Origin of the sequence: Halalkalicoccus paucihalophilus (genome assembly GCF_001593955.1) — an archaeon.
Classification (GTDB): domain Archaea; phylum Halobacteriota; class Halobacteria; order Halobacteriales; family Halalkalicoccaceae; genus Halalkalicoccus; species Halalkalicoccus paucihalophilus.
This window is the reverse complement of record NZ_LTAZ01000013.1, coordinates 230687-288357: the sequence shown is the minus strand read 5'-3', so window position 1 is coordinate 288357 and position 57671 is coordinate 230687. Positions and strand designations below refer to the sequence as shown.

Sequence of the window (57671 nt, the reverse complement as noted above, 5' to 3'; positions counted from 1 at the left end):
AAATAGCCATGCTGGTGAATATGGCGTTATTATCGGGGCAATTCTCATCTATGCAGTAGGATATATGGGACTACCACATGCCGTTGTTCGTCACTTGAGTATGGATAATCCTGATACGACAAAGCGAGCAGCTATCTGGAATGTCTTCTATAACACATTTTTCATCTATCAGCCCTATCTGCTGGGTCTTATGGCGATCGTTCTTCTGCCGAATCTCCAAGATCCGGAGATGGCTATTCCAACTCTCGCACTTGATCTTCTCCCGACTGTCGTTGCTGCAGTTGTCCTTGCTGCACTGATGGCTGCCGTCATGAGTACTGCTGATTCACTTCTTATGATGGCTGGTTCGATCCTTTCTCGTGATGTCGTTCAGCGATTCGCTACTAGCGATATCTCTGATGATCGTATGTTCCTCTGGTCACGGATCTTGGTCCTTGCAATCGGGATTCTGGGGGTTGTAGTTGCTACTATCCAACCACCAGGCGTTTTCGAACTCGTAATCTTTGCATTTGGAGGACTTGGTACCGCATTCCTCGTACCAAACGTTGCGGGCATATACTGGGATCGAGCTAACTGGAAAGGGGCACTCGCAGCAATGCTTACTGGGTCCGGAACGAACGTTATCTGGACTGCATTTGATCTCCAAACTACAACCGCAGTTCATCCGTTCTTAGCTGGCCTCGTCGTTTCGGCGATATTGATGGTAGTTGTAACGCTCCTCACCGAACCACCGAACGAGGAGGTAGTGACGATCGTTCGTGATGCACGCATCTCGGTTGACACGCCCGCAGGTACTGCAAGTGCATCGGCTCGATCGCTTGCACCTGAAGCACGCTCTGTAAGCGAGTTTATCACGGAACGGGATCTCACTCAGGAACCACACTCGAGCTCCTTTGGGACGACCAATGACTGAACTCACCTCCCCCGGATCAGATGATTCCGTAAGGGAGCGGACGGAGACAGCCGAACTTACTGTGTTCCCGACGCAAATACGGAGAGAGGAAGCAGAATCACTACTTGCAGCAACTGATGATGATCTCGTTCAGACAACGGTAATCGAAACGCTATATTATCCATATCAAATATTTCATTTCCGAGTGCAAGCAGAGGCGCTGTTCAATTCTCTCGATCAAGAACTCGTCTGTGGTGTCGATCTTTGTCGCAAGAAAGCACTCCTCATTGACGACAAGCCAGAATTGACTGTTAAATCGGTTCCCACTGATCAGATTCTCCCTATTAAGCACGATGATGTACTCGAAACTGCTCGTTCATACCTTACAACGATTATCCATCGACGATTGACTATCAGTCGGTCGATAACGTTGACTCAGCAGAACAGTTATCGTCGATACCGCCCCTTCTACCACACGGAATGTCAAACCAACGATGGAAACTGCCTTCGATATATCGTTGATGGTGTCACAGGTGCATTTCATCGTATTCATGGCGTAACCGAGTAGCCGTTGTAGTACTACTCAACGAACTATATTTACAAAATCTGTTAAGCAGCAACTGGTAGTAACCAATGAACTTCGCTGCAGAATGATCGACTGGGCGCCAAGCAGGAGAACTCTGGTAGACGAACTGTACCATCTCTAGTAGCTGTTCCCCTCCGGTCCCTCAGTCCTCACTCGTGCTCTTATCCAGGAAAGCATGAGTCGCTCTCTGACACTCCTTGGACCTAGCTATCTGTGCAAATGCACCTGCAATTGTATGTCGATCACCAGAACTCTGCTCTCCGGAGTTGGCGTGCTGCTTAGCCAACTGCGTTGAACGTTTGGGAGACTTAGCGATGGTATCGACGTATTCTATTACCGATTCTTCTAATGCTGAACGAGGGACCACGCGATTGATGAGCCCCCAGTCGGCGGCTGTTTCTGCGTTAATCGGTTCTCCCGTTAGTATCAGCTCCATACCGCGCTTTTTCCCACCGATCGTCTGTAATCGCTCGGCAGCGAACGGAGGATACGCTCCGATGCGTGTTTCGGGCAACGCAAACGCTGCGTCTTCGACTGCAACAGCGAGATCAGCCGCTGCGACCATCTCACACCCTCCACCATAGGCAAGTCCGTTAACTGCCGCGATCACCGGAATCGATAGCTCTTCGATGCCGAACAAGACGTCGTACAGCCGATCAGCAAGCTTGGTCACATCCTCTGGGCTATCCATCGATGCTAACGTCTCGATATCGTCCCCTGCACAGAAGACACGGTCTGTTCCTGTGATCACTGCGACACGCGCTTCATCAGCTGCTCGCTCGAGTTCCGTGGAGAGATCAGCCCATCCCTCTAGATGTAGCGCATTCATCTTCTCCGGGCGCTTTAGGCGGATCCATACCGCATCACCACGAACGCTACGTTCTATCATACGTTGACAAACTCATTACCCGTAATAAATACACACCTCTGCTTTGAGACGCGGTTTCTCAAAGGTCTCTCAAAGCAGATCTGAATGCAGTTGAGACGGGATCAACATGCACACCTGAAGTCTCAGGCACCCGTATGATATGGATTGGTTGCTATGCTAGTCAGCAGTCGGGGTTGGTGCTGGTGAACTACCCCACGCAACGTTGCCAATCGCTAATGCGAGTGCTGCTGCACTGAGACCCACGAAGACAGCTGGGAATCCGAGTGGAGCTTCTAGGAGGTCCCACCCCATTCCGAGAACTGCTCCTGCAATGATTGAGAGGACAATGGCCTCTCCAGGGATATCACGTTTATAGAGTGCGAGATAAACCGGGAGGAGAAACGCGCTTGTTAGCAGTACCGCCCGCCATGCATACAGTTCAAGAATTGTCCCCGGTGGATCAACTGCGATAGCGGTTGCTGTGATTCCGAAAAAGATGGTCGATACCCGAGAAATATTCATCAGCCGTTGATCACTGGCATTTGGATCGAAGTAATCGTAGATATCCCGTGCGGTAGTAATCCCACACGAATGCAGTCGAGTGTCGGTTGTCGACAGAATTCCACTCAAGATCGCGAGAATGATGAATATTCCAACGGTCGTCGGGAGGTACTCGGTGATGAGTACCGGGAATGCCAGATCAACGTTCTCGACATTCAAACCTGCGTTATATAGCGCGACTGTAGTCGCACCACCGAGGAGGATCAACAGCGCATACATTATCGAGAGAATAACGCCGGCCGCAGCAATGTGGATCTTCGCCGTTTTGACGCTATCCGTCGCACTGATCCGAACGATGTTGTTCTGCTCGGTAAATACCGTTCCAAAGAACGCTATAATCCCGGCGATAGCACCGATAACGGTATAGACCCCATCACCTAACGGGGCGACGAGTCCAGGATTAATAGCTGCAAATTGGGCGTTCGTCGCAGCGATCCCTCCAATATCTAGAATCATATATGCAAGGGCGAGCGTAATCATAACGACCATCAAGGTCCCCTGCAGGAGATCGGTCCACGCGACACTAACCAGCCCACCAAGAACGGTATAAATGATGAAGACACCCCCGATCACCCAAATCATGTACTCGTAGGGTACTCCCGTAATGGTTGTCACCAACAGCCCCGCTCCGGTAAGCTGCATAATGAGGTAAATCCATGCGTTCGCAAGCAGGACGACCCCTGCAATTGGCCGCGCTCGCTGGGAGCCAGTTACCTCCGCGATTATATCCGGTAAGGTGAATTTATCGATATTTCTGACTTTATCAATAACGAAATACAGACAGCCGATACCGAGCATGAGTCCAAAGATCACGCCGGTCATAATTGAGTAACCGTCTGCATAGACGGCCCCAATGAACCCAATAACACTCACCGAACTCACGAAGTTAGCAACGAACGACCACGTAGCAAGCGTCGGCCCGAGGTCTTTACCGTAGACCCAAAAATCATCTACTGTGTTCGTCTTCAGATAGGCCCAACCACCGATGAGAAGGATGATCGTGAGGTAAATAACAAAGGTTGCCAGGTAAAATGGGTTAACCTCACTCATTTTCTACTGGTCTTCCCGCTGCGGTTTGATCGGTTAGGGGCTCTTCGATCGGACGGCCGAGTATGATGTGGACGATCACATAATGGATCGCCCCGATGCTGCCTGCCAGGATCGTTGCCACGAAGACTAAAAACATCTCCAGTGGCATGCCAAGTACTGTCATATCACGTTACCCCATGCACTATGGTATACTATAAAATTACCGATTTATAGAAAATTATCCAGTATTCAAACACACACTTCCATCTTATTCAACTATCACCAAATAATATAGTCTGTAAGGGTAGTCACACCTTATATAGAACAAAGGAGTATATCGTCTGTTCTTAGAGCTACCTGTAATTGAATTTGAATCGGTGACTAACTCAACAGTTCTTCGACAGACCGACAGAGAATTTCATATCCGTTTGCGACTGCTTGCGTGCTGATTCGTTCGTTATAGGTGTGCGCTTGTGAGAGATCCCCCGGCCCCCACGTGATTGCCTCGGTGTTTACGTCGTTGATGAAATTTCGAACGTCAGTTGATGCTTTGACACCAAATGGGTCACTTGAGACGCCAGCAACGGATTCTGAATGCTTTCGAAACACAGTCGCTAAGTCACTATCCGTCTCAATAGCTGCCGATTCGTATGTTCGTGTGCGTTCCCATTCTGTTTGGACATTGTATTCCTCCTCAACTCCAGATAGCAACTCGGCAATCTCTTGATCGACCTCTTCGACAGACTCTGCGGGTATCATTCGTCGATCAATCGTTATTGTTGCTCGCTCAGGAACGACGTTTTCCTTGGTTCCGGCCTCAAACTTCGTAATAGTTGCATATGCGTTCCCAACGAGTTCATCAGTTCGCTCCCGAACATCGGTATCGTACTCTGTGAGCGCTGTGAGAACGGGGCGTGCATCTTGAATCGCATTTCGGCCTTGATCAGGGCGACTGGCGTGAGATGGTTCCCCTTCTACAGTAATTTCGTACCAGACTAATCCCTTCTCGCTTGTCGCTGCACGCATTCCAGTTGGTTCTAAAACGACACCATAGTCTCCATCATACCCGTTCTCTAGCAACGTCTTCGTTCCTGGTTCCGCCGTTTCCTCACCGATTACTGCCTGCATGATAACCGATCCAGACAGTTCTCCCGAGTCAATCTGTTCGGCGACCCAAGCAGTTGTGAGCATTCCAATAGCGACACCAGCTTTCATATCCGTACTTCCGCGTCCGTAGAGATACTCTCCATCGACGGTTGCAGCATATGGATCATAGGACCACTGTTCACGATCCCCAGCAGGAACGACATCGATGTGACCGTTGAGAACGACTGTTGGGCTTCCGTCGCCAACCCTTGCTACAGCTTGTGGGCGATCTGCATACGGTTCCTCAACAAGTCGTGTCTCGATGTCTCGATCGGAGAACCAGTCAACAATATACTCGGCACACGCTTGCTCGTTGCCCGGTGGATTTTCGCTTTCGCGTTGTACTAATTCACTAACCACTGAGATACACTCGTCTTCTATGTTGTTCGATACCATGGCTGAAGACAACATAGACGATGTATATTAGTCCTTGGGTTGGTAGCCAACCAGTTATGAAAATTTTCCATATATAGCGGTATCTATTGATCAACATTCTTCTCACACTACTCCTAGTAGTATGCCTTACTGACCAGCATAGAACTATCTGTACCGCTGGGAGCTAATTAAGTTGAAATAATACGATTATGACTATTCAATTCCATCAAGATCATATTTATGCTCCACTCGATTAATGGAGATTTTTTATCGAAATAGCAATACGGGAGGACAAAAATCAAGAGGGAGGGACACCGATGATGTACGACCGTGACAATCTCTCTCAACAAGAATCGACTTGTCGAAACGATGAAAGAACAAGCCGAAATAGGTGGTACTACTGATGGCGGACTTCATCGGCTCGCTCTCTCCGATGCCGACAAAACCGTCCGAGATTGGTTCCGTGAACAGATGGCTAACGCCGATCTAGATGTCCGGATTGATACGATGGGTAATATGTTCGGTCGGCGGAGCGGGACGGATCCACAGGCACCACCTGTACTCGTCGGTTCTCACCTCGATTCACAGCCCAACGGCGGCATCTACGACGGGCCGCTTGGTGTGATCACTGCACTTGAACTCATCCGAACGCTCAACGATCGCGAAATCGAAACCGCACATCCTATCGAGATCGTTAACTGGACGAACGAAGAGGGGTCTCGATTCCAACCTGCGATGCAAGCAAGCGGTGTCTGGGCAGGAGCCCATGATCTCGAGACTGAATACGCGAAAAGCGATGCAGATGGCATCTCATTCGAGGAAGAACTCAATCGAATTGGCTACAACGGTGATACACCTGCAGCCCCGCAGGAAGCGTACGAAGCCTATCTTGAGCTCCATATTGAACAGGGACCGACTCTAGAGAATGTCGACGCTGACGTCGGTGTCGTCACGGGTGTCGTCGGATTCACCTGGGGCGAACTTTCGTTTCACGGTGCAGCAGATCACTCTGGTCCGACACCAATGGACCACCGAAACGATGCGCTCGTAGCGGCTGCAGATGTCATCACTCAAATTCGCCGAATTCCCGGGACACTCGGTGATCGAACCGTTGGAACTGTTGGCCACGTGGACGTCTCACCCAACTCGGTCAACATTATCCCTGGAGACGTCACGATCACGTGGGGATTCCGTGATCCAAGCGACGAGGTCGTCCAGGAAGCATACGACCGCGTGTTGGAAGAAGCAGACTGGGCAGCGAGTCGAGAAGGGGTTGAATTGGATTATACTGAAACGATGCGTGCTCCAAGCGTCAAGTTCGCCGATCGCTGCATCAAGGCTGTCCAGTCGGCTGCTGACGAATTAGAGTACGAAAGCCACCAATTGCTATCCGGAGCAGGCCACGATGCGACGCATCTAGATTCGGTTTGTGATACAGGGATGGTTTTTGCAGTAAGCGAGAACGGAAAGAGCCATTCCCCGGCGGAATACACGAGTTGGGACGACTGCTATCGTGCCGCTAACACGCTTGGAAACGCCGCATACAAACTCGCTACGAGTGATTGATCGCTCTCAATCCCTGAGGGCAGGATAACTCTCTTGCCATGGCCGTTTCCGTTCAAAGGCTGCACTGGCCGCGAGCACGTCGTCATCTGCGTGCCGGTGACCAGCGATCTGTAGTCCAATGGGGAGGCCGGTATCCGTCTGCCCTGCTGGAATGGAGGCTACTGGATGGCCAGACAGGTTGAACGGCTGTGTGAGTAACCAGCCGCGCAGCGGTTCGATTTCTGTCCCCTGAATCGTTGTTGGATGGTCGCCATGATCAAACGGCGGAACGGCTGTCGTCGGTGTGAGAAGAATATCATAGCTACCGAATAGATCAATGAGACCATCATAGACTCGCGTTCGCGTGACGTCTGCTTGCGTATACTCACGGGTCGTTACAGTGTCTGATTCGAGGATAATTTCAACAGTATCTGCATACAGTCTCTCGCGGTCCGCGCCGCGTGGATCGAACCCATGTACCTCTTCGAGATCATCGAACAGGGACTCCCAGTGGACTTTTATGAACGTGTAATACGCATCGAGCAATTCGTCCTGCGTACAGCCAAGGTCCGGATCGACTCGATCAACCGTCGCACCGGCCCGCTCGAATACAGGTACGGCCTCGTCTATTACGTCACGAACGGCAGGGTCGATCGGGTAGATTCCGAGATCCGGACTGTACGCTATCCGTAGATCATCAATCGGTTGATTGACCGCATCCAGATATGAGGTCCCATCAACCGGGAGACTGAACGGGTCTTTTGGATGCGGGCCCGCCATGACATCGAGCATGAGTGCGGCATCTTCTACTGTCCGTGCCAATGGCCCAAGATGGGAGTACGGTGTATGATCGGCGAATGCATTCGGGCGGTTCGCTCGTGGAACCCGACCGAAGGAGGGCTTGAAACCATAGACCCCACAGAACGCAGCAGGAGTACGGATCGAACCACCCGTATCCGAACCCTGTGCAAGCGGAACGAGATGGTCTGCGAGTGCGGCACCAGCGCCACCCGACGAGCCACCCGATACTTTTTCGAGTGCAAAGGGCGTACTCGTCGGCCCTACAACGCGATTATCCGTCGTACAGCCTAATCCGAACTCCGGCGTGTTAGTTTTGCCGACGACGATCGCACCAGCGTCCTTAAGCCGACTTACAAACAGGTCATCCGATTCGGCAGTGTAGTCTGAGAACAGTTCCGAACCGAACGTCGTCCGGATACCTGCGACATCGTTGAGATCTTTGACCGCAACTGGTACGCCATGGAGTGGTCCTAAACGTGCCCCATTTTCGACTGCACGCTCGGCTTCTTTGGCAGCGTCGCGAGCAAGCGAGTCGGTAATCGTAATGAATGCGTTCGTTTGTTCATTGCGGGATTCGATACGGTTGAGTAGCGCATCAACCGCTGTAACCGGGGATACGGTTCCGTCTCGTATTCGACGAGCAAGGCTCGCAGCCGATAGTTTGTGGATTGCTGGCATACTGTACGACCACAGGGCTACATCAAAAGCCTGTCTCTACAACTCATTCGATAACCGGTAACCATTCATCATTGTCCACCTATATGGCTGATATGCAGAGCACGAATCAAGATTCGATCGAATTAGACGAAACTGATTTAGCGATCCTTGAGCGTGTTGAACAAAATAGCGATGTAAATTTAGAAGAGTTATCGGATACACTTGATCTTTCGAAATCTGCGATCCACTACCGACTGAAGAAGCTCAAGGAGTCGAACGTCATTACGGCAATCTCGGCCGATGTCGACCCGATTGCTCTCGGCTTGAACCTCCTTATCATCACTGAAGTCTCCGTTGTTCACGAATCGGGGTACGCCGTCGATATCGGTGAGGCATTGAGCGAAATCGATGGTGTCTATCAAGTGTTCTATACGATGGGTGATACGGACTTCATCGTTCACTCACGGGTGCAAAACCGTTCTCAAATGAACGATCTGATCGATGCCATCGTCGGCATCGACGGCGTCAACGAAACGTCTTCGACATTCGTTATGCGAGAGATCAAAACAGGGAACCAGACTATCGCCAATATGTCTGATGAAATGCTTGAGACCGTTTTGGACGACGAGTAATCCGAACCGAAGACGATAGCGCTAAACTATTATTGACCTATTGGCTCGGGGTTCTAGCTCTCCATTGCGTCGTCAGAAACCACCAGCGCCTCGTCAAGTACTCCGACTGCTTCGTCGATATCCTGCTTCGTAATCGGTAGAGGTGGGGCGATAATGAGGGTATTGATCATGTTTGCAACGTACACCCCGTTATCAGCGGCTGCGCTACTCACATCGTCGACGACAGTGCTCCCCTTGGAGATCTTGTCTTTTCGCTGACCGAAGGGAACTCGGCCATCGGCGTCCTTGGTGAGTTCGATTCCTCGGAACAGTCCGACACCCCGTGTCTCACCAACACTTGGATGGTCATCCGCGAGTTCCGAGAGCTGTTTCCCGAGATACTCTCCAACCTCGCTTGCATGCTCGATGAGGTTTTCTTCCTGGTAGGTCTCGACTGCCGCCAAGCCCGCTGCACACGCGACAGGATGACCGGCATAGGTGTGACCGTGACAGAACATATTATCCTCGAAGTGCTCAGCAATCTCCTCGGTAACGATGGTCGCGCCGAGTGGGACGTACGCCCCGCTCAGTCCCTTCGCCATCGTCATGATGTCGGGCGTGACGCCGAAGACGTCCGACCCAAACCACTCGCCGGTTCGTCCGAATCCGGCCATGACTTCGTCACAGATCAGCAGGGCGTCGTGGTCGTGAGCGATCTCCTTGAGTCGAGGGAGGTACTCCTCCGGGGGAACGAGGATTCCGTTCGATCCGACGATTGGCTCGACGAGCACCGCGGCAACCGTATCGCCCTCGAGCATCAGCATCTCGTCGATATACTCGAGACTTTCCATTGGATCGAGGGTAGAACCGTATGCGTACGGATCCGGGGCCTTAATCACTCCGGGGATGCCGGGTTCGGCCATCAGACGGCGTGGGTCTCCAGTAACGCTGATCGAGCCGTACGTCGCGCCGTGGTACGATCGGTAGCGCGAAATGATTTTCTGCTTGCCAGTGTACATTCGGGCGATCTTGATCGCGGCTTCAACGGCCTCCGTGCCGCTTGTCGAGAAGAACGTCTTCGAAAGATTTCCTGGTGTGACCTCCGCGAGCTTCTGGCCGAGTCGTGCGCGTGGCTCCGTCGTGTACCCTGGCGCGAAGTACGCACCTTCGTTGACTTGTTCCGTAACAGCATCCGCTACCTTGTCCGCTGAGTGGCCCAGATTCGAGCACATCAACTGTCCCGAAAAGTCCAGAAATTCGTTCCCGTCTGCGTCGGTGAATCGAACTCCGTCTCCAGCGACAACCTGCGTTGGGGATACTTCGGACTGGTATGCCCATGTTCCGAAGACGTGCTGTTTGTCGATCTGTTCGATGTCGAGTGGAGCGTCTTGTTCCGACTGATTGCTAGCCATTACCACTCTCGTGCACGGACTGTTGATTCATTAATCTTCACATTAGACTCGTATCGGCGGAACAAAAAACGAAGATAGAGGTAGATATTGAATCTGCTTCATCAGAAAAAGTCTACAGTAGAATAGAGGACATCTTATTCCGAACTTTTATTCTACTGCTTGTGGTAGCGAGTATCATATGCGCACAACAATAGAATTTCGACCACAGAGAACCATTCCGGTGAAAGCGATATGAGTCGTGATCTACCTGCCTGTTACGGGGGCGAGATCCTCCACGTTAAACTCGAGACTGGGACTGTCGAGCGAGAACAGATCGATCCGGCTGACGCCCACCGCTTTCTGGGCGGGAACGGACTCGCCGCAAAACTCGTTTACGACCACGTTCCGACCGACTCGGATCCGTTCGACGCCGAAAACGTCCTCGTGTTCGCCGTCGGCCCGATGACTGCCACGCCATTTCAGTCAACCAGCCGCGGTGTCGCAGGGTTCATTAGCCCTATGACCAACGGCTTTTTCGACAGCACATTCGGCGGGACATTCCCACAAGCGCAGAAGACGACCGGCTTCGACCTCATCGCATTACACGGCAAAGCTGACGACCTCTCATACGTCCACGTCAATGAGAACGGCGCAGAATGCAAGGACGCAACTGATCTCCAAGGCAAGGACACCTACGAGACGTGTGAGGCGATCCGTGAGCGCGAAGGAGACGGGTATTCGACGCATGTCATTGCCGCCGGGCCCGCAGGTGAGAACCAAGCGCGCTATGCGTGTCTCGTCCACCAAGGCCGTGACCGTGAGGGGGTTGCTGGTCGCGGTGGTGGCGGGGCAGTGCTGGGTTCGAAGAACGTCAAGGCTGTCGCGATCCGAGAGGGGTCGTTCGAACCCGAAGCCGCCGCTGAATCCGAATTCCGTGACCTTACGACTGGGCAGATGGGGCGGATCATGGAGGAAACCGAGATGCTCCAGACCTACGGGACATCGGGACTCGTTAACCCGATCAACGAGATGGGGAAACTCGGCCGGCGAAATAATCAGACCGAACAAACGACGGACGAAAACGCGGAGGCGGTCAGTGGCGAGACGCTCAAAGCTGAGTACATCACCGAGGACACGACCTGTGCGAACTGTGCCGTTCGCTGTGGGAAGCATGTCAGTGTCGAAAGCGAGGGACTGACTGAGGCGAAGATTCCCGAGTTCGAGAGCCTGTTCGGGACGACGACCATGCAGGACGTCTACGATATCCAGCGCGTCATCAAGGCAAACGACCTCTGTGACCGGCTGGGGATGGACACGATCAGTTGGGGCGTCACGGTTGCGTTCGCCCGCGAGTGTTACGAAAAAGGCCTGCTCACCGATGAGGACTCGCCGCATCTCGAGTTCGGTGACGCCAAGGGCCTCGTCGAACTCGCAAAGCAGACGGCTCATCGTGAAGAATTCGGCGACGTACTGGCGGAAGGGTCATTCCGAGTTGCAGAGCAACTCGACGACGAGGCCCACAAGTACCTGCACGGACGGATGGGTCTCGAGTTCGCCGCCCACTCGCCACGCGGGCTGAAAGGCATGAGTATCGGGTACGCAACGTCTACTCGTGGCGGCTCACATCACGATACCCGTCCCACGCGCCAATACCAAGGGATTCATGACGAGACGACCGACGGAACTGCGGAATTTGCCGCCCGGTCACAGCATTACACTGCGCTCGGGGATTCACTAACACAGTGTCGATTCGTGAGCGAGGCGGGCTGGGGCAATCAGCTCAACGAGAAGTATCGCGATGCGATCAACCTCGCGCTTGGATGGGAGCTCTCGCTGGAGGAGGTCGAGGAGATCGGTGAGCGGATCTACAACCTCGAACGACTGATCAACGTCGAACGTGGTGTCGCGGATCGCGAGTCGGATACCCTGCCGTATCGAGTGATGCATGAGCCGATTCCTGATGGTCCGAGCGAAGGGATGTATTGTCCGCCGGAGGAGCTCGACTCGATGCTTGAGGAGTACTACGCGTTCCGCGGGTGGGATGAGAACGGAGCGCCGACGACCTCAACGCTTTCGCGATTAGATCTGGCATTCGGAAACTCCTGAGAACCACAGGTGAACTACGACCGCTCTCGGCTTAGATCCCGTCAAACGTATTTATGTTCTGAGGAGGTTTGTTTAAGAAGGCGAACTACGCGAACTGTCGATGCGACGAGTACGAGACGATCGATGCGAAGTACGGACTCGTCTTCGACGATATCGAAGGAGGCTACTCCTGTAGTGCTGCCAAGGTATCGAGATAGCCACCTCGCCCGTAGTACTTTTTCGCATACTCGTCTGGAATTACAGCAGTCTTCAGAAGCGAGTTTCTGACCTGATTGCTGTTGTAGCTCTGATTGTTGCCCTTTACGAGGGCAGCTGCCCCCGCCACTTGAGGTGCAGCCATCGAGGTCCCTGCAAACCAGTCATATCCGTACTCAGCACCGAGATACGTACCATCCTCAGCGAACTGTGGATACGCGACCGTATTTACGACGTCATCATGCTTGAACTCACCACCTTTTCCACCCGGTGCAGCGATGTCGATCGCACCAACACCATGTGTCGTATAAGTCGCCGGTGAGTGGGGCGGTTCCTCATACTCGCCAGTATCAGGATCGAATCCATGTGGACCCGTCGCACTGGTTGTGATTCCACCAGCAGTTTGGGACGAATCCGTCTCGTCTCGGTTAAATTGGAGGCTCTCACCCCAGTTGCCACTCGCATGCGTATGGAGAGTGCCTTGTCGTCGTGCATAGTTCCCGACGCGCTGATGGACTTTACCCCAGAATGTACCCCAGCCCTCTTCGCGCATGTTCCACGTCCAACCGAGGCTAAGATTCACAGCGTCACAGCCGATCTCGGCAGCGTAAACGAGAGCCGCAATAACCGACCCCATCCATGTCTCACCCCAGTACTCAGGAGGAAGTTCCTCCCGGCCCCGACTGTTGAGTGTTGCATCGAAAACACGCAGATCAATGAGGTCAGTCCCGGGGGCGGAACCGATAACACCACCTTCCGTTTGGTCATTGGCGGCAACGATACCTGCAACGTGTGTGCCGTGTGCTCCCCCGTAGGGTTCGCCGATCCCATATTCGTCGGTAGCAAAGCTTTTCGAGAGCTCGAGGTCGACTTGTCCATCGAGATCAGGATGCCCAGCCGCAATACCGGAATCGATGATCGCGACTCGCGTCCCTTCTCCCCTGGTGATATCATGAGCCTCGGGAATTCCTTGGTCCTGCTTATCCCACTGATATCGGTACAGGTCATCGCCTTCCTCAGGGTAGTCGATCGTCTCCTGACGTACCGGTTGGTATGGGTCGCGTGCCATACGCATATCCGGTGTAAACTCGGCTCGCGAACCGCTAAGCTGCTCTTCGGTTGCCTGCACCACGAGAAGGTTAACGGGACTCAGATCATGGATGATCTCGACATCATCCTCATTCCGAAGGCTCTTGCTATCAACGATAAACCGTTGGGTCGACTCACCCGCCGCAAGCGACGATCCCAGTGTGAGAGCACTGAGCGATACACCTGCTGATTTCAGTACGTGTCGACGGTGAAGATGTGACTGTGTCATCGTGATTGGATCCCCTCTCCGTACAATGGGGTATCAAAGTACGTCTCAACGCTGTAATCCGCCAGTTCGGGATCGTCGGCGAGTGCGTCGAACGATTCGAGGAACCCGACTTTCGTGAGTTCCATCTGTCGACCAAGGCCTTTCTGACCGAGATCGTCGGTCTGATAGGCGACTTCGTAGAGCATTCCTGCGACGCTATCGCCATCGTTGGCGATATTAGGACTCAAGCTGTCAAGGTACGACCCCCATAGTGGGTAGTAGCCATATCGGGTGATACTGTCGAAGATACTGTTACCCCGCTGAGCCAGTGCGTCAATCACTAGCGAGTTCAGCTTGATCGAGCGTGTACTCGTTTCATAATCAAGGAATGGGTTGACAGCCTCTGTGACGGGCTCATGAGTTGCGGGATAGAACGGTGAACGCTCGAGGTAATCCTCGCCGTAGGCTGCCATCACGCTCATGAGAGTCTGTTTGGCAGGTTTGTTCTCATCACCAGTGTCTGGATAGAGGTTCCCGCCCTTGTGATGATGCGTAATCGCGTAATCGGGATCAGCGTCGATAAACGATTCTGTGACGGCCCTAACTTCAGGCGCTAACCGCAGGCCACTCCCGAAGAGCGTATATCCCTCATACGGCATATCCAGATATTGCTCATCGGACCACCACTCCTCTTTGTCGTCCGTTCGCGGGTTGAACTCTGACGGTGGTCGGATATTGAAATCACGGTTCATGTCGTAGCCTGGATCGCCACCGGGAGAGGTAGAATAATAATATGGCCGATATTCCGACTCTCCCTCCGCCCAGGATTGAGTATTCTGACGACGACCAACCCACTCGGCATCGCCATCACCGTCGAAGTCATAATGGTACATCGCACCATCGGGATTGACCCGTGGAATGATGGTGAACGAAAGGTTATCGAGGATGTGATTGGCCTGCCGTGAGTTGCTCATACCGAGGCTCTTGATTACTTTGAGCGCTACCTCAGTTCCAATCGCCTCGTCTCCGTGGATCTGTGTAATAAGATGGACCTTTGTATCGCCGTTACCAACCTGGACTTCCCAGATTGGATCATTGCGTCCAGCCGAGCGGCCGATCTCTTCCAGGGAGACACGGTCACTTTTCCGATCTATGGTTTCCAGTTCTTTCGTGAGTTCTTCGTTCGTATGGAACGCATTCAGATTGATCGATTTTGAACTGCCGAGCTTTGGCCCACCTGGTCGATATTTGTCTCGGTCTGGTTGGGCGCTTGCCATCCCAACGGTCGCCAGCCCGAACGATGCTGCTGTTGTCTTCAGGAATAGTCTTCGTTTCATCGCTGGTGGTATTTTCTAGGGGGTCGTTGATTCTCTTCTTGAATACTGTACATCTATTAAAGGTGTTAATTCCATCTTATTATAGATAACTGTAGTTATATGATAGTTTTATTTTCTTTTATTGGTATTGTAACTTTGTAGTTATGATAGCAGTGGTCTCATTAGCTCGATTTCGTTTTAGTTCGATCACGGCGAACTGCCCTGTTTCACAGAAGACACAGCGCGGATGCCTCGAGGCTTGTTGGATAGAATATAAACTCTCGGCTATAGACCAAATTCAACTCATCGTCGAAGCACTCAAACGCCGTTATCAACGCGGTATTCGGCCCACGACTACACAATCTCGACACGCAGACATCGCGAATTAGCTAATTGCAGGCGCTAAGCCCCCTTCCTTGACGAGTGCCGAAGGCGCGAGTAGGAGGGGATACAGCGTTCACGACGCGAAGCGTCTCGTTAGCCACTCAGAACGCCGAGCGTTTTGATGACGCCGAAGGCGTTCAGAGCGGGGTAGTTGACGACGTCATTCCGATATCGTTTCGCGGCGAAGAGCCGGAAGTTCGGCGTTCAGTCCGTTTTCTGAGGGGTTGCGTTGCGAAATTCGGTTGCAACGGTCTCCATCTTTTCGAACCTCGTCCCGGACTTCGATTGTACGTGTTGAACGAACGCTTCAAGTCGCATCAGTCGATGCGATTGACCGATTACCTGCGGATGCAACGTCAACACGAACACACCATCCTCAACATTGTCGTACATCCAGTCGAATTGGTCGTACCACTTCTGAAAGATCGTGTCTTCCGAGACGTATCCCATCCGGTGCGGTCGGGACCATGTATACGTAAACGGAGGGAAATCATCACGTTCCCACGACACTGGTAGTTCGACGATGTCCGTTGGTTCACCACGCTGATACGGGCCGTCTTCGGGGGCTGCCCACCCTCCATAGAGATAATGCGGTCGAAAATCTGCTGCCATGACACTCGAATCCCACTCGAAACCCAGCTCTTGGAGGATATCAAGCGTATGTTCGGAGAAATCCCAGGCCGGTGACGCGTACCCACTCGGTTTCACGCCAGTGAGGTCGCGAATGGACTCGATACCTCGTTCGATGTCCCGTTTTTCTGCATCCTTGCTCTCGTACGTTGAGGGCCCCCTATGTGTCCATCCGTGGTGCTGAACGCCGTGTCCTTGGGCGTAGACCTCCTCACAGACCTCTGGGAAGCTTTCGATTGTGTGACCTGGGATGCACCATGTTGATGGAACTGTGTACTGATCGAAGAGTTCGAGTAGACGGGGAGCCCCGACGTCCGCACCGTAGACCCCACGAGAGTGTCTTGTTGGCATGTTCCATGAATCGTACGACCACAGCCACGTTGATACCGCATCGAAGTGAATCGAGAGACACACGGTCGCTGTTGTCATACCAGCTTTTACGACGCCACCAACGATAGAGGTGACGGTAGTCTGATGGGTTTTTCTCCACCGCTCACTCCCCTCACGACGATTCCCCAGTGGTAGAGTAGTCCACCTCTCGAGTTTGGTCCTTTTTATTATCTCCAATTCTCGCTCGATGAAGGCGACAATAAGAAAGATATTTGACTAGGTTGAATATCAGTAGTCTCACAGAGATCTCTGTTCTCGCTGGTTCGATCACTATTAGAGAGATAATTCACTGAGTGGGCTAAAATTCTCGTCTAATACCGACAGATTATGGTGTGAGATAAACGTTAACATTTAACATGATTGAACTCTAACCGTTCTAAGAAGATCAATGAGTAAAGAACCAAATCCGAAAAGCACGATTACAGGCGAGGAACCGGCCTTAGATGAGGCAGGGCTCCTCATTACATTTCGCGTTATTGCCATCGCGATGGGTGGGGGACTCTTGGGGATGCTATTGATGCTCCCTCTTCTCGGAGGCGTACCGATAGTCTTCAACATATTCCAAACCGAATCTATTATTGAATTCGCACAGTTCGGAGGATATCTAGGGTTTGAACCGTCGTTGGCAGTCGGTATCGTGCTGTTCGTCGTTGGTGGAGCCACTATTTTACCAGTACTCTTTCTCATCGCAGGGGCGTTCCTGCCCCCCGAGGAACCGCGCTACCTTCGAGGGATGACGTTTGCATCCATCACGTGGGTCGGGTTTCTTTTCGCATTCTGGCCCACTGGGGGTCTTCTGACTGTTGGGCTCTTTATTATCATTTCGCTTGTTTCCCACTGGATTTATGGAATCACCCTTGGCTACGTGCTCCATCGAACAGTCGGAATTCCTCAACACAGTGTATAGACCCACCTTTTTACCTAGTCGCCGCCAAGGGTTGGTTGACATCTCATTGTGGGGGACTGCCACATCCTAAAGGGCGTGGTAGCTTACTCGGTTTCTAACCTCTTGGACTCTATCCGGTACCAGCGTACCCAAAGCATCTTTGACATCCTCTCGCCGCTAAAGGGGCGAGATTCCTCCGTTGGGGTTCAGCTACCGACCCACGGAGGCAACGTGCGGGTTCTCACGCTATTCATTGAGACAAGCGCATGATGACGCTGACCATGAACGATTGTCCCACTTGAACCGCGAAGACCGTGCCATCAGCCCGTCTCCGCCGCTTGTTTCGCGTTGTAAGAACGTCTCTGACGCCGTGAGGTCCGCGTGCCCCTCGACCGCAGGGCCACGTCAACGTATCCTCGTGGCGCACAGTCGGCTCTCACGCCCCACAGTCGGGACACTCCTGCGAGGTCCACGCTTCCGACCGCGCTTCGAGGACGGTACCATGTTCCTCGCAAACGCAGGCGAGACGGTTGATGAACGCCCGGAACGCCCAGAAGTTGTGCGTTTTCGCGTTCGCCCGAACCGATCAATTCGATTCGAGAACGTCAGTTAAATCCCCGACCTACACTGTCGAAACACCGTCGTCGTAGAGGCGTTCTACGAGGTCGCGGGCAACGGCGTTCATAGCGTGGTCCCGTCGGCGCGTCCGTTGTCGGTTGATATCAATTCCACGGTTTATGAGAAGCCCGATATGAGAGAGCTGAAATTTGAATCGGAAGTAGATCCGTAAACTGCCTCATCAGATAGCCAGACATCATCTTGGTGCCAGTTGGATGTTTCTCCGAGCTAGGCCGCAAGCACGTTCGCGAAGTCGGCTGCACTATCCACAAAGAGGGCTGACCGCCCTGTGAGCGCTCTCCAGATTGGAACCATGCGTCCCTCACCTCCGTATCGGAGGAAACCGTATCCGAGAACGCATTGTATTTTTTGATTGACGTTTATTACTGTCGGGATGGTGGATGGGGTATGCTCGATTATCTGCATGCCTACAAGCCGGGAAAGAGTGTGGCGATCGAGAGCGTCGTTGCGATCGCGTTCGTCTCGATCGCAACGGGCGTGATAGCCATTATAACCGAACCAGTCGTTGGCGTGTCCGGATTTCTCGGTACTATCGGGTCAATCGCGGGGTTCAGCGGGACAGTCCTCGGATTTGCGTTGCTTGTTACAGCGTGGGGGATGCAGCGGGGCTATCGGTTCGCCTACCTCGTCGCCGGAGTGCTCATCTTTCTCGCGGCAGTTCACGGCATCGTCCAGTTACGGCTCCTCTCGATCCCGCTCGCCGTCCTTTCGGTCGGTGGACTCATCGTACTCACGCTCACGAGTGATCGATTCACGCGTCAGATCTCGATAAGCGATACGCAACTGGGCGCACTGGCGGCTATCGTTGGCGTCGTCTGCTATGGGACTGCCGGGACCTATGCGCTACGGGCCGGGTTCGACGACGTCGAAACGGTTCTCGACGCGTTGTATTTCACCCTCATTACGGCAACGACGGTCGGCTACGGTGATATTCATCCATTGACGGAGGAAGCTCGACTGTTTGTGACATCCCTCGTCGTTCTCGGCCCTGCAACGATCGCCGCGACCGCCGGCTCCGTATTCAGTCCCATTCTCAGGGCACAGCTCTCGAAAGGTGTGCACAACGAGTCCTCACAAGCCACTGCTCGTTCGAATCACGTCGTTGTTCTCGGATACGGTGACCTCGCAGCGCCGATCGTCAACGAGTTCTCCGAACGGACGTCGTTCACGATTATCACTGAGAACACAGCCGCTGTCGAGCAATCCGATATCGATGCCGAAGTCATTACCGGTGACCCCACGAACGGAAGGCTACTCGAACGAGCCGGTATCGAAGATGCGACAGCCGTTGTAGTCGTCACAGGACCGGAGGACACACCGAATATCATCCGTGCTGTCCGGGACAGAGTGGAGTCAGTACACCTAGTCGCTGTGAGTCATGAAGCCGATGTTGAGACGCTCGAAGGACTCGGTGTCGACGTAGTCATCGATCCGCAGATGATACTCGGGGCAGCGACCGTTGATGCTGCCCTCGGTGGGCATGATAGCTGAACGCGATCGATTTTCGCCGTGCCGTCTGCAGGCAGTCTCGCATAGAGTAGCTTGCAAAATGCGTTCATTAGATTCCAGAGATATCTGATTGACTGTCAGACTCTTTGAGTCTGACAACGTTGTAGAAACAGGAAATCCCGTTCCCAGCGAAGCCTCAAGCCAAGCACGGAGCGAACGACGACAGCAAGCGAGAAATGTGGTATGTGCACAGTTATTAAGATCGCCGTTCTCAATTTCGATAAGATCAGCGTGACCACATTCGGATACTTACTCCCGACACGGGGAGTCGTCTTTTCAAGCACGTCGACAACGGAACTCACAGCCCGCGCCAGCGCTGATATCGTTGCTCTCGCCCAGCGTGCCGAATCACTCGGATACGATTCGGCGTGGGTGGGTGACAGCGTCCTCGCGAAACCACGCTTCGAGCCACTCGTCACTCTCGCTGCCGTCGCGGCAGCGACCAATTCGATCGAAATAGGAACTGCAGTGTATCTGCCGGTGCTTCGTCATCCAGTGCACGTCGCTCACATGACGGCAACGCTTGACCAGCTAAGCGGTGGTCGCTTATCCTTGGGTGTCGGAGTAGGCGTCAGACCGCCCGAACGCGAAGAGATGCGACAACTCGGTATCGACGATGAGCAGCGTGGGGCGACACTCAACGAAGCACTAGCCATCATCTCCGAGCTCTGGAAGGGAACTGCAGTCACCCACAACGGCGATCAGTACAACTTGGAGAATGCGGCAATCGGATTTAAACCGGCGCATTCGCCATCACTCTACGTTGCATCGGCTGCCTTCGACCCAAGTCGGGGATTTCCGCGGACGATACGGCGTCGCCTTACTGACCATGGCGACGGGTGGCTCCCAATCGCGATGGCACCCGATACGTATGCTGCAGGCTTAGATCACATTCGAGAGCTGCTCAGAGAAGCCGACCGACCCGTCGAGACGTTCACGCCGGGCTATTATCTCGACGTGGTTATCGCTGACTCCGAATCAGAGGCCCTTGACGACGCACGCGAGTTCTATTACAACTACTACGGAGATCAGGTCACCTATCAGTCTGATCGCTTGCTCTCGGACGCAGAGATCCGGAAACGAGGTGCGTTCGGAACATCCGCGGCAGTCGAATCATTGCTGGCTGAGTACATTGAAGCGGGCGTCGAACAGTTCGTCGTCAGGTTCCCCACCACTGATCAACGTCACCAACTTCGAGCATTTTCGTCGATCGCAGATAGAATACATTGACAATCCACCCCACCCTGAAGGGCGAGACTTTGCGCCTGTTTTCATGTAAATGATATTGCCGATTCGTAGTGTCAGACGCAAAATCGTCATTCAGACAGCTGCGATCGGGTCTCAGCGTGAAGCGCCCAAATTTCCGTCATACGTGAGCGGATCTGTACATACTGCTCGTAAAGTAGATCATACGTTTCGGTCACAGCAGTAGTCGGCTGATACCGATCCGGAGCCGACAGAACCTGACTCGCACCAACTGTAGGATCCGAATAGCAGTCAGTACCGACTCCTGCAAGCACCGCTGTGCCAACTGCAGTCGGTTCGGCACTATTCGGAACGAGGATCTCGACGCCCATGCAGTCCGCGACGAGTTGATTCCAAAACGTCGACCGAGTGGGCCCACCGGTTACGTAAAGCTGTGAGACCGTATTCGGAATCGCCTCGTAACAATCTCGAAGTGCCAATGCAAGCCCTTCGTACACCGCTCGAACGATATGAGCGGTCGTATGCGATGGTTCCAGGCCAAACAACTGTGCTCGTGCATTCGGATCGACGAACGGACCTCGCTCGCCAGTTGGACTAAGATACGGGATATACAGAAGATCGTCTGCCCCCACCGGCACCGATTGTGCAGCCGTCTCCAGATCCGAATACCTAGCGTTGCCCTTATCGACAATCTCGTTGCGTACCCACTCGATACTCTGAGTACCTGCATTTGAGCCAACCGCCTCTGTATAGAGGTCTTCCCATAGAGCGACCTGGATCGTCGTCGAATCGACGCGTGGTGTCGATGCCAGTGATTGGTTCACCACTGAGGTCCCGATCGAAGAAACCGAATCACCTTCGGAGACGGCACCACATCCAATGGCGGATGCAGCGACATCGAACAGTCCCATTACAACCGGCGTTCCAACTGGAATGCCAGTCCTCGCTGCCGCAGGTTCCGTTATCGACCCAACAACAGACCCCGCCGGCTGCAGGTTCGGCCGAAGGTGCATGTACTCGGCTAAGCCTGTTGTCTCCCAGACGGCATCCGAATACGACTGTTCGTAAATGTCCAGTAGTGGTAGCGAGGCATCGCTCAGATCCGTCGTTCGCTCTCCAGTTAGCTTGTAGCTGAGCCAATCCTTGCAGAACAAGAGCGTCGCTGCCGTCTCAAGGTAGTGGGACTGTTCATCGGACAACCACGCGAGAAGCGGGAGTACAGTACCCGGAAAGAGTTCTGACCCACAGATGTACTCAATTTCTTCAAGCGTCCCATCAGTGCGCCACTGATCGATATACTCGCTGGCTCGACTATCCGACCAGAGAATAGCATCGCGAACGGGCTCACCATCGCTATCGATCAGCCAACAGCCATCACCTTGGCCTGCGATGCTCACACCAAGAATCGTCCCATCACGTGGAAGCTGCTCGAGGAGATCCCCAAGACAGCCAGCGGCCTGCTCCCAGACAGTGTTCATATTCTGTTGGGCCCATCGGGGCTCTGGATGATCAGTCGAAAGAGATCGCGTAGCCAGTGCTATCTCACTTCCAGCCGGCGTAATAGCGATCGCTTTGATCAGTGATGTACCGGCGTCGACACCCACAAGGATATCCATTAGTCAGTACGCTACTGCCAGTCGAGTTAGTGATTATGGACGGTCGCCATCAACACGTCGGAGGGACTATTATCTACTTTGAGATGAGTCTTGCTCGGTAACTTTAATAACTGAGTGATTTCTATTGATTGAATCATCGTTAACAACCGGCTTAAGCGGCGAATTCCAGATTTAGTGAATAAGTCATCAGGGGCAGAACCCTTGTGCAACGGATCGATTTTGATATCGTTGTTGCACAAGGTAATGTGAAGAGCTACAGTACCGGGAAGAGTTTCCCAGTGCGCGAAAGAAACGAGTGGATTCAGGCAGACCGGCAGGCTTCAACGACAATTTCGGGATCGTCAACGAGTTCATTGACAGTGTGCGCTCCTTTTCCTTTTCCTCGTCCCTTTCGCTCTTGCTCAATAAGTGAGAGAAACGCGAGTTCGGAGAGAAGATCTCGAACTCGGCGTATCTTTAGTGGCTCAGCTCCCTCACGTTCACAGACGATTTGATAGGCAGAATGGATCTGTTTCGAAGGAATCGTCGGCTCGTCCTCAGCGGCTTCCTGCATTCGCAGCGCAAGCGCTAGCATGAGGTACTTCGAGTGTGTCGGCTGTTTCGAGATAAGTTCCGAGAGTCGAGCTTGTTCTTCGCGATCGTGCGCTTCATCGACATAGTCAACACTAACGGAATCATCGCCATGTTCGTCAGTGATTTCACCAGCGTAACGGAGAATATCGATCGCTTTCCGTGCGTCACCATGTTCACGGGCAGCGAGTGCTGCGACTTTCGGAATCACGTCTTCATTGAGTACATCCTCACGGAAGGCGTCTGCCCGCGATCGAAGGATCGCTTGGAGTTGGGAGGCATCGTACGGAGGGAACACGAAGTCACGCTCGGAAAGACTCGATTTTACGCGCTCGTTCAATGTGTCTTTGTACCGGATCTTGTTGCTGATCCCAATGATGCCGAGTGTTGAGTTGTTGACTTTGCCTGCCTCTGCTGCACGCGAGAGTTGCATTAACACGTTATCGTTCTCGAGTTTGTCGATCTCGTCAAGAATGACGATTCCTACGTCTAAGCGAGCATCGAGGATTTTCCAGAGTCGCCGATAGTAATTGGATGTACTCACACCCGAGTGGGGAACGGTGATATCCGTCTCGTCGGGATCGTTGAACGATTCAGCGATAGTTCGAACTGTCTGTGTTTCAGTCGACTCCTGGAAGCAATCAACGTACGCGATACCAACTTGCACACCATTTTCGGCAGCAGCCTCGGCGAGATCGCGTGTGATGTACTTCGAACAAAGACTCTTTCCAGTTCCTGTTTTCCCATAAATTAGGACATTATTCGGTGTTCCACCGCGTTGTGCGTCCTTGATCGCTTTCGCAAGGCTTTGGAGTTCGTCATCTCGACCGATAATTCGATCCCCTTCAGGAAGGTGACTAACCCGAAGAAGCTCTTTGTCGGCGAAGATCGGATCAGGATCGCCGAAGAATGATTTTGACTCGCCCATAGAGGGGTTTTCTCAGGGACAGAGTATGAATCTTCGCCACTACAATGCCGCTGTAAGACATTATGTGTTTTCCATAAGAATGAAAAACGCCCGTTGTGAGGGTTAAGAGAAGAGTATAGCGGGAACGGAGCTAAGAACCCCTCATTGCCGCTGTAAAAATAGAGGATCCTCACACCCCGGAATGCCGCTGTAAGGAATGAGATGGTGACCCCACCTGAAACCAAGGTTGAGCGGAGTAGCGACTGGAATAGTCACGCTACGACGGTAAATAAGAGGGATAACCGCCATTGGATGGAGACCACTTGTTCGGCTTTTCGATGGCAAAAGCGATTGCCATCTCAATTAGACAAAAGTGTAGCACGGTAACGAATAACGTTATTGGTAATAAAGGTACTGAAACATAATCAATCCGAATTGTTCCTGAGCATCAGCAATTGACAAGGACTTCTGCTTGGGTATGGTCGAGCAATCTTACAGCGGCATTCCGGGGTGGCGGTGTTCACCTCAAGATTCTATTCGCTTTTACAGCGGCAATTGGGGGTGCATCTCTGTGATTGATAGGTCTCTCACCTCTTATTCCGATAAGACGTCTCTTCGTCGGTGTTATTGGTAGTTTACAGCGGCAACCCGGGGTGTCTAACCGTTTCAATCTATTCTATTCTTCTTATTGCGTCATAAATACAGTTATGGCTCGCTTTGTGTTTATATTCGGGATCACTAACCTCTCAGCGTACAGTCCTTTGGCTTGAGACCGAAACCGGATTACAGAGACTACGAAGAGCGGTCCGTGCTCGCGCGTGCTTCGTGAGAATAAATAGTATAGCACTGTAAATCTGCCTTCAGTGTCCTCTCTTGCTGGTTATGTGAACTTCACCGGGGGGTTTTATTTACCCTCCCCTGTATGTCCTCAATTATCATGGCATCTGGAAGAGTGTCAACACTCGAAACCACGGAAAACGGTGAGGACACGACAAGAGTGCAATCGATCTCATACGAAGACGTAAATATCAATCTGACAGCGGGGTATAAACCAACAATCGTCATCAGCCTCCTAGTAGCTGTCTCATTCGTTCTATTCGGTGGGATCATGCCAGGTCTCGATGGCGGCGGTGGAGGCGTGACCCTCATGACTTACACTGTTGCAGCGTGGGGACTCGTCGTTGGTGTCCTTGGTTTCGTCTACGAGTACTGGATTGGGCGCAACCAGGCCATAACAGGTGAGCAATAATCTTCATGAGGGTGATATTGCAAGGGGGAGTAACCCCTGAGGTCGAGAGCGGTCCACTAGCAGTCGCAGTGATCATCGCGTACTTCGCGGTCGTTGTTGGGATCGGTCTCTACTACTTCAAGCGCTCGCGCCAGTCGACGGGCGACTTTTGGATTGCCGGCGGACAAATTAAAACCTACACCCAGGTGTTTGCGTTCTACGCGGTGCTCGCGAGTGCCGGCTCCTTCTTCGGTATTGGTGGATTCGCCTACGCCTTCGGCGCAAGCTTTGGGATGTTAGTGGCTGTTGCCGTCGCCGCCGGTGGGCTGTTTACGATGATCTTTCTAGCGGGACCGATCCGCCGAGCAGGCGTCTACACAGTCCCAGCTTACCTCCAGATGCGCTACCAGAGCAAGCGAGTGCGCTTGGTCGGCGCGCTCATCTTCGCGATTGCCGCCTGGGCATACATGATCCCGCAGCTGACCGCGGGGGGTATCACAATGGACTTCGTCCTGCCACAGCTCGGCTACGGTCTCGGTGTGATCATCGCTGCGATTGGCTTTGCGCTATACGTCTCGCTGGGGGGCATGTGGGCGGTCACTTGGACCGACTTCATCCAGGGAATCATGATGGTGATTCTCTCGGTATTCCCCATTCCGCTGATCCTACTGGAGTTTGGCGGTGTCAGTGGGACCCTGTCGGCGGCGCTTGCGGCCAACTCCGAGTTTGCGGGATCGAACCAGCCGTGGATCACCCACCTCGGAATTGGTCTAGTATGGGTCCTCGGAGTGTTATCGCTCCCGCAGTTCGGTCAGCGGATACTCTCAAGCGAGAGCGACAGAGCTGCACGCCGAGGATTCATGTGGATGGTGCCGCTCTACATTGCCACATTCGGTCTCTCGGCATACATTGTTGCCGGCGCTGCGACGGCCGTTGAACCGAATCTCGCCAATCCGGACTACTTCTACTACGCGATCCTCGCTGAGTACTTCGGCCCAATCGTTCAGGGACTAGGCGCCGCCGGATTGCTCGCGGCGATTATGTCAACTACCGACGCGCTGCTGGTCGCGTTGAGCGCGAGCATCAGCCACGATATTCCTAAGACGCTTGAGTGGGATCTCTCCGAGCGTCAGGAGCTTATCGTAGGCCAGGTCGTCATCTGGGGTGGCGCACTGACGACGGCCCTGGTTGCGCTTGATCCGCCGGGATTGATCGCCACGATGACGACGCTAGTGACAGGCGGGCTCGCGAGCGGCCTCTTCCCCGCGGTCGCGATCGGGACATGGTGGAAACGCGCGAACGAGCCGGGCGCTATCGCGGCCATGATCACGGGCTTTCTGGTGTATGGGGCCTTGCTGTTCGGTGATGTAATGGGCCCGCTGTTCGCTGAGGCGCTGATTGCCGTACCGGTCGGAATTGTTGTGTTCTTCGTGGTTTCCTTGGCGACGCGGCAGCCGACCGGCCAGGAGCTCGTCGGCTTTCAGACGTTCCACAGCGACTCCATTGTCCCCGAATCCGGAGCTAATGCCGGTGTCACTGTCGGTACCGACGACGACTGATCCTGAATCCTTTCGGGTCGACCGTATCGGGATCCTACGCAGCATTGATGGTCCACCACTCACGTATGCCATCATGTTCTGGAAGGTTATCGGGCTGCTCATCGGATCGGAGTGGCGGGCGTTCTGCGGCCTGAGTCCCAATCGATTCTTGGAACTCGCAACCAGCGTGCTCAACGATCTCGGCTACGATTACACTGTCGAGAAGACGACGACTACCCAGACAGAACAGACAATGCTCGGCGCCGATGAGACAGGCGAGCGGATCGTCGTCTCCGAACCGGTTCACTTCCGGATCGAAATTATTCGAGCGAGACATGACCCCGTCAGCAGTGTGGCACTCTCGTTGGTTCTCCCGGAGAAACGCCGCGAAGAGTTGACCGATGAGCTCTCGGTAGTGACGTTACAGGAGGTCAATGATACCACCCGCGAAGCCATGGCCACGTTCATCAACCGGGTGATCGCTGAGAGCGACCGGCCGCCGTGGAAGGTGAACCACCACGTCGGCTTTCAACTCGCAGTGTTGCTCCGGTACAAGGTCCGACTGCTGTGGGAATACTGGTACCACCTCTAAGCTCATCCGCTCAGCTCGGTCATTTAGCTGAAAGTAGGCGCTAAGCCCCCTTCCTCAACGAGCGCCGAAGGCGCGAGTAGGGGGGGGGGGGGATACAGCGACGCACAGTTCTCATCCACTCTACGGTTACAGGCCCACAGGCCCACGTAGTCGCAACGTTTTCGTGCATAGAGTATATACTATGCATACGGTGAAGCGGACCACAATCACACTCCGAGAGGACCAACACGAGTGGGTTCAGGAACACCACCTGAACCTCTCGTCGTTCATCCGCGAGCGACTCGACGAGTATATCGAGGAACACGAGTAACGGATGTACTACGCCTACAAGTACTGTCTCAAGCCGTCCGACTCCCACCGCGAGGAGTTGGACCGCCACCGGGACATTTGTAGGCAACTGTACAATCACGCTCTCTACCGCTTTGACCAAATCCCTGAGGACGCAGGTACGCTCAATCAGCGTGTTCGGTCCATCTAAGACGAAATACCGTCCCTGAAAGGTTGGTGGGATGGTCTCTCGGACGTGTACTCGACAGTTCTGCAAACTGCGGTCATGCGAATCGAGCAGAACGTCAAATCACTCGGCGGACTCAAGGAGAGCTACGGCGTCGGTCAACTTAAGTGGAAGCCGCCACGCGAGTTCCGCAGTTTCACGTACAGTCAGTCTGGCTTCAAGCTCGACAAGAAGGGCGGTCAGACTGTGCTGTCACTCTCGAAACTTGCGGACATACCGATACGGCTTCACCGCGCCATCCCCGACGACGCGACACTCAAGCAGGTCACGGTTAAGAAGGAACCGACGGGCGAATGGTTCGCCACCTTCGGGGTTGAAGTGGACCGCGAACCACCCGAGAAACCCGACGAACTGACCGACGTGGTTGGTATCGACGTAGGGATTCTCAAGTACGCCCACGACACTGACGGCACGGCGGTCGAGTCGCTCGACCTCTCGAACGAACGTGAACGCTTGGAGCGCGAGCAACGGAAGCTCTCGCGCAAACAGCACGGGTCGAACAACTACGAGAAGCAACGGCGGCGCGTTGCGGAGTGCCACGCCGACCTCCGACGGAAGCGCCGCGACTTCTTACACAAACTCTCGGCGTACTACGCTCGGGAGTATGACCTCGTAGCAGTCGAAGACCTGAACGTCAAGGGGATGATAGAATCGCCGTCGAACAGCCGCAATACCGCCTCCGCCGCGTGGCGGACGTTCCTCTCGCTACTGGAATACAAGTGCAATCGAGAGGGGACGCACTTCGTGGCGATCAACCCGAGAGGGACGACTAAAGAGTGTACGTCATGTGGCGTTTCGACTGACAAACCGTTGTGGGTTCGTGAACACTCCTGTCCCGCCTGCGGATTTGAGGCGGACAGAGATGCGAACGCGGCGTGGAACATTCTTTCTCGCGGCATCGAAGATATAGGAGTGGGATACTCCGAATCAACGCCTGTGGAGACTGCGCTCCCTGTGGATACGGCTGTATCTGCAAAGCGCGTCGTGGAAACAGGAAGCCCTACCCTCAAGGAGCGAACGGCGTCAGCCGTGAGCGAGTAGGGTATGGTAGTTCACCGAGTGATCGAGTCGCGTTCTGGCTCGCCATCAGTCGTCGATTTGGAATCGGAGGCAGACTCCCCGCCCGGAAGCTCGAGCGTCCCTGCAGGATCGACTACCGTGCGTTCCGGAATCGATGTCGGCGCCGGCGGTTTACGCGCGACCAGTCGTTGAAACCAAGTGAGGTCCCGCGGCTGGTTCGTCTTGATCTGCTCGTACTCGACGACGATCTGATCGCCCTCGGGAACGATTCGAAAGTAGTTCAGCCGGAACGAAGGATAGTAGAGCCCGGGAAGCCGAGAGAACCACGTTTCGACGTGTTGGAGCTTCTTCAGCCATGTTCCCGTATTGACGACGACGCGATCGCCCCATTTCGTGAGCGACGCGCGGTGAGTGTGTCCGTAGACGAAGACGGCTACGTTGGGGTGTGAATCGAAGACGTCCTTGGCTGCGTTCAGAAACGGCTGGTCACCCTGGCCGACCCGCACCCCGGACAGCATGACGCCGAAGCGTTCGAGGGTTTGCCTCAGATCCCGCCTGAAGAGCCAGAGCGGAATCGCAAGCATGAGTAACACGCCGATGATGACGATGTTGATGGCGATTATGAGCTCAAGAACGTAATCGGCAGCACCGAGGGCCCGAACCAGGGCGTTGTTGGTGAAAAAATGTGGCGGAAGGAGTCCGATCGCCTCGAGGACGGTACCGATTAGGTAGAATATCGTGATGTTGAAAAAGAGCAACAGTGGAACGACGATCGTCCGCAAGAGCGGGCTCATCTCCCGATAAAAGTAGTTCGAGAGCAGCCAACGTGGGATCTCCTCCATCGGCGCGACCGACTGGATGTCGCGGAGCCAGTCGCCTCTAGCGTGTTCGGAATAACGCCCGGCGGCGGCGACGATCCGCTGGACGACGAAGTAGCCGACCGGCAGCGCGTCCGGGTTGCCCCAGTCGGGCATGCGGTTGTTCGCGTCGTGTTGCTGGCCGTGCTCGATCCAAACCGTTCCGTCAGCGACCTCGCGGGTGAGGACGATCTCGGGCTCGAGGATCAGGTTGTACTCCGCAAGCCGGTTCACGTAGGACGGGTAACAGGCAAGGTCATAGTCGTGGTTGCCCGGCATGAGCGTGATGTCGATCTCTTCGCCGGTCGCGCGGAGCTGTTCGAAGACGCGAGGGTGATCCTCGATCACCCGTTCGAGCTTATCGGAGCCGGTGACCTCCGCGTACTCCCAGAGACCGAAGGCGTCGCCGTTGATGATCAACTCGACGTCACCACCGCGCTTGCGCAGGCCTTCGAGAAAGGAGACGAGTTCGTCCTCGAAATCGAGTGTAGTGAGTTGCTCATCACCGCCCATATGAAGATCGCTGATAAAGACGTACTCGGTAGCCATTTAGATGCCGTCCAGTGTACTACCAGTAGTGACATGATAGTGGTTTCCCTGTTTTCGTACCTGACTTCGTGATCCACACTGGTCGAGACTAATCTCCAGTCTCTGAGAGGCGCTAGTGACATCCTCCCGGCCGTAAACGGCGGAGCTTCTCTTTCAACAGGCGGTAGCGAGAAATCGCGTGGCGAAGTTGGGCGAAACAGGTAGTATCGCCCGCCCCGTCGTCGTATGTAGTCCTGTGGCGGGCTTCAGACAGCCCAGCAATGGGTGCCGAACCAATATTGCGGTGCGGGGACGGTTTGGTTCCTCGCTTGGGACGGGCCGCCGTCAACCGGCCCCGAAGGACGGACCGACGACGTTGACGAGACGCTTCGCGTCTCGTTAGCCACTCAGAACGCGGAGCGTTCTGATGACGCCGAAGGCGTTCAGGGCGGGGTGGTTGACCAGAGCCAAATTTTACGATAACAGCGGAATTGCGCATCAGCTGTGTCATGTCCGTCGACGAGCGATGGGTATTCTTTAGAGCACCTACGTCGACCCTGGTATCGGGTTTGCGACCGCAACAGTCGTTCTCGCATTCCATAATCCAACAAACCACGCAGTCGGTGATCAATACATGGTTGCAGCTCCCTTCAGTAAGGACCGCAATATGCAGCTCTCTGACTACCCACGACCCCTTACTGTACCCCGTCAACGGAATCCGGATGCATTCGAACTCCGGGCTGTCGAGACGGCATCCCCCAGCAGTATCGAGAGATACGTACGCTGTCGGCTGGCGGTGAGGAGCGTAGCCGTTGAACAAACAGAGGTGGTTTCCCCTTCAAGAGAGACTACCTTGTGCAACACTCTGTATCCAAGAAGCGAATTGTTGCACAAGGCTGGCCACGTCAAAAGATGGGAGTCCGTACGCCACAGTCGCAGCTGGTACAATCAGTACTCTGTTGAAATACTCAGAATATGGCAGAAATGAGATGCTGCATACAGAGCATCTACTCAGCAGTGAACTCGACGCCTGTGATCTCAAAACGTGCGCCACCATCGGTACCGTCTGTCACACGTACGTTCCAGTCGTGTGAATCCACTATCTGTTTGATAATACTCAGACCGAATCCAATTCCGTCCTCAGCGGTGGAGTAACCTACGTCAAACACGTCGTCGCGTTCGTCTTCAGAGATACCCGGTCCGTTATCTTCGACGTAGAAACCATTCACCAACTCTCCAACAGTGACCATCACGTCCTCGCCGCCGTGTTCGACCGCGTTCCGGAAGAGGTTCTCAACGAGTTGCTGGAGGCGGCTTCGATCTGCTCGAATCACCCCGTTGATATCGGTCGTGAGTGTCGCCTCCGCTGTCGCAACGGTTCTCCAGCAATTCTCGGTGAGGCTTGTCAGATCGACTAGTTCGATATTAGTCACGTTATCGCCCTCACGTGCCAGTGTGAGCAGATCCTCGATCAGTCTGTCCATCCGGTCATGGGCCTCCGCGACACGATCGAGGTTATTGCTTTCACACTCCTTTTGGGTGAGTTCGAGGTATCCGCTCGCCACATTGAGGGGATTCCGCAGGTCGTGACTAACGACAGAGGCAAACATCTCTAACTGTTCCTCGCGTTGTTTGCGCTCGGTTATCTCGTGGTAGAGACCGATCAACCGATCAGGCTCGGTTTCCTCCTTGATGACGACTCCCTGAACCTCTGCCCAGACCGTGTCCCCATCTTCGTGAATCATTCTGAATTCCGTGTGATATAGTTCGTCAGTTTCGATGGCTTGATTCATCGCCTCCTCGACCCGGGGAAGGTCATCCGGATGGGTACGCTTAGCGAAGGCTTCGTAGGTACCCTCAAACGAATCGGGCTCAAGTCCGAACATTCGTTCCAATGTGTTGTCCCACTCAATTTCGTCCATACCAATCTTCCATTCCCAGATGCCCGTTTTGGTCCCCTCAAGAACGAGATCGAGCCGTTGTTTCGTCTCGCGGAGCTCCTGCTCTTGGGCTTTCGCATCGGTGAGGTCGCGGCCGATTCCAACAACACCGAGGAGCTCTCCTTTGGAGTCGGTTAGCCGTCGGTTGACGAACTCGTAGGGTATTTGGGTACCGTCGCTCGTTTGGATCTCAGCCTCTATTTTATCAGCACCCGTTTCCAGCGTTGTCTCGAGCGACTCGGCAATGCGCGACTGTTCGTCATCAGGGAACAATTCGATTGCGCTCATTTCGGTTAGTTCCGCCTCCGAATACCCGGACACTTCTACAATGGGTTCGTTCCACCGCCGAAGGGTACCCTCCGGGTTAATCACATAGAAAATATCAGTCAACGCATCTAGTGCCTCGGAGATAAACCTCCGCTCTGCTTCGAGTTCCTGTTGTCGCTCACGTTGCTCTGTGACTTCGATGAAATAAAACGCGATTCCACCATCTCGTTTCGGATAGGCTTCGACTTCGAACCAGCCATCGAGTTGGGAGAAATACTCTACGAACGAGGTCGGTTCTCTGGTCTCCATCACCCGTCGGTACTCCGTCTCGAACCGAGTGTCCTTCGCGTCCTGGAACACGTCCCAGAAGTCCCGTCCGAGGAGATACTCGTTGGACATCTCGTAGAGGTCTTCGGCTTGCTCGTTGACGAGGGTGAACCGCCAGTCAGAATCTACTTCAACGATCGCATCGGTCACACGTTCGATGATTTGCTCGCGTTCGTTCCCAATCGATTCGAGCTGGGTCCACATGTGTTCAGCCTCGCGTTCAATCCAATATCGCTCCACGGCGTTTCGCACACGGTTTGCCAGAATCGTGTACTGGTCAGTCCCACTCTCCTTTTGGAGATAGTCGGTTACGCCCGCAGAGATCGCATCGGAGGCGATCTCTTCTGACCCCTTACCGGTATACAGGATGAACGGCAGGTCTGGATACTTCTCACGGATCGTTTTCAGAAATTCGATACCATTCTGGCCAGGCATGTCGTAATCCGAGATGACACAATCGAATTGTGTCTCAGAAAGGCGGTCCAACCCGTTGCTGGCGTTTGATGCCATTTCGATACTGAATTGGTTGTCCTCGCGCATGAGGAAAGCGGCAGTCAATTCTGCTAGATCTAGCTCGTCGTCGACGTGAAGGATACGGATCGTATCGCCACCACCATCAGTAACTGAGTATCTCACTCGTTGACCCCCTTGTTGGTTCCAACATCAAATCGATTGCCATTGACCGTGTCGGTGACATCGTCTTGGGCTCTGAGCGGAGATTGGGAGTCAGACACGATCTGCGCGGGGATTGTAATGTGCAACGTGGTTGCGTTACTGGGAGGCAACCTATGACGGGACCACGCGAAAGCGTCCTTGTGTCCTAAGGAAACGTGCAACCTTGAGCTCCCCTTTGGGGAATCCTCGCCCTTTAGGCCGAGGAGGATGTCAATGCTTGCGAAAATACGGCTTGAATGTGTCGTTACCATGGTGAAGGGTGTGGGTCATCGAAAGTAGGCCATGGGACCGAACGAACGGTATGGGGTGTAGGTCCGATCGATCACAGACTATTTCGCTCGATAGTATTCTATTTATTATGTAATATAATAAATATCTTGCGAAAGAGATGATAGCAGAGATCACACGTCATTACGAGCCCGTACTGGGTATGGTTACACTGTATACGCTTTGTATTCAGCAGAACTTCTGAAACCCATCACCGCTTGTGAGTTTTCAACAATGCCAAATCATCCTACGACCCTAACCCAACCAACTCACTCAACGAAAGAATAGCCCGCTCACAGAATATCGTCTGTCGTCTCAGCCAAGAATGGAATATTTTCATGAGTAACGTCTTATCAAATCGGCCGAGAATAGAAACCAAACTCGTCCCTGTGCGGCGCCATGTGATTCGCGAAGGCATTCTCAAACACCTTGAATAAACCGGGGAGGTTCCTCGCTACCGCAAGATGAGGCGTCCTACCGACTGGTCTCAACGACTAGTGTCCGTTCACCATCAGGATCGGCTTCGGTAACAACCTCCCATCCACGATTGGTCTTGCGTACTTCGCAGTCGGCGTCCTCCCCGTCAAGGGCGACGCTGACGATCTCGATATCCTCCGGAATAGTGTGACCAACAATAAGATGTTTAAGTGACACATCAGCGTCAGCACAGACAGTCGTCGAGTACGTGCCATCGCCGGCCTGCGCCTGGACGTCGATCGATCCGTCGCCCACACGAACGTTTTCTGCGCCGATTTGCGACTCCTTAGGCGGGACCTGTGGGGTGATCTCTAGTCGACCACGACCCATATCAGGTCTGACACCGAGTTGTTGACCAACTACCGGCCAGACTGTTCCATAAGACCCCCATGCCTGCAGTGCCATCAGCCGATCGGTAAAGGGTTGGTTGATTGAGCGACCGTATTCTGGTGAGGGGACAACCTCTGGCATCGCGCCAGGGATCTCGTCGGGTTCAGGTAACTGCAGCGAGGCGTTCGCGTCGATGAATCTCCCTTGCTTGTCGTTACCAAGGCGGCCGTAGTTGCCCTCTGAGATCGCCATAATCGCAGTATTGAGCGTGTAGATATTGCGCTCGGTATGGTCTTCCGAATAGTCGTACTCCTCGCGCTCACAGCCCGGTGCGCCTGTATGATAGAGCCCGATGTTCCACTCGCCTTCTAAATCATCCTCGGGCGATCCGATCCCGCCGAAGCACTCAGTCTCGCGCAGTGAGAGTGCACTGTCAGCGTCAACGTCGCCCGTGATCCCGAGCTCTCGATCGTCGTCTCCGAACTCGGGAAGTTGAATCTCGAATGGCGTTAGCCCGATCCAATGGCGGTGGTACAGTGGCGTGTCGTCCTCATCATCGAGCGAGTCAGCGTAGCTCGGAGCTTCGGGTACCCACCAGGTCTGGTTGAACTCGTCGAGCATCTCGTCGGCACGCTCGGTCGCCCAGGCAACGGTCTCGTCATCACCCTTACTCACGGCCATGTCGGCCAGATCATACAATCCGCGAATTGTGTAGACAGCGTTGTCAATGACGCGCTCGCCCATTCCCTCACGTTCAACGTTGCCTTCACCGACCGGCCAGCCCTCATCACCGCCGAACTCCGCAAGGAGGTACTCCATATTCCGTCGTGCAAAGTCGTAGAGCTCGTCGCGAAACGCGTCGTCGCCGCTCCAGCGCCAGATCGTCGCGACCGCACTGGGGAACTTCGCTGTTTCGTCAGTATTGCCTGGATCATCATTCGCACCGTAGTATACCGATCCGTCAGTAATCACCTCGTGGACGACTTTCCCCGAGCCCTCATTTGCGACCTCGCTGATCTCGTAAAGCGCGCGCATGTGTTCCTTAATCGGCTCGAACTGCCCGAGTGCGACGCTCGCGAATGTCGTGTACTCGCCGTCGACAGCGAACAGCCACGGAAAATCGGGATAGCCCGCACCGACGAACCGCGCCCGATCAACGGTTCCCGATGGCTCGGGATAGTTCTCGCCGGCATTAGTCACCCGAATCTGCAAGTCTCTCGACTCCTGGACGAGGTCCGAAAGATTCTGTTTGGTCCAGTCGATCGCCTCTTCAAGTCGGCGGTTCCCGGGTAGATTGAGGCGAGTCCGTTCGTAGCGTTCGAGTCGCTCTTCAATCTTTACCGAGAGCGCTTCCTCTGGATCCGAGAGCGCCGCCTCGCACGCCTCGATGGCGGGGTCGGCCCCTGATTCGGAGCCTGCGACTGCGAACCAAATCGTCTGTGTCTCGCCTGCCGAGACCTCGAGTTCGTACTCAAGCCGCCCGCCCGTTCCGCGGCCAAAGACGGAGTTATCGTGGCGTTCGAACTTGGAGCCATCGGCAAGTTCCGCGTCCTCGTCTTCCCCCGCGTTGGGATCGTAAGTCTCCCACTCGTCCTGAGGACCACGAAAGTCCTCACCAGCTTCGCCCCCGACGGGCTCGAGCGTCGCACCGACGGCGGCCGCCCAGTCGCGCTGGCCAGCGTTCTCGATTGGCGGCGTCCCCCCGGAACGAAAGACCAGTCGTTCGCCGTCGAATTCGCCCTCGTCTTCGAGATTAAACTCCGTCTGCGAGGGATCAGTGTCGCTCCACGGATAGGCAGTCGTGAGTTCTGAGTGAGCCTCTGCAGCGATCTCGATGGTGGTGTTCTCTTCGGCAGTGAAATGGAGCCCGATGAGTGCAACACGCTCGTCGTCGGGGACGAACTCCGTTCGTTCAAGCGAGATCCCGCTACTAGTAGGAAGATCCATTTTGACGAAGCCATAGCCCCGTGTGAACTCGGTCGCCGGACCAACCGACTCTCCGTTCACTTCGAACCAAATTCCGTCGAGCAGTTTGAGCGGCGGGCTCCAGACTCCTTCCATCTCGCCGCCAATGTGCCAGCCCATCGCTGGAAACCGGCCGGTTTGGATCCCTGCGATATACGCTCGCGTTCCGCTGGTAACGTATCGACGATCCTCAAGCCGTTCTGTGATCGAAAGCGTCGGCGATTCGGGGGCGCCCTCTACCACTTGCGTGTTTGAGCGCTTTGTGTCGCCACTGGCAAGTCCTGTTGCGCCAATGAGTCCCATTGTTGTGGCGCCTTGCATGAGTCGTCGTCGGCTAATTGCATAGTCGTGGCTGTCATTCGTTCCCATTACATCACAGCGATTCACATCTATGATAGTTAATACTGAGGAAAATTCAAGAATATGAGGTGTTCGAACACAAACTATCAATCTGGGAGCTTAATTTGGTTTATTAACTTAGCTGATAATAGACGCCTGCCACATACGATATAGTCTGCTTCCCCAATTCGGGGAATGAGAATATCACCATCTCGAATTCTACATAGTGTCTGTTCGTTCTATTCTCTGAGAGAGCATCGCTTGCTAGCACAGACTGTTTAGACTGCAAGCGCCCGTACAGCGTCTGCAGAAACGATGACGTTCCGATCCGAGCGTGTCACCCGCTCGCCGCTCACGTCCGCGATCAGCGCCGCCAGCGCGTCGAGATAGTCCGTCGATCGTTCCTCCCGGAAGTGAATCGTAGCCTTGTGATCGTAGCGATGGCCTCGATTCCTGAGATAGACGTCGATGAACTCCCGTCGAATCGACTCGGGAGCACCCTCAAGGTACGCCGGAAGCGTGATCGCGGCGTCGGCATTCTTGGTCCCTGTCGGTGCACCCAGTAAGGACAGCACGCGGCCAAGAACTGAGGCGTCCTGCGCGGGGCGGTACTCAGCACCCCGACTATTCTCCGCTTCACGGCAGACCGTGCAGCCAACACCCAGCTCCTCAAGGAGCGCATCGAGATCTGCAAGGTCGCTTTCGCCTCCGACGGTGAACAGCGGGACGAACCGCTCAGTATCGATCGACCCACCCGAGAAGATCCACGCGACTGCCTGTGAGAGCGCCGGGAACGTCTTGCTGTCATACCGTGCGGGGATCCAGTTGTGACCTTCTGCGACCTGGATCGCACGAACGGGATCAGGACGGGACGGTTTGCGTTCCGCATCGGGTTTCCGAACCCACGGTCGGATACGGGATCGGGGAAGATCGAGCCGTGAGGCGAGCGCCGACGAACCGAGGGTCGTATTCCGGGCGGCGTAGTCCACTACACGCCAGTAATCCTCAACGAGCTCCCAGGGATCCGCATAACTCCGCGAGTTGTATGTTCGCGCGAGATCCTTTGGGGAGGCAAGCGAGTCATCGGGCATGTGTGATAGATCGAGTTTCCGAGTATATGAAATATAGTCATTACAAAAAACAGTAAATTATTCACCTGCCTATATCGCAACTATTTTATAATCAATATCTACCGTTGATACTGGCCGTCAGTCAACGCGTATCTTCCTCCCGATGACGCTATACGATGAGGTCACGGAAATGAGCCACATCAAGCACACTGATTAACTATGTGGGCTGAAAGACGGACACATGGATATTCAGTCGATCGCTTCACAAGCGAAGTTGGTCAAAGACGTCTTCAGCGAGAAGAACGTCACCTTTTTGGCCGGAAGTATCGCCTACAGTGCGTTCGTTTCGCTGGTTCCACTGCTCATGTTCGTTCTCCTTGCCGTCTCGTACGTTGATCCCCAACTGCAACAACAGGTCATCGAAGTTGCAACCACTAACGTCTCTCCGTCAGTCGGTGGCGTCATCCAAGTGATGATCGAACAGCAGTCAGGCGCCGGTGCCGGGTCGACAATTACCGCAACGATAATCGGGATACTCACTCTCGTTTGGGGCGCGCTCAAAGTGTTTCGTGGGATAGACACTGCGTTCTCAGAGATCTACGAGACGACGGCTCAGGAGTCGTTTGTCAGCCAAATCAAAAACGGCCTGGTGATGCTCGTGACACTCACGCTGGGGATCGTCGCGATGGTCGCCGCTACCAATATTGTCGCCTTCTTTTCGTTCATTCCGTTCATTGGGCTTGTAGTGCCGCTCTTGCTTATCGGAGGTCTCGTCATCGCGTTCTTCCCGATGTACTACCTGTTTCCAGAAATCGACGTTGAACCACGGGATGTGCTTCCAGGAGCACTCTTTGGAGCGATCGGGTGGGCAATCCTGCAGGTTCTGTTTCAGGTGTACGTCTCCTTAGCTGGGAGCGACAGTAACCTCATCGCGAGCATCCTCTTATTAGTTACTTGGCTGTACTTCAGCGCTGTTATCCTGTTGTTGGGTGCGGTAGTTAATGCAGTCTTCATCGGTCGCGCAAGCGAGATTGTTGAGACGGAGGCTGATTCCGCGACGTAGGATGTAAATCGGACGTGACATCCTTCCCGCCCTAAAGAACGGGGCTTTAGAACGGGAGTCCACGCGAAAGCCTCGGGGCTTGACCCCGAGGCAGTTTACTGGTTTTGGGCTTGCACAACGTTGTATTGTCTCTATTCCTCGTCACGTCTTGGTGGCCGCTCAGCCAATGCATCAAACCGGTCTTGGAAGTCTGACCGTCGCTGCTTGGTCACCTGTGGTTGGTACTCAACCCCATCAATCTCTCCATCAACAAGGGTGACACGAACAACGCCCAGATCGTCGCGTGCACGTTGAGATAAATTCTCAGCCGAGCAGTGCAATTCCTCGATGACCTCTCGATCCGAGGCAGAAGCATCCTTTGCGTCGGGATCTGCAGCATCATCCTGTTCATCTTCGATCAAGATGACAGCAATTCTCTCCTCAATGCGATCGATCGTCCCCGTATACGTTCCATCCGGAAGCGTCATGCAATCACTCCAGTAGCGACAGCCGCCGATGATGACACGGAGCTACGCATGTGATGATCTGAGAATTCATCAACGATGAGTACTGTGAGCGGCTCGTACTCAGTCGGGGGGTCGGTCGGGTCAGCCTCGACTTCCGAGTCCTCCCGCAGCGCTGTCGGATCAGTCGTCGCGTCGGCCTGGGTTGCGACCGTCCACGCCTCGCCGTCACTTTCGAAGATCATCGTTCCATGGGTGGCCGTCCAGTAAGTAGGAATCTCCCGCTCAGCGAACGCCGCAAGCGGTTCCTCGTGGGGATGGTCATACTGGGAATCGTACGCCGAGGAGATAATCGTTGCCTGCGGACTCATCGCATCGAGAAATGCGGGCATCGAACTCGTTGAACTCCCGTGGTGGCCGGCCTGATAGAGATCGACATCGAGTGCCTCCGCGTGAGTCTCGAGTAAGCGCTCTTCAACGTTAGTGCCGGCATCACCCGTAAACAGGGCAGACGACTCTCCAAACTCAACTCTCACAACAACGCTGTTGTAATCAATATCATCGGGTTTCTTGGAGTCAGCCGGCGGATTGAGGACGGTCGCCTGGGCCTGCTCGCTCTCGAAGGGGATCTCGTCGCCCTCCTGGGTCGCATACAACGTCACGTTGTGTTCTTCGACAGCGGTGAGATACCGGTCATAGGCGGCCGAATCATGGGTAACCCCTGAATCCCACACCGCGCCAATGCCATTTCGTTTGGTTTCGTAGTGCTCGATAATCGCTGCGTGCCCGCCGATGTGATCGGCATGGCCATGGGTTGTAACGAGATGGTCAATCCGATCGATATCCTGTGCATTGAGATAGTCGATTACGGTTCGACCATCGTTGGGCCAGTCACCGGAATCGATTAGCATCGTCTCTCCAGACGGCGCAATAATGAGCGTTGCATCGGCCTGCCCGACGTTGATCGGATGAATTTCAAGCGTTCCCTCGAGATCCTCGGAAGGAGCCGTCGTATTTGAATCAGAGGATGGGTCAGTATCATCGTCGACCGGGCTTTGACCACCACCACCAAGACAACCGGCACTACTCACGAGCAACACGAGCATAAGGAGTACAAGTCGGCGTTGATCCATACCGTGGTACTGCTACCCAGACCTATCTACTATTCGATACGGACTCTCGAAGGGTAGCGTTGAAAGAAATGGATTACCGCTGCACCGATTTACTATCGCACGCGTTGGCGGCAGTCACGAATTCATTGCGAAGAGCCAACTGGGTTCGAAGAGAGGAGAGAGTCAGCCCAGCCAAGAGTTTATACCAGAAGACAGGGCCACAGGGCGTGATGACCCTCAAACTCGGCGACCGTGTCCGTATTGACATCCCCGATGAACTCGATCCAGACTTCAACCTGCACGGTGAACACCCGATCGTCCTTGACAATGACCCCAGCCGGTGTACATGCGGGTGTGAGGTCCTCTATAAAGTCGCGCTTGAAACCCAAGCGCTCTCGATCGAGATGCATCCGTGGGATCTGCGCCCACCAATTGAGCCAATGCCACCTATCGAATCGTTCCCAGCAGACTCAGCAGACGAACAGTAGGTGAATTGGTGGACCGCTCACGAAGCGCCTGCGTGGACACGACTAGTCCAATGGCTGTAAGCATTCGCCCATTTCACAGAGGGCTAGCCGTTTATCGGTTATGAGCACGTTTCATCGAGGATTACGCTATCCGAAATACGGGCGATTCCCAAGCAATTATTATAGATGACACTCTCCCTCGAAAAGATGTCTGAGGCACAATCAACAGTAGCCGGGGAGAAGCGGACCGCACACGACTTGACCGCCTTTCAGCAGAACATCCTAACCGTCCTTGCTGAGGAACCCCAGTACGGGCTGGCAATCAAACGCGAGCTCGAGGACTACTACAACAGCGAGATCAACCACGGCCGGCTCTATCCCAACCTTGATGACCTCGTTCAACAGGGGTTCGTCGCGAAAAGCGAACTCGACAAGCGCACCAACCAGTACAAACTCACCGATGAGGGGTATGACCTCCTGCTCGGAGAACTCAACTGGCGCTTCTCGAATCTCGTTACCGACGACGATCGGGCACGCGATATCGAAGCCCTCGTAGAGTAGCCTGCATACGAACCCACTAAATGAAGTGGCTCCGTGGTTCAGACAGAGAGTTGATTCGCAGTCTAGTCGGCGTAAGTCGATCTGGGCCTGCCTGATATTAGATCAGCCACCCTCCCATTGTATACCATGCAATACTTTGACAATGGTTGTGGTCAATGTATAGATATGTACGACTTGACAAGTTTCCAGCGGGATTTGCTCTACGTCATCGAAGGTTTAGAGGATCCTCATGGCCTCGCGCTCAAAGACGAACTCGAAGGGTACTACGAGACGGAGATTCATCACGGCCGACTCTATCCAAACCTCGACACGCTCGTCAACAAAGGCCTCGTTGAAAAATCACAAATGGATCGCCGAACAAATCTGTATAAACTCACAGCGCGGGGCCAGCGGGAACTTGAGGCACGACAAGAGTGGGAACAGCAGTACCTTCGCGACACGCTGAGTGCAGCGTAAACTACCCTACTTCGTTCACCCCATTGGTGGGGGAAGGAGTATATATCTATATGTGAACTACCCTGCCCTCAAGGAGCGAACGGCGTCAGCCGTGAGCGTAGGGTGTAGGATAATTTACGAGTCCTCTTCAAGGAGAGTCCCGTTGGTTCGGTCCTCACGGGTATTGACAAATGCCTCGGCGATGTCATCAGCCGTCAGTGACTCTGCTGCGGCACGGAGGATTGCATTATGCAACTCTCTTTTTTGAACGGCATCATAGCCATCTCGACGGAGTGTAATCTCGGCCTCAAACAGCAAACCTGATGACCCATCTACATTTTCCCATGTCTCTGGAAGACAGTAGATAGAGTGCTGTGTCTGAGTTTTTGCAGTTGGAAATGCAGGATCACTTTGCGGATCATATACCGCTATCTCTGTGGTAGCCTCCTCGTCGCTTTCTTCGGTTGTGTCGTCAATGGCTGTCGATTCGCTGGCCGACTCAGGTATGGTCTCTCCTGAGAGAGTCCCAGCGAGCTCATCAAGTGCTTCATCACCTGGATTGGTTTGCTCCTCATTGTCGTCGGAAATATCCTCGAATGGCATTATCGAACCACCTCTCCTTGTTCGACGATCTGTGCGAGTTCGTCGTAATACTCGAGTTGATCACAGTGAGGATCGAAGTCCCGAAGCGGTGTTCGTGCTCGGTGAGCTTTATCGATACTCGCTCGGTGTCGAATGCCTGGAAGTTCATCATTGTACTCGCCAGTATCGATTGCTTCCCAATCTAACTCGGAGAGATGCGCAAAGTTTGGGACAAATGGCTCTAGTGCATCGCGACTGTTGATGGCTTGAAGTAGGTTCCGATCCCGGGTATCTTGATCCAAGCGTTCGCTTAGATCCGTCGGAACAAGTGCAAGCAGTCGAAGATCGAAATACTGCTGTGCTTCTTGAATCAGCCGCTTGTTCGTTTGTATAATACCCGACTCCCAGCCACTCTCTGGCCGAAGCGGGACCATGAGATTCTTCGTCGCAAACAGCGCATTGTCGTTTATTTTTCCTCTATTCGCTGGGGTGTCAACAACAATATAATCATAGACGTCTCCGAGTAACGGATCTACAACATTTCTGAACAGACGTTGACTTGACGCCATCGCCGACTTGAGATTTGTTTCTACCTCTTCAAGTGCCTCGTGTGAAGGAAAGAGGTCAAGATCCTCAACGACAGGAACAATGAAATCTAATGGATCTTCCCCGTCCAAGAGAACATTCTGTACGTGATTCTCATCGTCATAACGGTCCTGGTAGCCAAGATTAAACGTCGTATGACCGTTGTCATCGAGATCGATAAGTAACACTCGGTCGTTTCGCTCCGCCAGTTCCCGTGCGAGATTGATAGCAGTCGTTGATTTTCCAAACCCTCCTTTTAAAACATTGATTGCGATTGCCCGTGGATCCTTCTGATTTTCGTCGACCATATTTGCCCCTCTCGTCGTAACATTATAAAATGTACTGGCCTGCATGAGAGTACTAACTGTGGATAATGTATGTACTCTATCTACATTTTATCATTGCAGAACACTCTAGGAAGTACGTACTCTAATTCATGTATGGATAGACGAGTTGCCACACATACTGTGCACTGTTACTCATGTTCTGAGCATTGCTACACTCTATAATGTATCTAATGTCGCGAATGTACAGCATGTTATTACAGGCACTCTCGTAACACCTCCTTGATCGGGTTCCCCCTCAAGAATCGCTTCTATCGACTCTTCGTCGTCACCCTCAGCTTCGCAAAGATGTGTCCGAGCACACTCATAGATCGATGGGGCGTGTCTGGTGGGGAAGACAGTCCAGTCATCTACTCGTGGATTGCTAACTGTCCGATAGCGTTCGACTACGGGGATAGTTTGATTGAGTATCCAGGCCGGGTGACGTTGTTGATTCTTTTCAAGAACGGAGATCGTCTGTTCGCCGAGATCCACGTCGCACCAGTGCATGCCTTGGCGACCGGTACGGTTGTCGTGTTCAGAGCGGAAGATTCGGATGCACGCACCTCGTGACATCCTCCCGCGCCTAAAGGCGCGGGCCTCCCACGCCCACCAACGGGCGGTTCGTTGGGATGTTTACGGTTGCCGGCTCGACGAACCGGGGGCGGTGCCACGCCGCCGTTACTCCTATCACGCTCGTGACTCGGAGTTACGTGGTTGTTTTCTGTCGGTCTGCGTTCCCGAGGGCTTACGTTTTGATGAGGCAAACACCGAATCAACTGCCAGTTTTCGGGGTGTCGAGACGCGACGGGAAACCGGCGCGTCGACACACAGATATACGGACATGGGCACCTAACTCTATTGATTTTGATGTTTGAGCGGATGATGACGGCGATTCATCCACGCCGTAAACAGCGTGATATTCTCGCCTGCAATTCATATAAACGCAAGGACAGCGACCAATGCGCGATCTTGAGTTTGGATCGCCGACTGTGACAAGAGCGAACCTCAAATTCGAGGTATGGCCGCCTAAAGTGATGTGATGTTGATCTCAACGATGTTGACCGCCCGCCGGATCATCTCCGGGATCTCGTCGTTCAGCCGCTCGTCGCTCATTCGCCGGGCCGGACCGATAACGCTGATTGCGCCGTAGACCGTACCGTTCTGGTCCCGGATCGGCGCGCCAACGCCGACAAGTCCCTGGATGGTCTCCTCGTGGTTGTATGCGATCCCGTCCTGGCGAACCCGTTCGAGTTCGTCTCGAAGCGTCCGTGGGTCAGTGATCGTGTTCGGTGTTATCGGCTTGAACTCCATCCTGTCAATGAGCGAGTCGCGCTCCTCCGCGGGGATAAATGCGAGTATCGCCTTCCCGACAGCAGTGTGATAGAGCCCGTTTCGATAGCCGACGTAGACCTCGGTCTGGACCGCATTGTCCCCTCTGGCGACGTACAGACAGACGCCGTCACCGCCCTCTTCGACGGTAAATAGGGTCATCTCTCCGGACTCCTCGGCGAGTGCGTCGACCTCCGTCGTCGTCACGTCGTAAATGTCGATTCGAGCCTTCGCATGGTGGGCCAGGTCGATGAACCGCAAGCCGAGTTTGTACTCATGTCCCTCCTTAATCGCGTACCCGTTCTGTTCGAGTGTAGCCAGATGACAGTGTGCCGTCCCTTTCGAGACGCCGACCGCGTCCGCGATCTCCGTCACGCGTGCTCCGCCGGTATCGCGGAGGTAGTCGATGATATCGATGGTCCGCTGAACCGCCTGCACTGGATTTTTCGCCTTGTTCATTATTTAGATTGTCTATCGAGTAAGGATAAAATAACTGTTTCCCCATTCCAAACGTCGGCTCGATCGGGAACAGTTCGTTCCCACCTACGAGATCGGCGATGGAATCATTACTCCCTCAACAACATTATTTATATTGCATTTACCACCACGTATTTATCGTATCGATTGGATGTTGTGGAATATGAGACCACGTCTCAGCTCTATCGCAGTAGTCGATACGCTCTCAAGCAAACTACGAGCTATTGGTCCGGCACTCGTCCTAGCTGCCGTAATTGTCGGTCCCGGGAGCATCGCCCTCAGTACGATCGCGGGCAGTTTGTATGGCTACCAGTTGCTCTGGGTGCCGATCGTTGCGACGGTGTTCATGATCACGTATACTTGGATGGCGGCGAGGATCGGCATAGTGACTGGCGAGACATTGTTTCAGGTCACTCGCGAGAAGTTCGGTTCAGGCCTCTCGATCACCGGTGGAATCTTCGGATTTCTAGCAATCCTTGCGTTTCAGGCGGGGAACAACGCCGGAATTGGGTTCGCGACCAATGCGCTCGTCGGATACGACGTCAGGATCTGGGCCGGCGTTTTCTCGTTGGCAGCAATTGGATTCCTTTGGCTTCCGAATCTATACGACAAGATCGAACTGCTTGTGAAACTGGTCGTCGGCGTGATGCTCGTCGCCTTCGTCGGGACTCTACTGCTAGTGGGAGTCGATCCCCGTCTCGGTGCTGCCGGTCTCGTACCCTCGTATCCAGACATCGACGCAGTCTTTCTCTCGCTCGGAATGGCCGCGACGACGTTTTCGATCGCGGCGGCGGCCTACCAAACGTATCTCGTTCGGGAAAAGGAGTGGGGTCCTGATCGGATCGGCGAGAAGAGCTCCGATAGTATTCTCGGTATCGCGCTGCTCGGACTCATCGTCACGGTTATTCTGCTGACCAGCGCGAGTGTCATCCACGGCCAGACGGACCCGGTCTTCGACGCAGTCGGGATGGCCTCACAACTTGAACCGGTCGCCGGACCCGGCGCGTTCTACCTGTTCTCGCTTGGGTTCTTCTTCGCGAGTCTCTCATCACTCGTGGTCAACGCGATCCTCGGTGCGACGCTCTTAGTTGACGGGTTCGGCCGTGATCCTTCGATGGACGGCAGACCGGTGAAGCGATGGGCGACCGTTGCGATTCTCTTCGGACTCGGCGTCGTTCTCGTCTTTCGGGGGAGTCCGGTCGAGTTACTCCGAATCGCACAGGCGGTCGCCGTTATCGCCTTTCCCGTCATCGGATTCCTCATCCTTGCGATCGCGAACGACGAGGCGGTGATGGGACCGCATACGAACGGCCGGATCGTCAATACGCTCGGTCTCGTCGGCTACCTCGCGATCATTGGGATCGTTTGTAACTACCTATATGAAGTTATTCAGTTTATTTGATAGACACCGCTTGTTGAGTACCCGTCCTAACACATCGCACGAAACGTTTATTATTACGCTGACGTGTGCTTTCTCAGTATGCGAGTTGGTATTGCGGGAGCGGGCTTCATGGCCCGCACCCATGCTGAGGAATATGCAGGAATGGATATCGAAGTCGTCGCCGTCGCCTCACAAAGCGGCCCCGAGGGGTTCGTTAACGAACTCGGACTAGATGCTGTAGCCTATACTGACGTCGCTACGTTGTGCGATCGGACCGATATCGACTATCTCGACATCTGTACGCCGACACATACCCATCTTGATTTTGTCCGGACTGCAGCAGAGGCGGGCGTCGATGTCTTTGTTGAGAAACCGATCGCGGGAACACTCGAGGAGGCCAACGAAATCGCCAGCCTCGTCGAGGAGGCGGGCCTGACGCTTATGGTGGGTCATGTCGTTCGGTTCGATCAGGGCTACAGAGCGGCGAAGGACCTTGAGATCGGTTCGCATGGCGTCGCCCGGGCGCGGCGCCTCTCGCCGTTTCCCGACTGGGGATCCGACGACTGGTTCGCCGACTGCGAGAAAAGCGGCGGAGTCTTCGTCGATCTCGGAATCCACGATCTGGATTACCTCCGCTGGTGCTGGGGCGAGGTCGAGCGGGTTTTCGCGCGCCGCCGGCGCGACGCTCATGGGGAACATGGTTTCGTCACGCTCCGATTCGAGAGCGGGGCCGTTGGCTACGTTGAATCCTCATGGAGCCAGCCCGACTCGCGGCCGTTCACGACGGAACTCGAGTTTGCGGGCAACGACGGACTGGTCGAACTCTCGAGCGCGGACGAGTCCCCGTATCAGGAGTGGACCGACGACGGCGCAGTCGTCGAGCGTCCGGTCGCGAAAAGCGCCTATCGACACGAGCTCGAACATTTCGTCGCCTGTCTCGAGTCGGGAACCGAACCCGAGGTCGGTGCGGCGGACGCGATCGCATCGCTGCGGCTCGCGCTTGCCGCCGAGCGTTCGGCCGAGCGCGGCAAACCCGTCCGCCCTGAGGAGGTGGTCGTGTGACGGTCTCGATTGGCGTTCTCTCGTCGGCCCACGTCCATACCGATGCCTACGCCGACCAACTCGCGACCCGCGAGGACGTCGAGTTCGCGGGCGTCGTCGACACGGACCCGGAGCGCGGGCGTGAGACCGCACAACGCCATGGGACCGAGTACGTCGATGACGTCGAGGCATTATTCGAGCGGATTGACGCCGGCGTCGTCTGCTCGCCGAACGTCGACCATTTGGAGTGGATCGACCGGGCGGCCGCGGCGAACGTCGACGTCCTCTGTGAGAAGCCGCTCGCGACGACCGTCGAAAATGCACGCACCATCGTCGAACGGTGGCGAGCAGCGGACATCCGTATCGGTGTCGCAATGCCGCTTCGGTTCTGCGAACCCGCTCGCCGGGCCAAGGAGACGCTCGAAGCCGGCGGAATCGGAACGATCCGGTCGATTTCCGGTACCAATCGTGGACAGATGCCTGGCGGCTGGTTCGTCAACCCCGACCTGTCCGGCGGCGGTGCCGTCATGGACCACACGGTCCACATCGTCGACCTCGTCACCCACCTTACCGGCGAGAACGTCGTCGAGGTGTACGCGGAGGTCGACACGCGCTTTCACGAAATCCCCGTCGAGGATGTCAACGTCCTCTCGATGGAGCTCTCGGACGGAACGGCGTTCCTCCTCGACGGCTCCTGGAGCAAGCCCGATGCGTGGCACACGTGGGGCGACGCCACCGTCGAACTGACCGGCAGTGATGGGACCGTGGCGGTCGACTACACGGACCAGTCGGTCGTCCACACGCCCGCCTCCGGTCCGGACGCCGGCGTCAACTGCGTCTTCCACGGAACGAACACGACGGAGGCGCTGATCGGCGATTTCGTGGCCGCCGTCCGGGAGGGGCGCGACCCGATGACGACGCCGGACGAGGGTCTCGAAGCTGTCGCGGTCGTCGAGGCCGCCTACGAGTCCGCCGAGACCGGCGAACCGGTCCGCGTCGACTACTAAACGCGTCGATTGTCCCAACCTTTCGGGCCGCAAGCTTTTCGGTATCTGAGGGCACGTCTCGGGGCATGCCCTGCAGACTCCTCGTTATCGGTGCACACCCCGACGATCCGGACATTCGGGCGGGCGGGCTCGCCTGTACGGCCGCGGCGGCCGGCCATGACGTCACGTTCGTCTCAATGACCGATGGCCGGAGCGGCCACCACGACCAGTCCGGCGACGAACTCGTGCGGAGACGACACGCCGAAGCGGCGGCGGCTGCGGCGGTCGCCGGCATCGAATACGACGTCCTCGATATCTCCGATGGCGAACTCAGACCGACTCTGGAGAATCGAAAGACGCTCATCCGGCTTATCCGCGAGTATGAACCCGACATCGTATTCACCCACCGGACGAACGACTACCACCCGGACCACCGTTACACCTCGCAACTGGTCCGCGATGCCGCCTACATGGTTATGGTGCCGAACGTCTGCCCTAACGTCCCAGCCCTCGGGTACAACCCGGTCTTCGCTTACGTACTAGACGGGTTCGAGCGCCCCTGTCCGTTCGATCCCGACGTGATCGTCCCGGTCGACGACGAGTTGGTCGAGCGCAAGTACGACGCACTCGACTGTCATGAGTCCCAGATGTACGAGTGGCTCCCCTACACCGAGGGGATCCTCGAATCGGTTCCCGAGGACTCCGACGAGCGCCGCGAGTGGCTCGCCACCGATCCGATCGGAGGGCTCAAGGAGATGAAAAACACGGCGGACCGGTTCCGCGACCTGCTGGTCGAGCGCTACGGCACTGAACGCGGTCAAGAGATCGAGTACGCCGAGGCGTTCGAGGTCTCCGAGTACGGCGGCGACCTCACGCCCGCCCTCGCCGAACGACTGTTCTTGTATTGACGGGGTTCCGTCGGTACTCTCACGATTTCCCCGACTTTCGTCCGGTGACGCTCAGTACGGCCCATCCCCCCACCTCGATAGACTACTGCTACGGCGTCGGCGGGCCGTCCCACTCCGCCCCATCGTCTTCGGGGTCGTAATCGAGGACGCTTCGTGCGTGATCGATATCGAACCAGCGCCCGTCGTTGTCACTGACGCCGTAGAAGACGTCGAAGGTAACGGATTCGTCGTCGAGCATTCGCTCGATCATCCCTCCCAAGTCGCGCTGGGAGAACCACGTCGCCTTCAGTCGGGCGACCTGTCGTTCGTACTCTTTGCTATCGCGCTTCCACCTCCCGTCATCTACGCCCTTCTCGGCGTCCCCGTACGGGTGGTCGTACTCGGGCTCGCGGACCGAACAGATCCGCAGCGCGTAGAATCGCTTCGGGTACTCGTTCGTCTCGACGAAGAACCGGCCGTCGTGTTCGTTGCAGAGCTTCGAGACACCGTAGGTCGAATCGGGTCGGACCGGATCAGTGTGGTCGACGGTCAGTTCGAAGTTCGGATCGTAGATATCCGGCGAGAACTCCCGCTCGTACATCCCGACGACGTGGTTCGTCGACGCGAAGATCACGGAATCGACTTCGGCTTCCCTCGCGGCCCGGAGAACGTTTCGCGTCCCGCCGACGTTCACCGCCATGATCCGCTCCCAATTCTCGTCGACGAACCCCGGCGCGTACACCGCTAAGTGGACGACCGCATCGACGCCGTCGAACGCGGGCCGGATTGCGTCGTAGTCGGTGACGCTTGCACGGGTTATCTCGATGTCGGGGTGATCCTCGATGTCTAGTGCCGTAAACGAGTAGGCGTCTCTGTCGCCGATTTCGTCGAGAATTGCCCGCCCGACGACGCCGCTCGCTCCGGTTACCAGCACGTTCATACGCGCCGATTCTCGATGGCTCCTCTTAACGATGTGGGCCGGATCGTCGGTCACGGCACGCTGCGGTCGGCTTCCCGTTATTCCCACCCGAACCGGCCGCCGTAGGAACGAGTTCCGACGAAGCGTTCAGTCGGTCAGCGTTCGAGGTGATCGACGATCCGTTCGGCGACGTAGTCCACCTCGGAGTCGGACAGACACCGCGGATTGATCGTGAACCATGACCGGTGGACGTTGTCAGCACCGACGAACACCCGCGGGTTCTCCCGGCGCAGCGCCAGGACGAGTTCGGCGGCGGTCAGCGAGGCATCCTCGCCGACGGTGACGACAACGGTCGAGACGGCGTCGGTCTTCGCCGCGTTAGCGAGTTCGACTTCGAGGGTGTCGACGGACTCGAGGGCGGCGGCGATCCGTTCGGCGCGCTCGTGCCACCCGCTCAGGACGGCGTCGTCATCCTCCTCGATGAACGCGTCGAGCGCGGCGAGCAGACCGGCGAGTTCCTCTTTGCCGACCTTCATCGACCGGCCGATTCCCTGTCGGGGGATCCCGGGGAGTCCGTCGGCGCCGACGAGCGCCTCTGGCGGTTCGTAGACAGAGCTCTCGGCGTGCATGTCGAGGTGCTGGCGCGCGACAGACCTGATGAAGGTCTCGCGCCCAGCGAGGATGCCCGACGACTGCGGTCCGCGGATCGCCTTACCACCGCTGAACGCGACGAGGTCGGCACCCTGCTCGATGAACGTTCGCAGGTTCCCCGTCGGCGGCAGTTCAGCCGCGGCGTCGACGATCACCGGCACATCGTGGTTGTGGGCGATCTCGACGACCTCAGGGAGAGGCGGTCGCGTAAACGGCTTTTCCATGTAGGCGATAGCGACCGTCTCCTCGGTGATCGCTTCGGCAATCTCCCAGGGCTCGGTGTTTTCCGAGCCGGTTCCGAGATGATAGTCGTTCGCGCCGACGTCGACGATTTCGGCACCTGCAAGGCGGAGCGCGTGATCGTAGCCGTTTCGATGGGTGCGTGGCATGACGATCTCGTCGGGGATCCCCTCAGTGTCGGGGAGCCTCGCCATCGTTTCGAGGTCGTCACCTGCGATACACGCCGCGGCGGCGAGCGCCAGCGCGGAACTCGCCCCGTTGGTCACGTAGCCCGCCTCGGCTCCCGTAACCGCGGCGATCCGCTCGGAGGCGACGGCCTGCAGGTCCGAGAGGCGGACGAACGCCTCTGCGGCCCGGTCCATCGCTTCGCGGGCCTCCTCGCGGATGAGTGTCCCGCCGATGCGGGTCTTAGTGCCGGTCGCGTTCACGACCGACGGAACGCCCAACTCGTCGTAGATCGTGTCTTCGTTCCCCGTCATCGGCTCGTGACGTGGTTTTCGAGGACGCCGACGCCCTCGAACTCGACCTCGACGGTGTCGCCCTCGGCGAGTACGTCGGGACCGAACGGCGTCCCCGTCGCGATGACGTCGCCGGCCTCCAGCGTGATCAGCTCCGAGACGTCCGCGACGAGTTCCTCGACGGAGAAGATCATGTGTTCGCGGGTGGTCTCCTGCTTGACTTCGCCGTTCTGTCGAAGGACGAGAGCCGCATCGTCCGGCACCTCGTCGGGCGTGGCGACGACCGGTCCCATTGGGAGCGAGCTGTCGAAGGCCTTACCGCGGACCCAGTTGCGCTCTTGCTCCTGATCGTCTCGGTTCGAGACGTCGTTGATGCACGTATATCCTGCGACGACGTCCATGGCGTCCCCTTTGGCGACCGCTCGGCACTGCTCGCCGATGACGATGCCGAATTCGGCTTCGAACTCGACCCTGCTCCTCCCCGGCGGTAGCTCGATCGCGTCACCGTGGGCGACGACGCAGTTGGGCGTCTTCAGGAACAGCTCAGGTCGATCGGGCCGGTCATTGAGTCCCGACTCCTCCCGGTGGTCCATGTACCCACCGGCCTGGCAGACGATCTTCGTCGGTTCCGTGGGCGGGAGGACATCTACGTTGTCGGCCTTGTACGTCTTCCCGGCCGTGTAGATGTCGTCACCGCTCCAGGTGCCGCGTCTGACGTATCCCGTCGAATCGGCGAATCTGACAGTTCGCATTGTCACCTGAGTATTTTCGGGAGACACTAACCTTCTTTCGGCCACGAGATCCGGTCGAGTTTCCAGACATAGCCCCATCGATCCGGGTTGACACCCCGGCCAGTACTTTTATAGCTCCCTCTGGAGTACCGTTGGGTCGGAGTGACAAGCCATAGGTACTCATGAGTTCTGACATCACCATCCCCGATTCGTTCGACTCGGAAACGCAACTGGTCGACACCCTCTCCGAACCCTACGAGGAGGACGTTGAGTTCGCCCGCCGACTCGACGGCGACGTCATGGTCCTGGGCGCCGGCGGAAAGATGGGACCGACGTTAGTCAAGCGGATACAGCGTGCGATTCGAGAGGCGGACGCCGATACGACGGTTTATGCGGTGTCCCGATACTCCGACCGGGAGGTCGAACGAGAGATCGGCTCGTGGGGTGTGGAGACACTCAGGGCGGATCTCATGGACGACGACGCGCTCGCGTCGCTACCCGACTGCGAGAACGTCATCTACATGGTCGGGAAGAAGTTCGGAACGGCCAGTCAGGAGCCCATGACGTGGGCGCTCAACTCGTATCTCCCCGGGCGGGTGGCAAAGCGGTTCCGGAACTCTCGGATCGTGGCGTTCTCGACCGGGAACGTCTATCCGCCTGTTCCCGTCAACTCCGGCGGGGCGACCGAGATGGACCCGACCGGCCCGGTCGGTGAGTATGCCCAGTCCTGTCTGGGGCGCGAGCGTGTCTTTCAGTACTTTTCGGCGGCGAACGACACGCCCACCCTTCTCCTGCGACTGAACTACGCCGTGGAACTGCGCTACGGCGTGTTGGTCGACCTCGCGAAGAGGGTGTACGCTAAAGAGCCGGTCCCATTGGAGATGGGATACGTAAACGTGATCTGGCAGGGGGACGCCAACTCCGTCTGCTTCCGGTCGCTCGAACTGGCCGACTCCCCGGCCGAGACGCTGAACCTGACAGGGCCGGAGGTGCTATCCATTCGAGAACTAGCCGAGCGGTTCGCGGACGCGTTCGGCTGCGACGTGACGTTCGAGGGGGAGCCGAAGGACACGGCCTTACTCAACGACGCCACCCGATGCCACGAGCGCCTCGGGGAACCGAAGGTCCCTGTCCACGACGTCGTCGACTCGGTCGCGTCGTGGATCGAACAGGGCGGAACAACGAGCGGCAAGCCGACGAAGTTCCACGTTCGCGACGGGGACTTCTGACCGCACGATACGGCAAACGATGGACAAGGCCCGGCGTTGTGACGTGGTTCGTGATCGGTCGCTCCGGAGATCAGCGAGCGTGAGCAGTGATCAGGCACGGATCGCTTTCCCGGGACGAGCATCCGTGACGGCACCGTCCCGAACAATGGCGGTGCCGTCGACGAATACGTTCTCGATGCCTCGTGGAGTCCGTCGGGGATCCTCGAAGGTCGCTTGATCCGCGACGACGTGGGGATCGAAGACGACCATGTCGCCGTCTAGGCCCGGACGGAGAACCCCCTTCGAGTCGAGACCATAGATCCGGGCCGGTAACGCCGTCATCTTGTAGACGGCCTCCTCAAGAGAGAGCACGCCCTCCTCCCGAACGTAGCGCGAGAGGACCCGTGGATACGAACCGTAGACGCGAGGATGGGGCCGCGAGCCGAACAGCCCGTCCGTTCCCACCGCGACGCGGTCGCTCTTCAGGATACGCTGGACGTCGGACTCGACCATTCCGTGGGCAATCATCGCCGCATCGAGGTCCTCAGCGTGCAGAACGTCGCAGAGTACGTCGACCGGTTCGACCTCGCGTTCACTCGCGATGGTCGCGAGGTCCTTTCCTGCGTCGGCGCGGTACTCCTCGGAGGTGAGGTTCGTCATCTCGACGCGGTCCCAGCCGGTCTTCCCGCCGACGTTCTCCCAGCCCTCGATCCGCCACTCCTCGATATCCCTGCGAATGGCCTCGCGCCGTTCGGGGTCAGCGAGCGCCGCACGCATCTCCTCCGCGTTTTTTGACTGCATCCACGGCGGCAACAGCGATGTCAGCATGCTGCTGCCGGCGGTGTAGGGGTACTGGTCGGCCGTCATATCGACACCGCGCTCGCGTGCGAGTTCGACTTGCTCGAGGACGCGGTCAACTCGCCCCCGCTGGCCGCTGCCGGTGAGTTTGAAGTGTGACTGGTGGATCGGAACGCTGTGCTCGGCGCCGATGTCGATGAACTCGTCCATCGCCTCCCAGATCCACCGACCCTCGCTACGGATGTGGGCGACGAACGGTCGGCCATGGGGCTCGAGTTCGGCGGCGAGTCGCGACACCTCCTCAGTGCTCGAGTACACCTGCGGCGTGTAGACGAGACCGCTCGAGAACCCGACCGCGCCGTCGGCAAGCCCCTCTGCGACTAGGTCGGCCATCGTCTCGAGCTCGGCGTCGGTCGGTTCGACGTCGTCCATCCCAAGAATCTCGTAGCGGACCGTCCCGTGGCCGACGAGCGTCGCGACGTTAGGCGCGACGCCGGCGGCGTCGATCCCGTCCAGATACTCTGCGATGGAGTTCCACGACCACTCGCCTTCGAGGCGGCCCGCGAGCCCGCTCACGTAGTCCTGCCATGACTCGATACCGTCGTATAGCGGCGCCATCGAGAACCCATCCTGTCCGAGGATCTCGGTGGTGATCCCCTGGCGAGTCTTCGGCGCGAGTGTCGGATCCGCGAACAGCTCGAGATCCGAGTGGGAGTGTGCGTCGATGAAGCCGGGACAGAGGACGCTGCCGTTGGCGTCGATACAGACGTCCGCGCTGAACACCGGATCACGACCTCGGCGAATCTCCGTAATCGTCCCGTCCTCGACGCCGACCGCACCCCGAAACCAGGGTGCACCCGTCCCGTCGACGATACGTGCGTTTTCGATGGCTAGCTCGACTGGCATGGCTCACCCGTTCGCGGCTGTCCTCCTAAATCCACTGCCTGTGTACCAAGGAATCAGCGGACACCGAAAGTATATTTTATCCTTACTCAAATGAATAGAAGGTGAGACGACAAATGACACATTGCCGGTCGACCCCCGTGGGCGATCGCGCCGCAGAGACCGATGGCTAACGACCCTTCGGCCCGTATCGAACTCGGGTCCGAACAGACGGCCGGCGGGGAGTCGTATTCGGTGTTCGTCGCCGGCGATTACGTCATCGGTCGGGACGAGTCGCCTAGTCCGGAGACCACGATCGCGCCGTCGCTCCGGGACCGGATCGCGGCGGCCGACGTTTCGGTCGTCAACTTCGAAGCGCCGCTCGTCGCTGCGGACGCAGAGGGCGTTCCCAAGAGCGGACCGGTCGTCTCGAACCACGATGCTGCGGGTGAGGCCATCGCTGAGAGCAGCTTCGACGTCTGTACGCTCGCCAACAACCACGTCCGCGATTACGGTCCCGAGGGCGTCGCCTCGACGGTCGACGCGCTCGAGGCGCTCGGCCTCGAGACGGTTGGCGTCGGCGATACGCACGACGCCGCGTTCGACCCGATCGAGGTTGGTGGTGGCGGTGTCTCGATCGGGATTGTCAACGTCTGTGAGAGGGAGTTCAACATTGCCGAGGAGAACGACTATGGCGCGGCCTGGCTCTCCGACCGCCGCGCTCGGGAGACGATTCAACGGGCCGCCGAGCGGTTCGACACCGTCATCGCCGTCGTCCACGCCGGCGTGGAGTACGTCCCGTTCCCGTCGCTCGACCTGCAACGTCGGTTGCGGGAGTTCGTTGATCTGGGCGCCGACCTCGTCGTCGGCCACCACCCGCACGTCCCACAGGGCTGGGAGCGCTACGAGGGCGGAATGATCTTCTACAGCCTCGGTAACTTCCTCTTCGACGCTATGACCGACTCTAAGAACGCCTCGTGGGGGCTCGCACTCGAAATCCGGTTCGAAGGTCCGACGCTCGTCGCCGTTGACCTCGTACCGACCGAGGTGATCGACGGCGTCGTCCACCCGCTCGGCCAGCGGCGCGACCGAGACGACCACCTCGCCTACCTCGAGCGCGTCTCGGAGATCATCACGGATCGAGCGTTGCTCGAACCCTACTGGCAGGAGATCGCCGTCCAGTTGCTCTACGAGCGATACACGAACTGGCTGCACACCGGCGTCGGCACGACGCTCCAGCGGGCACGAGCGGATCCCAACAACTCCGAACTCCAGCGACCGCTGTGGGATCTCGAGGCGCGCCGTCGCGAGATTCTCACGTTGTTGACGGTCGTCCGGATGGAGTCACACCGCTGGACGATGGCCACTGCGCTGGCAGTACTGACGGGCGAAACCGAGGACCAACGGACGCCGAAGATCAGCGAGGAAGCACGGTCATTGCTGTCCCGAGCGTCCCGCTAACCCCCTCTCTTTCTCTCTCTGCGGGATCGTCTCACTCGGACGCTACCGATTCGACGTACTGACGGTCGGCCTCGATGGCCTCCGGATACGGCCGCTCGTCGGTCACAAACTCGACGTTCGCGTAGCCGTCGAACCCCGCCTTGAGGAACGGCTCGAAGACGGCCTCAAGGTCGTAGAACGCCGCCGAGAGCGGGCAGCGATGGCTCGCGCCGCACTCGCGGACGGACTGAACGTGGAGGTTGTTCGAGAGGTCCGCGAGTTCGTCCGCCTCGCACTTGATCTCGTCTTTCGGGACGGAAAAGCCGGGCTGGTAGTTGAGCCCGCAGCGGTTGTCGTCGATGGCCTCGATCAATCGCCTGGCGCCCTCACGGGTGTTGGTCAGGGTACCGGCGTGCTTCTCGACGGTGACGCCGACATCGTACTCGGCCACCCGGTCGGTCAGGCGCTCGAGGTCGGCGACGACCCGCTCCCAGTAGTCAGGGTCATGATCCCCGTACTCCTGGCGACCGGCCCAGACACGGATCAGGTCAGCGTTGAGACGGTCGGTAATCGCGAGTTCGTGCTTCAACTCGCTGTCGAACTCGTCGGTACCACAGCGGAG

General features: G+C 55.9%; 45 protein-coding genes and 2 pseudogenes (2 of these 47 running past the window's edge). 22 read left to right on the top strand and 25 right to left on the bottom strand.

Annotated elements, in window-relative coordinates; genetic code table 11:
• Positions 1 to 913 carry the 3' portion of a sodium/proline symporter gene (locus tag HAPAU_RS16655; RefSeq protein WP_066385036.1) on the top strand. 686 nt of this gene lie to the left of the window's left edge, so only the last 913 of its 1599 coding nucleotides appear in the window; the start codon falls outside the window, past its left edge; the stop codon is at positions 911 to 913.
• Positions 906 to 1460 (top strand): hypothetical protein, encoded by a 555-nt coding sequence (locus tag HAPAU_RS21190; protein ID WP_157078524.1) that lies wholly within the window; start codon positions 906 to 908, stop codon positions 1458 to 1460. Before HAPAU_RS16655 ends, HAPAU_RS21190 begins: the two co-directional genes overlap by 8 nt.
• Before the next feature lie 160 nt (positions 1461 to 1620).
• On the opposite strand, the gene HAPAU_RS16645 is transcribed toward HAPAU_RS21190, so the two are convergent.
• The 3 genes from HAPAU_RS16645 to HAPAU_RS16635 all read right to left on the bottom strand — a co-directional run bounded on the left by HAPAU_RS16645 (position 1621) and on the right by HAPAU_RS16635 (position 5478).
• Positions 1621 to 2367: an enoyl-CoA hydratase/isomerase family protein gene (locus HAPAU_RS16645; RefSeq protein ID WP_066385034.1), complete on the bottom strand. Its 747-nt coding sequence runs from the start codon at positions 2365 to 2367 to the stop codon at positions 1621 to 1623.
• A 156-nt stretch (positions 2368 to 2523) separates the two neighbouring features.
• Positions 2524 to 3957 (bottom strand): sodium:solute symporter family protein, encoded by a 1434-nt coding sequence (locus HAPAU_RS16640; RefSeq protein ID WP_066385033.1) that lies wholly within the window; start codon positions 3955 to 3957, stop codon positions 2524 to 2526.
• A 360-nt stretch (positions 3958 to 4317) separates the two neighbouring features.
• A complete protein-coding gene (locus tag HAPAU_RS16635) occupies positions 4318 to 5478 on the bottom strand; it encodes a M20 family metallopeptidase (protein WP_211263612.1) in 1161 nt (386 codons plus the stop codon).
• Positions 5479 to 5787: 309 nt separating this feature from the next.
• On the opposite strand from HAPAU_RS16635, the gene HAPAU_RS16630 reads away from it, so the two are divergent.
• Complete coding sequence (locus HAPAU_RS16630; protein ID WP_066385032.1) at positions 5788 to 7023, top strand: Zn-dependent hydrolase; 1236 nt, start codon at positions 5788 to 5790, stop codon at positions 7021 to 7023.
• Positions 7024 to 7029: 6 nt separating this feature from the next.
• On the opposite strand, the gene HAPAU_RS20260 is transcribed toward HAPAU_RS16630, so the two are convergent.
• Complete coding sequence (locus HAPAU_RS20260; protein ID WP_084383840.1) at positions 7030 to 8481, bottom strand: amidase; 1452 nt, start codon at positions 8479 to 8481, stop codon at positions 7030 to 7032.
• 92 nt (positions 8482 to 8573) lie between these two features.
• On the opposite strand from HAPAU_RS20260, the gene HAPAU_RS16620 reads away from it, so the two are divergent.
• Positions 8574 to 9092 (top strand): Lrp/AsnC family transcriptional regulator, encoded by a 519-nt coding sequence (locus tag HAPAU_RS16620; RefSeq protein WP_066385211.1) that lies wholly within the window; start codon positions 8574 to 8576, stop codon positions 9090 to 9092.
• Positions 9093 to 9145: 53 nt separating this feature from the next.
• Here HAPAU_RS16620 and HAPAU_RS16615 read toward each other — a convergent pair whose 3' ends face one another.
• Positions 9146 to 10483 carry an aminotransferase family protein gene (locus tag HAPAU_RS16615; protein ID WP_066385029.1) on the bottom strand — a complete coding sequence of 446 codons (1338 nt, stop codon included), beginning with the start codon at positions 10481 to 10483 and terminating at the stop codon, positions 9146 to 9148.
• Between the two features lie 231 nt (positions 10484 to 10714).
• On the opposite strand from HAPAU_RS16615, the gene HAPAU_RS16610 reads away from it, so the two are divergent.
• A complete protein-coding gene (locus HAPAU_RS16610; protein WP_066385028.1) occupies positions 10715 to 12568 on the top strand; it encodes an aldehyde ferredoxin oxidoreductase family protein in 1854 nt (617 codons plus the stop codon).
• Positions 12569 to 12731: 163 nt separating this feature from the next.
• Here HAPAU_RS16610 and HAPAU_RS16605 read toward each other — a convergent pair whose 3' ends face one another.
• The 3 genes from HAPAU_RS16605 to HAPAU_RS16595 form a co-directional block, all read right to left on the bottom strand.
• Positions 12732 to 14081, bottom strand: coding sequence for a S8 family peptidase (locus HAPAU_RS16605; RefSeq protein WP_066385026.1), 1350 nt, complete (start codon positions 14079 to 14081; stop codon positions 12732 to 12734).
• The gene (locus tag HAPAU_RS16600) at positions 14078 to 15397 is read right to left on the bottom strand and encodes a M14 family zinc carboxypeptidase (RefSeq protein WP_066385025.1); all 1320 of its coding nucleotides are present in this window, start codon (positions 15395 to 15397) and stop codon (positions 14078 to 14080) included. The genes HAPAU_RS16605 and HAPAU_RS16600 overlap by 4 nt, the downstream gene beginning before the upstream one ends.
• A 567-nt stretch (positions 15398 to 15964) precedes the next feature.
• A complete protein-coding gene (locus HAPAU_RS16595; RefSeq protein WP_245634195.1) occupies positions 15965 to 16819 on the bottom strand; it encodes a polysaccharide deacetylase family protein in 855 nt (284 codons plus the stop codon).
• A gap of 349 nt (positions 16820 to 17168) precedes the next feature.
• Between HAPAU_RS16595 and HAPAU_RS16590 the strand changes: the two genes are divergently transcribed.
• Positions 17169 to 17687, top strand: a complete 519-nt coding sequence (locus HAPAU_RS16590) for a DUF6789 family protein (protein WP_066385023.1) — start codon at positions 17169 to 17171, stop codon at positions 17685 to 17687.
• A 225-nt stretch (positions 17688 to 17912) separates the two neighbouring features.
• Here HAPAU_RS16590 and HAPAU_RS21185 read toward each other — a convergent pair.
• Positions 17913 to 18381: pseudogene (locus HAPAU_RS21185) on the bottom strand (zinc ribbon domain-containing protein); the annotation flags it as partial.
• Positions 18382 to 18692: 311 nt separating this feature from the next.
• Between HAPAU_RS21185 and HAPAU_RS16585 the strand changes: the two are divergent.
• The gene (locus HAPAU_RS16585; protein ID WP_066385021.1) at positions 18693 to 19796 is read left to right on the top strand and encodes an NAD-binding protein; all 1104 of its coding nucleotides are present in this window, start codon (positions 18693 to 18695) and stop codon (positions 19794 to 19796) included.
• Positions 19797 to 19997: 201 nt separating this feature from the next.
• Positions 19998 to 21044: an LLM class flavin-dependent oxidoreductase gene (locus HAPAU_RS16580; protein ID WP_084383839.1), complete on the top strand. Its 1047-nt coding sequence runs from the start codon at positions 19998 to 20000 to the stop codon at positions 21042 to 21044.
• Positions 21045 to 21130: 86 nt separating this feature from the next.
• Here the strand turns inward: HAPAU_RS16580 and HAPAU_RS16575 are convergent, their stop codons facing one another.
• Positions 21131 to 22636, bottom strand: coding sequence for an FGGY-family carbohydrate kinase (locus tag HAPAU_RS16575; RefSeq protein ID WP_066385020.1), 1506 nt, complete (start codon positions 22634 to 22636; stop codon positions 21131 to 21133).
• Positions 22637 to 22937: 301 nt separating this feature from the next.
• Positions 22938 to 24134 (bottom strand): Cdc6/Cdc18 family protein, encoded by a 1197-nt coding sequence (locus HAPAU_RS16570; protein ID WP_066385019.1) that lies wholly within the window; start codon positions 24132 to 24134, stop codon positions 22938 to 22940.
• A 916-nt stretch (positions 24135 to 25050) separates the two neighbouring features.
• Here HAPAU_RS16570 and HAPAU_RS16565 point away from each other — a divergent pair.
• The 4 genes and pseudogenes from HAPAU_RS16565 (at position 25051) to HAPAU_RS16550 (ending at position 29026) form a co-directional block, all read left to right on the top strand.
• The gene (locus HAPAU_RS16565; protein WP_157078523.1) at positions 25051 to 25362 is read left to right on the top strand and encodes a hypothetical protein; all 312 of its coding nucleotides are present in this window, start codon (positions 25051 to 25053) and stop codon (positions 25360 to 25362) included.
• Between the two features lie 5 nt (positions 25363 to 25367).
• Positions 25368 to 26900 (top strand): sodium:solute symporter family protein, encoded by a 1533-nt coding sequence (locus HAPAU_RS16560; protein ID WP_084383838.1) that lies wholly within the window; start codon positions 25368 to 25370, stop codon positions 26898 to 26900.
• Positions 26901 to 26973: 73 nt separating this feature from the next.
• Positions 26974 to 27471 carry a hypothetical protein gene (locus tag HAPAU_RS16555; protein ID WP_066385017.1) on the top strand — a complete coding sequence of 166 codons (498 nt, stop codon included), beginning with the start codon at positions 26974 to 26976 and terminating at the stop codon, positions 27469 to 27471.
• Positions 27472 to 27784: 313 nt separating this feature from the next.
• Positions 27785 to 29026 (top strand): annotated as a pseudogene (locus tag HAPAU_RS16550) (RNA-guided endonuclease InsQ/TnpB family protein).
• 11 nt (positions 29027 to 29037) lie between these two features.
• Here the strand turns inward: HAPAU_RS16550 and HAPAU_RS16545 are convergent.
• From HAPAU_RS16545 to HAPAU_RS22455, 4 genes are all read right to left on the bottom strand, one after another.
• A complete protein-coding gene (locus HAPAU_RS16545) occupies positions 29038 to 30411 on the bottom strand; it encodes a metallophosphoesterase (RefSeq protein ID WP_066385016.1) in 1374 nt (457 codons plus the stop codon).
• A gap of 986 nt (positions 30412 to 31397) precedes the next feature.
• Positions 31398 to 33560 (bottom strand): PAS domain S-box protein, encoded by a 2163-nt coding sequence (locus HAPAU_RS16540; RefSeq protein WP_066385015.1) that lies wholly within the window; start codon positions 33558 to 33560, stop codon positions 31398 to 31400.
• A gap of 780 nt (positions 33561 to 34340) precedes the next feature.
• Positions 34341 to 36959, bottom strand: a complete 2619-nt coding sequence (locus HAPAU_RS16530) for a glycogen debranching protein (RefSeq protein WP_157078522.1) — start codon at positions 36957 to 36959, stop codon at positions 34341 to 34343.
• Positions 36960 to 37255: 296 nt separating this feature from the next.
• Complete coding sequence (locus HAPAU_RS22455; protein WP_066385010.1) at positions 37256 to 38068, bottom strand: hypothetical protein; 813 nt, start codon at positions 38066 to 38068, stop codon at positions 37256 to 37258.
• Between the two features lie 253 nt (positions 38069 to 38321).
• Here HAPAU_RS22455 and HAPAU_RS16520 point away from each other — a divergent pair, with 253 nt between their 5' ends.
• Positions 38322 to 39110, top strand: a complete 789-nt coding sequence (locus HAPAU_RS16520; RefSeq protein WP_245634194.1) for a YihY/virulence factor BrkB family protein — start codon at positions 38322 to 38324, stop codon at positions 39108 to 39110.
• Between the two features lie 131 nt (positions 39111 to 39241).
• Here the strand turns inward: HAPAU_RS16520 and HAPAU_RS16515 are convergent, their stop codons facing one another.
• Both HAPAU_RS16515 and HAPAU_RS16510 read right to left on the bottom strand, forming a co-directional pair.
• Positions 39242 to 39577: a hypothetical protein gene (locus tag HAPAU_RS16515; RefSeq protein WP_066385007.1), complete on the bottom strand. Its 336-nt coding sequence runs from the start codon at positions 39575 to 39577 to the stop codon at positions 39242 to 39244.
• Entirely contained in the window at positions 39574 to 40659 is a 1086-nt protein-coding gene (locus HAPAU_RS16510) for a ComEC/Rec2 family competence protein (RefSeq protein ID WP_169802678.1), read from the bottom strand. Before HAPAU_RS16510 ends, HAPAU_RS16515 begins: the two co-directional genes overlap by 4 nt.
• Before the next feature lie 236 nt (positions 40660 to 40895).
• On the opposite strand from HAPAU_RS16510, the gene HAPAU_RS20250 reads away from it, so the two are divergent.
• The 3 genes from HAPAU_RS20250 to HAPAU_RS16495 all read left to right on the top strand — a co-directional run bounded on the left by HAPAU_RS20250 (position 40896) and on the right by HAPAU_RS16495 (position 42149).
• Entirely contained in the window at positions 40896 to 41153 is a 258-nt protein-coding gene (locus HAPAU_RS20250) for a hypothetical protein (RefSeq protein WP_084383861.1), read from the top strand.
• A gap of 186 nt (positions 41154 to 41339) precedes the next feature.
• Positions 41340 to 41693, top strand: coding sequence for a PadR family transcriptional regulator (locus HAPAU_RS16500; protein WP_066385205.1), 354 nt, complete (start codon positions 41340 to 41342; stop codon positions 41691 to 41693).
• 165 nt (positions 41694 to 41858) lie between these two features.
• Positions 41859 to 42149 carry a helix-turn-helix transcriptional regulator gene (locus HAPAU_RS16495; protein ID WP_066385003.1) on the top strand — a complete coding sequence of 97 codons (291 nt, stop codon included), beginning with the start codon at positions 41859 to 41861 and terminating at the stop codon, positions 42147 to 42149.
• 114 nt (positions 42150 to 42263) lie between these two features.
• Here HAPAU_RS16495 and HAPAU_RS16490 read toward each other — a convergent pair whose 3' ends face one another.
• The 3 genes from HAPAU_RS16490 to HAPAU_RS16475 form a co-directional block, all read right to left on the bottom strand.
• On the bottom strand, positions 42264 to 42731 hold the full coding sequence (locus tag HAPAU_RS16490; RefSeq protein ID WP_066385002.1) for a hypothetical protein: 468 nt from the start codon (positions 42729 to 42731) through the stop codon (positions 42264 to 42266).
• Positions 42731 to 43603: a ParA family protein gene (locus HAPAU_RS16485; protein ID WP_066385000.1), complete on the bottom strand. Its 873-nt coding sequence runs from the start codon at positions 43601 to 43603 to the stop codon at positions 42731 to 42733. The genes HAPAU_RS16490 and HAPAU_RS16485 overlap by 1 nt, the downstream gene beginning before the upstream one ends.
• A 1044-nt stretch (positions 43604 to 44647) precedes the next feature.
• The gene (locus HAPAU_RS16475; protein ID WP_066384998.1) at positions 44648 to 45409 is read right to left on the bottom strand and encodes an IclR family transcriptional regulator; all 762 of its coding nucleotides are present in this window, start codon (positions 45407 to 45409) and stop codon (positions 44648 to 44650) included.
• A gap of 169 nt (positions 45410 to 45578) precedes the next feature.
• On the opposite strand from HAPAU_RS16475, the gene HAPAU_RS16470 reads away from it, so the two are divergent.
• The 4 genes from HAPAU_RS16470 (at position 45579) to HAPAU_RS16455 (ending at position 49743) form a co-directional block, all read left to right on the top strand.
• Positions 45579 to 46829 (top strand): Nramp family divalent metal transporter, encoded by a 1251-nt coding sequence (locus tag HAPAU_RS16470; RefSeq protein ID WP_368085899.1) that lies wholly within the window; start codon positions 45579 to 45581, stop codon positions 46827 to 46829.
• A 78-nt stretch (positions 46830 to 46907) separates the two neighbouring features.
• Complete coding sequence (locus HAPAU_RS16465) at positions 46908 to 47870, top strand: Gfo/Idh/MocA family protein (protein WP_066384996.1); 963 nt, start codon at positions 46908 to 46910, stop codon at positions 47868 to 47870.
• Positions 47867 to 48856, top strand: a complete 990-nt coding sequence (locus HAPAU_RS16460; RefSeq protein ID WP_066384994.1) for a Gfo/Idh/MocA family protein — start codon at positions 47867 to 47869, stop codon at positions 48854 to 48856. The genes HAPAU_RS16465 and HAPAU_RS16460 overlap by 4 nt, the downstream gene beginning before the upstream one ends.
• Before the next feature lie 65 nt (positions 48857 to 48921).
• Complete coding sequence (locus HAPAU_RS16455; RefSeq protein WP_066384993.1) at positions 48922 to 49743, top strand: PIG-L deacetylase family protein; 822 nt, start codon at positions 48922 to 48924, stop codon at positions 49741 to 49743.
• Between the two features lie 88 nt (positions 49744 to 49831).
• On the opposite strand, the gene HAPAU_RS16450 is transcribed toward HAPAU_RS16455, so the two are convergent.
• The 3 genes from HAPAU_RS16450 to HAPAU_RS16440 form a co-directional block, all read right to left on the bottom strand.
• Complete coding sequence (locus HAPAU_RS16450; RefSeq protein WP_066384991.1) at positions 49832 to 50662, bottom strand: NAD-dependent epimerase/dehydratase family protein; 831 nt, start codon at positions 50660 to 50662, stop codon at positions 49832 to 49834.
• Positions 50663 to 50796: 134 nt separating this feature from the next.
• Positions 50797 to 52011 carry an aminotransferase class V-fold PLP-dependent enzyme gene (locus HAPAU_RS16445; RefSeq protein WP_066384990.1) on the bottom strand — a complete coding sequence of 405 codons (1215 nt, stop codon included), beginning with the start codon at positions 52009 to 52011 and terminating at the stop codon, positions 50797 to 50799.
• Entirely contained in the window at positions 52008 to 52742 is a 735-nt protein-coding gene (locus tag HAPAU_RS16440) for a fumarylacetoacetate hydrolase family protein (RefSeq protein WP_066384987.1), read from the bottom strand. Before HAPAU_RS16440 ends, HAPAU_RS16445 begins: the two co-directional genes overlap by 4 nt.
• A 161-nt stretch (positions 52743 to 52903) precedes the next feature.
• Here HAPAU_RS16440 and HAPAU_RS16435 point away from each other — a divergent pair, with 161 nt between their 5' ends.
• Positions 52904 to 53950, top strand: a complete 1047-nt coding sequence (locus HAPAU_RS16435; protein WP_066384986.1) for an NAD-dependent epimerase/dehydratase family protein — start codon at positions 52904 to 52906, stop codon at positions 53948 to 53950.
• A 90-nt stretch (positions 53951 to 54040) separates the two neighbouring features.
• Here HAPAU_RS16435 and HAPAU_RS16430 read toward each other — a convergent pair whose 3' ends face one another.
• Positions 54041 to 55633: an N-acyl-D-amino-acid deacylase family protein gene (locus tag HAPAU_RS16430; RefSeq protein WP_066384985.1), complete on the bottom strand. Its 1593-nt coding sequence runs from the start codon at positions 55631 to 55633 to the stop codon at positions 54041 to 54043.
• Between the two features lie 162 nt (positions 55634 to 55795).
• Between HAPAU_RS16430 and HAPAU_RS16425 the strand changes: the two genes are divergently transcribed.
• Positions 55796 to 57070 (top strand): CapA family protein, encoded by a 1275-nt coding sequence (locus HAPAU_RS16425; RefSeq protein WP_066384982.1) that lies wholly within the window; start codon positions 55796 to 55798, stop codon positions 57068 to 57070.
• 31 nt (positions 57071 to 57101) lie between these two features.
• Here HAPAU_RS16425 and HAPAU_RS16420 read toward each other — a convergent pair whose 3' ends face one another.
• On the bottom strand, positions 57102 to 57671 hold the 3' portion of the coding sequence (locus tag HAPAU_RS16420; protein WP_211263611.1) for a sugar phosphate isomerase/epimerase family protein. Its footprint extends 204 nt past the window's final position; 570 of the gene's 774 nt are visible here — the last part of the coding sequence; its start codon lies beyond the right edge, outside the window; the stop codon is at positions 57102 to 57104.

What these genes read in the sequence shown, in the direction of transcription:
- HAPAU_RS21190 (WP_157078524.1), top strand. Translation starts at nt 906, where the DNA reads ATGACTGAACTCACCTCCCCCGGATCAGATGATTCCGTAAGGGAGCGG.
- HAPAU_RS16645 (WP_066385034.1), bottom strand. Translation starts at nt 2,367, where the DNA reads ATGATAGAACGTAGCGTTCGTGGTGATGCGGTATGGATCCGCCTAAAG.
- HAPAU_RS16640 (WP_066385033.1), bottom strand. Translation starts at nt 3,957, where the DNA reads ATGAGTGAGGTTAACCCATTTTACCTGGCAACCTTTGTTATTTACCTC.
- HAPAU_RS16635 (WP_211263612.1), bottom strand. Translation starts at nt 5,478, where the DNA reads ATGGTATCGAACAACATAGAAGACGAGTGTATCTCAGTGGTTAGTGAA.
- HAPAU_RS20260 (WP_084383840.1), bottom strand. Translation starts at nt 8,481, where the DNA reads ATGCCAGCAATCCACAAACTATCGGCTGCGAGCCTTGCTCGTCGAATA.
- HAPAU_RS16620 (WP_066385211.1), top strand. Translation starts at nt 8,574, where the DNA reads ATGCAGAGCACGAATCAAGATTCGATCGAATTAGACGAAACTGATTTA.
- HAPAU_RS16615 (WP_066385029.1), bottom strand. Translation starts at nt 10,483, where the DNA reads ATGGCTAGCAATCAGTCGGAACAAGACGCTCCACTCGACATCGAACAG.
- HAPAU_RS16610 (WP_066385028.1), top strand. Translation starts at nt 10,715, where the DNA reads ATGAGTCGTGATCTACCTGCCTGTTACGGGGGCGAGATCCTCCACGTT.
- HAPAU_RS16605 (WP_066385026.1), bottom strand. Translation starts at nt 14,081, where the DNA reads ATGACACAGTCACATCTTCACCGTCGACACGTACTGAAATCAGCAGGT.
- HAPAU_RS16600 (WP_066385025.1), bottom strand. Translation starts at nt 15,397, where the DNA reads ATGAAACGAAGACTATTCCTGAAGACAACAGCAGCATCGTTCGGGCTG.
- HAPAU_RS16595 (WP_245634195.1), bottom strand. Translation starts at nt 16,819, where the DNA reads ATGACAACAGCGACCGTGTGTCTCTCGATTCACTTCGATGCGGTATCA.
- HAPAU_RS16590 (WP_066385023.1), top strand. Translation starts at nt 17,169, where the DNA reads ATGAGTAAAGAACCAAATCCGAAAAGCACGATTACAGGCGAGGAACCG.
- HAPAU_RS16585 (WP_066385021.1), top strand. Translation starts at nt 18,693, where the DNA reads ATGCTCGATTATCTGCATGCCTACAAGCCGGGAAAGAGTGTGGCGATC.
- HAPAU_RS16580 (WP_084383839.1), top strand. Translation starts at nt 19,998, where the DNA reads ATGTGCACAGTTATTAAGATCGCCGTTCTCAATTTCGATAAGATCAGC.
- HAPAU_RS16575 (WP_066385020.1), bottom strand. Translation starts at nt 22,636, where the DNA reads ATGGATATCCTTGTGGGTGTCGACGCCGGTACATCACTGATCAAAGCG.
- HAPAU_RS16570 (WP_066385019.1), bottom strand. Translation starts at nt 24,134, where the DNA reads ATGGGCGAGTCAAAATCATTCTTCGGCGATCCTGATCCGATCTTCGCC.
- HAPAU_RS16565 (WP_157078523.1), top strand. Translation starts at nt 25,051, where the DNA reads ATGGCATCTGGAAGAGTGTCAACACTCGAAACCACGGAAAACGGTGAG.
- HAPAU_RS16560 (WP_084383838.1), top strand. Translation starts at nt 25,368, where the DNA reads ATGAGGGTGATATTGCAAGGGGGAGTAACCCCTGAGGTCGAGAGCGGT.
- HAPAU_RS16555 (WP_066385017.1), top strand. Translation starts at nt 26,974, where the DNA reads ATGTTCTGGAAGGTTATCGGGCTGCTCATCGGATCGGAGTGGCGGGCG.
- HAPAU_RS16545 (WP_066385016.1), bottom strand. Translation starts at nt 30,411, where the DNA reads ATGGCTACCGAGTACGTCTTTATCAGCGATCTTCATATGGGCGGTGAT.
- HAPAU_RS16530 (WP_157078522.1), bottom strand. Translation starts at nt 36,959, where the DNA reads ATGCAAGGCGCCACAACAATGGGACTCATTGGCGCAACAGGACTTGCC.
- HAPAU_RS22455 (WP_066385010.1), bottom strand. Translation starts at nt 38,068, where the DNA reads ATGCCCGATGACTCGCTTGCCTCCCCAAAGGATCTCGCGCGAACATAC.
- HAPAU_RS16515 (WP_066385007.1), bottom strand. Translation starts at nt 39,577, where the DNA reads ATGACGCTTCCGGATGGAACGTATACGGGGACGATCGATCGCATTGAG.
- HAPAU_RS16510 (WP_169802678.1), bottom strand. Translation starts at nt 40,659, where the DNA reads ATGCTCGTGTTGCTCGTGAGTAGTGCCGGTTGTCTTGGTGGTGGTGGT.
- HAPAU_RS20250 (WP_084383861.1), top strand. Translation starts at nt 40,896, where the DNA reads ATGACCCTCAAACTCGGCGACCGTGTCCGTATTGACATCCCCGATGAA.
- HAPAU_RS16500 (WP_066385205.1), top strand. Translation starts at nt 41,340, where the DNA reads ATGTCTGAGGCACAATCAACAGTAGCCGGGGAGAAGCGGACCGCACAC.
- HAPAU_RS16495 (WP_066385003.1), top strand. Translation starts at nt 41,859, where the DNA reads ATGTACGACTTGACAAGTTTCCAGCGGGATTTGCTCTACGTCATCGAA.
- HAPAU_RS16490 (WP_066385002.1), bottom strand. Translation starts at nt 42,731, where the DNA reads ATGCCATTCGAGGATATTTCCGACGACAATGAGGAGCAAACCAATCCA.
- HAPAU_RS16485 (WP_066385000.1), bottom strand. Translation starts at nt 43,603, where the DNA reads ATGGTCGACGAAAATCAGAAGGATCCACGGGCAATCGCAATCAATGTT.
- HAPAU_RS16475 (WP_066384998.1), bottom strand. Translation starts at nt 45,409, where the DNA reads ATGAACAAGGCGAAAAATCCAGTGCAGGCGGTTCAGCGGACCATCGAT.
- HAPAU_RS16470 (WP_368085899.1), top strand. Translation starts at nt 45,579, where the DNA reads ATGTTGTGGAATATGAGACCACGTCTCAGCTCTATCGCAGTAGTCGAT.
- HAPAU_RS16465 (WP_066384996.1), top strand. Translation starts at nt 46,908, where the DNA reads ATGCGAGTTGGTATTGCGGGAGCGGGCTTCATGGCCCGCACCCATGCT.
- HAPAU_RS16455 (WP_066384993.1), top strand. Translation starts at nt 48,922, where the DNA reads ATGCCCTGCAGACTCCTCGTTATCGGTGCACACCCCGACGATCCGGAC.
- HAPAU_RS16450 (WP_066384991.1), bottom strand. Translation starts at nt 50,662, where the DNA reads ATGAACGTGCTGGTAACCGGAGCGAGCGGCGTCGTCGGGCGGGCAATT.
- HAPAU_RS16445 (WP_066384990.1), bottom strand. Translation starts at nt 52,011, where the DNA reads ATGACGGGGAACGAAGACACGATCTACGACGAGTTGGGCGTTCCGTCG.
- HAPAU_RS16440 (WP_066384987.1), bottom strand. Translation starts at nt 52,742, where the DNA reads ATGCGAACTGTCAGATTCGCCGATTCGACGGGATACGTCAGACGCGGC.
- HAPAU_RS16435 (WP_066384986.1), top strand. Translation starts at nt 52,904, where the DNA reads ATGAGTTCTGACATCACCATCCCCGATTCGTTCGACTCGGAAACGCAA.
- HAPAU_RS16430 (WP_066384985.1), bottom strand. Translation starts at nt 55,633, where the DNA reads ATGCCAGTCGAGCTAGCCATCGAAAACGCACGTATCGTCGACGGGACG.
- HAPAU_RS16425 (WP_066384982.1), top strand. Translation starts at nt 55,796, where the DNA reads ATGGCTAACGACCCTTCGGCCCGTATCGAACTCGGGTCCGAACAGACG.